Genomic DNA, 57,671 nt, shown 5'->3' with positions numbered 1-57,671 from the left:
TTCTCGCGGCGGCGGAGGAACTCGGCTACCGCCTGAACCACGCCGCCAGGGCACTGGCCTCGGGCCGCACCCGCTCCCTCGGCGTCGTCGCCCTGGGCACGGCCGGGTACGGAACCGCCTCCCTGCTCGTGCACATCGAACATGCCGTACGGGACGCCGGTTACGCACTCCGCGTGATCAACACACCGGACGGCGACCCGGAGGGCATCGCGGGCGCCGTGGAGTCACTCCTCGAACAGGGCGTGGACGGCGTCGTCGTCTCCGAACCCATGGTGAAGGGAGAGGTCCCGCTCCGCGTCGACGTGCCGGTCCTCTTTCTCGGAGCGCCGCCCTCCTTCACCGCCACCCGGACGGTGACGGTGAGCGTGGGCGCCCACGCACTGGCCCGGGCGGCCACGGAACACCTGCTGGACCTGGGGCACGAGACCGTCCATCACCTCGCCGGCCCGCGCCGGTGGTACGCCACCAAGGACCGCATCGAGGGATGGCAGGCGGCACTCGCCGCACGAGGTGCGCACGAACCGCCCTTGCTCAACGGTGACTGGTCGGCCGCCTCCGGGTACGCGGCCGGTCGCGCGCTGGCCGCGGACCGTTCCGTGACCGCGGTGTTCGCCGCGGGCGACGAGATGGCCATCGGCCTGATCCACGCCCTGCGGGAAGCGGGGCGGCGCGTGCCGGAGGAGATCAGCGTCGTCGGCTTCGACGGCAACCCGGTCTTCGCCTACGTCTCCCCGCCCCTGACCACCGTCCGGCAGCCCTTCGACGCCGCGGCACGGGAAGGGATCCGTCTCCTCGTACACGCCATCGAGAAGCCCGACACCGACCTGCCGCAGGCGGACGAGCCCCCCGTCGAACTCGTCGTACGCGGCTCGACCGCGCCCCCACCGCCCCACCGGGTCCGGCCGCCGCTGCGCACCGTCTGAGCTCCGGCCGCACACCACCCCGGGCGTCCCCCCCACGCCTCAGGGCCCGTTCGACGTGCCCCCTGGACTCCGCCGCTCCCCGTTCCGACTGGTGCCGGGGGCTGCGGGCACCGAAACATCCCCCCGTTTCCCTCATCGGAGCCGCACATGTCTCCTGCGCAGTCAGGCGCCAGACCCGGCGCCGCTCCGCGTCCCGCCGCCCTCCTGTTCCTGCTCCTCGCCCTGGTCGTCGCCGCGGCGACGACCGTGCTGCCCGCCGCGGGCCGGGCACACGCTCTTTCGCGCCCGTCCCGGACGATGTACACCCCGCCGTCGGGCGCGCCGTCGCCCGGCTCGCTCTACCCCCGCGGGCTGCGTCTGCAGCACAACGGATCCGCCAACGGCACCCAGCTCGCCACGTTCGAGCAGTACACCTCCGGCACGCCCGTCTTCCCGGTCTATCGCAGCACGGACAACGGTGACTCCTGGAGCAAGATCTCCGAGATCGCCGACACTCAGAACGGCTGGGGCATGCGCTGGGAGCCCGAGCTGTTCGAACTGCCCACGGCGATGGGCGACTTCCCGGCGGGCACGATCCTCGCCGCCGGAGCCTCCGTCCCCGCCGACCGATCGGCCATCAAGATCGATGTCTATGCCAGCACCGACCGCGGGCAGACCTGGACCTTCGTCAGCAACATCGCCACCGGCGGCGCGGCCTTCGACACCAACGGCAACACTCCCGTCTGGGAGCCGTTCTTCCTCGTGTCCGGGGGGAAGCTGATCGTCTACTACTCCGACCAGCGCGATCCCGACCACGGCCAGAAGGTCGTGCACCAGGTCTCCACGGACGTCCGCTCCTGGGGCCCGGTGGTGGACGACGTGGCGATGCCCACGTACAGCAACCGCCCGGGCATGCCGACGGTGGCCAGGATGCCGAACGGCAAGTTCATCATGACGTACGAGTACGGCGGTGCCGCCGAGGGCAACTTCGCCGTCTACTACAAGATCTCCTCCGACCCGGAGGCGTTCGGCCCGGTCACCGGGATCCCGCTGCGGTCGACGGACGGCGTGGTACCCCGAAGCACGCCCTACGTCACCTGGCTTCCCACCGGTGGCCCCAACGGCACTCTCGCCGTCAGCGCGTACAGCACCGGCGACCTGTTCCTCAACACGCAGAACGGTGCCGCGAACACCTGGACACGCATCAGCTCCAACGTCGCCAACGGCTACAGCCGCGGCATGGTGCCGCTCGCCGACGGGCACAGTCTGCTGGTGCTCAGCGGCGGCAACGGAGGCAGCAACCTCTCCAACCCCGTCACCTACGGCACGATCGATCTGGGCGGCGGCATCTCCGACGGTGCCACCTACACCGTCGCCAACGCGGGCAGCGCGCTGAAGCTCACCATCGCGGGCGGCTCCACCACCAACGGCGCCTACGCCACCCAGCAGAACACCAGCGGCGCCACCGACCAGCAGTGGCGGTTCGTCCAGCAGCCCTCCGGATACTTCAAGATCTTCAACGTCGCCAGCGGCAAGGTCCTCGGTGTGGAGAACCAGTCCACCGCCGACGGCGCCAAGATCCTCCAGTGGGACGACAACGGCACCCTCGACCACGAGTGGGCCGTCGCCCCGCACCCCGCCGGCGGCTACAGCATCTCCAACCGCGTCACCGGCAAGTACCTCGAAATCCCCAACGCCTCCAGCACGGCCGGTGCCACGGCCGGCCAGTGGAGCGACACCGGCTGCGCCTGCCAGCGCTGGGACCTCGTCCAGACCGCCCTGCCGACTCTGACCACCGGTCAGTACGTCTTCGTCAACAAGAACAGCGGCAAGTACCTCGACATCCCCGGTGCGTCCACCGCCACCAACACCGCGGCCGGCCAGTGGCACAACTCCGCGTGCAGCTGCCAGCTGTTCACCTTCCAGTCCGCCGGCAACGGGGCCTGGACCATCAAGAACGTCAACAGCAACCTCAGCCTGGACATCCGGGGCTCCTCCAGCACCGCGGGCGCCGCCGTCGTCCAGAACACCGCCTCCTCCGCCGACTCCCAGAAGTGGACCCTCACCGACGAGGGCAACGGCTACTACCGGCTCCGGAACGTGAACAGCGCCCTCGTCGCCGGTGTCGCCCAGTCCTCCACCGCCGACGGAGCCGCCGTCGTCCAGTGGAACAGCGTCACCGTCGACGACCAGCTCTGGAAGATCGTCCGCATCAACTGACCCGACGAGCGGAGTGACCGACATCCCGTGGCCGGGCCCGCCGACAGATCCGGCGGGCCCGGCCACATCCGCGGACAGCCGGGACCGGTCGACGAGAACGCCTGGCTGTGGGACTCGTGCTCGGGCACCGGAACGTGGACCTTCACGCCACAGCCCGAGGCCGGCTGCCCGGCCCACGGCGGACCGCGGGACCGGATCACGCTCACGATCCCCGCGCGCACAGGATGCGGGCCCGAAAGGCGCGTGTTCCTATGGGGCCGTCGGACCTGAGAGGGACTGTGGCGCCGCGGTGCCCGCGCTGCTGGGGCCGTCCCGCTCGGTGCGGCGCCGCCCCTGGCCCTTGGGCCGTCCGTGGGTCCCGCATCCTTCCCGTGCCCGCCGCGTGTGTTCGTGGAGCGCATCGAGCCCCCGCCGTAAGGAATCCGGATGACCGAGTCGCCTCAGGAGCCGGGTCGGACTCACCGGGAATATCCGCGGCCCGGCCCGGGCGGACGGCCCTCTCGACCTGGCAACGGGTACGGGTACGGCAAGGCGGGTTCCCCGGAGCCCCGGCGGAACTGGCTGGGCGCGGTCTGGGCCGCCGCGCCGGCCATGCCCCCGCGTACCCTGCTCGACGTACTGGAGGCGTCCGTACGGGGGTACCCCGAAGCACCCGCGCTCGACGCCGACGGCGTGGTCCTCAGCTATCGCGAGCTGTGGGACCGGGCCGGCCTGCTGGCACGTGACCTCGCTGTGCTCGGCGTCGGCGTGGGGGACCGGGTCGGAGTCCGGGTGCCGTCCGGAACCGTGGACCTCTACACCGCCGTGCTCACGGTGCTCCGCGCGGGCGCGTCCTATGTCCCGGTGGACGCCGAGGACCCGGACCGGCGTGCCGCGGCCGTCTGGGCCGACGCGGAGGTCTGCGCCGTCATTGGCGAACGCGGGACCGTCCGTCCGGTCCCCGGCCGTGTGCCGTGCGGCCGGCCGGGTCAGCCGCGGGCGGCCGACGACGCCTGGGTGATTTTCACCTCCGGTACCTCAGGCCGTCCCAAGGGCGTGGCCGTGACCCACCGCTCGGCTGCTGCCTTCGTGGACGCGGAGGCACAGTTGTTCCTCCGGCACCGACCGCTGGGACCGGGGGACCGGGTGCTGGCCGGGCTGTCCGTCGCCTTCGACGCCTCCTGCGAGGAGATGTGGCTCGCGTGGCGCCACGGTGCCTGTCTGGTTCCGGCGCCAAGCGCGCTGGTCAGAGCCGGTGCCGATCTGGGGCCGTGGCTGCTGGAGCGCGGTGTCACTGTGGTCTCCACCGTCCCGACCCTGGCCGCCCTGTGGCCGGCCGAGTGCCTCAGGGGAGTGCGGCTGCTCGTCCTGGGCGGAGAGGCGTGCCCCGCCGAACTGGTCGACCGGCTCGCCGCTCCGCAGCGCGAGCTGTGGAACACCTACGGTCCCACGGAGACCACCGTGGTGGCCTGTGCCGCCCGGCTGGTCCCCGGTCGGCCCGTGCGCATCGGCGCACCGTTGGCGGGCTGCGAACTGGCCGTCGTGGGCGCGGACAACCAGCCCGTGGCCTGGGGCGAGATCGGAGAGCTGGTGATCGGCGGGGTCGGGACGGCCCGTTACCTGGACCCTGCCAAGGACGCCGAGAGGTTCCAGCCGCACCCTTTTCTGCGCGGCGTCCGCGCCTATCGCAGCGGCGACCTGGTTCGCGCCGACCCCCTGGGACTGGTGTACGTGGGGCGGACGGACGAGCAGGTGAAGCTGTCCGGCCGCCGTGTGGAACTCGGCGAGATCGATGCCGCGCTCCAGTCGCTGCCCGGCGTACGTGCCGCCGCGGCCGCTCTGCGCGCCACCCGGGCGGGCGGCCAGATCCTGGTCGGATACCTGGTCCTGCAGGGGGACGGCCGCCAGTACTTCGACACCGCTGCCGCCAGGGCCCTGCTGCGCGCCCGGCTGCCCCAGCCGCTGGTGCCCCTGCTGGCTGTCGTCGACGGTCTTCCCACCCGCACGTCCGGCAAGGTCGACCGTGCCGCCCTGCCCTGGCCGCTGGTTGAGCGGCATGCCACGCCGACAGGTACCGCTCCGGGGGCGGGCCCGGGGCCGACCGGCACCGCAGGATGGCTGGCCGACCTCTGGGAGAGCCTGCTCGGACTCCGCCCCGAGGCCGAGAGCGAGTTCTTCGCCCTCGGCGGGACCAGCCTGTCCGCCGCGCAGCTGGTGTCGACGCTGCGCGAACGCGTCCCCGGGGTTTCCGTCACCGATGTCTACCGGTGTCCCCGGCTGTTGGACCTCGCCGCACGGCTGGATGAACTGGAGGTCGGCGGCGAGCTCGGGCGCACGATCCTGCCCACCCCCCGCCGGACCGGTGCGGTGCAGCTCGTGGTGGTGACCGTGCTGTGCGCCGTGGTCGGGATACGGCTGCTGGTCGTACTGGCCGCGCTGGACGATCTCCTCGGTCCGCGGCCCTGGGCCCCACGGCGCTCATGGTGGCTGATCGCCGTCGGCTGGCTGGCTCTGTTCAGCGCTCCAGGCCGCGTCGCGATCGGGGCGGCCGTCGGCCGATTGCTCACCGCCGGGTTCCGACCCGGTACGCACCCCCGTGGCGGCTCGGTGCACCTGCGGCTGTGGGCCGCTGAACGCGTGGGGACCGTACTAGGTATGGCCTCACTGCTCGGCACTCACTGGGCTGCCCGCTACGCCAAGGCGTTGGGCTGCGCGGTGGGGCAGAGCGTGGATCTGCACGCCATGCCGCCGGTGACCGGAATGGCCCGCTTCGGCTCCGGATGTGTCCTGGAGCCCGAGGCGGACGCGGCCGGCTGGTGGCTGGACGGCGATGTGCTCCATCTGGGCCGGATCGAGATCGGGGACGGCGCCCGAGTGGGCGCCCGCAGCATGCTGATGCCCGGTGCCAAGGTGGGCAGCGGAGCGGATGTCGCACCCGGCAGCTGTGTAGAGGGCGAAGTGCCTGCGGACGAACGGTGGTACGGCTCACCGGCACGACGGATGTCAGGTGCCCCGCGCGCGGGCCACGACTGGCCGCGGCCGGTCCGGCGACGCTCGCGGCGCTGGGAACTCGCCTACAGCGCGGCCTTGTCGGCCCTGGGGCTGCTGCCACTGGCGGCCTTCCTGCCGGCGCTGCTGGTCCTGAACCGTTTCGTCGGCGACGAACACGGCCTCGACCCCGTCATGCTCGACCTGCTGCTTACCCCGCTGCTCGTTCTGCCGGCGATGGGCTGCTATGCGACGCTGACCGTGGTGCTGGTGCGGCTCGCGGGCCGAGTTCTGACGCCCGGGTACCACCCCACGTGTGGCAGGGTCACCTGGTGCGCCTGGTTGGTCTCACGGCTCATGGGTATGGCCCGGACCTCGCTCTTCCCTTTCTACGCGGGCCTGCTGACGCCGTTGTGGCTGCGACTGCTCGGGGCCAGGGTCGGGCGGCAGGCGGAGGTTTCCACCGTGCTGGGGCTGCCGGCACTGATACGGGTGGGCGACCAGGCGTTCCTTGCCGATGACACCCTGGTGGCGCCGTTCGAGCTGCGTGGCGGCTGGCTCCGGCTGGACTTTTCCCGCGTCGGGCGGCGTGCTTTCGTCGGCAACTCCGGGATCGTGGGACCGGGCCGGGAGCTTCCCCAGGACGCCCTGGTCGGGGTGCTCTCGGATGTCCCCGCACATGCCGAACCCGGATCGTCCTGGCTGGGCAGACCAGGCCTCTCATTGCCCCGGGTACGGGAGAAGGGGGACCCTGGACGGACCTGGGCGCCGCGGCGGCGACTGGTGTTCGCCCGGGCGGCCGTGGAGGCGTGCCGGCTGGTACCGATCATGGCTACGGCCTTCATCGGCGGCCTGGCCGCGGTGGCACTCCAGGTGCTCGCCGTACGCTACGGGCTGCTGGTGGCCGCGGCCCTCGCGGGAGTGGTGCTGCTGTGCGCGGGCATACTCGCCTGTCTGGCCACCACCGCGGCGAAATGGCTTGTGGTGGGGCGGTTCAGGACAGGCCGCCACCCGTTATGGAGTTCCTTCGTCTGGCGGAACGAGCTCTATGACACCTTTGTCGAGGAACTGGCCATACCCTGGCTCGGCCGGCTGCTGCTCGGTACGCCGTTCCTCAACCTGTGGCTGCGCTCGCTCGGCGCCCGGATCGGCCGCGGCGTGTGGTGCGAGACCCACTGGCTGCCCGAGACCGACCTGGTCCGTATCGGGGATGGAGCCTCGGTCAACCGCGGCTGCGTGGTGCAGACCCACGTCTTCCACGACCGGGTGTTGCAGCTGGACCGGATCCGACTGGACGCGGGAGCCACGCTGGGGCCGCACTCCATCGCGTTGCCCGGTGCCGCGCTGGCGGCCGGCACGGTGGTGGGGCCCGCGTCCCTGGTGATGCGCGGGGAACGAGTACCGGCCAGGACCCGGTGGTTGGGAAACCCGATCGCTCCCAGCACGCCGACGGGTTCTTGACCGAGATCCGCGAGATCTACGCGCCGTTCCGTGAGCGGCGACGCGTCCGCGTAGCCGGTCTCTTCCCACGGCTCTGCCGGTCGTTGCGGACCACGTAAGGGATCTTGAGACCACGAGCAGCCCATGGCAGGCTCATGCCGCATGATCGATGAATTCGCGAAGGACAACCTGCACGGGAGACTGCGGCGGGACCGCAAGGCGCTGCTCTGGAAACTCGACGGCTTGTCCGAATACGACGCCCGACGACCTTTGACAGCGACCGGGACCAACCTCCTCGGCCTGGTCAAACACGTGGCCACCGTCGAGGCCAGGTACTTCGGCGAGGTCTTCGACCGCCCTTCCCCGGAACCGCTGCCCCGCTGGCAGGACTCCGACGGCAGCGATCTGTGGGCGACCGAGGACGAGACCCGCGATCAGATCATCGCGTTCTACCGGCGCACGTGGGAACACTCCGACGCGACGATCAACGAGCTTTCCCTCGACGCCCCCGGCCACGTGCCGTGGTGGCCGGAGCCTCATTCCAACACGAACCTGTTCGCCATCTTGGTCCATGTCCTCGGCGAATCCATCAGGCATGCCGGGCACGCCGACATCCTGCGCGAGGGCCTCGACGGCCGGACCGGGTTGCGCGCCGAACACGAGAGGCAGATCGACGAGGAAGCCCGTGCAGCCCACTGCGCGAAGATCGAGCAGGCCGCCAGGTCGGCCGCACCAGTCAAGGCTTGATCGCGGCAAGAGGGGCGTCCGTCCCAAAGCCTCTGTGGCGCTCTCCAACCGAACGCCGTTGCGCCCGCCGCCTAGGTACTGTGCCTTCGCATGACCGGCACCGAGATCGAGATCACCGCAGACCTGGTTCGCGACCTGCTGCAGGAGCAGCATCCAGACCTTGCAGGGCTGGCCATCCGCGAAGTGGCGGGCGGCTGGGGCAACCAGATGTGGCGTCTCGGGGACGAGTTGGCCGTGCGCATGCAGCGCATGGACCCCACCCCGGAGCTCCAGCTCAAGGAGCGGCGGTGGCTACCCGTACTGGCTCCGCGCCTTCCGCTCCCGGTGCCGACTCCGGTGCGGTTCGGCGAACCGTCCGAGCGCTTCCCCAAGCACTGGACCGTCATGACATGGGTTCCCGGCGAGCCGCTGGACCACGGCTCGATCAGCCGCGGCGACCACGCGGCCGACACGCTGGCGGGCTTCCTCCGCGCGCTCCATGTGGAGGCGCCCGCCGAGGCGCCGATCTCAACGGACTTCGGTGCCCATCCCAGGAACTGCACGGACGGCTTCGAGTACTTCTTCCAGGCCGTTGTCCCCGACGACATCGCTGCCGACGTCCGGGCCGTCTGGGACGACGCCGTTGCCGCCCACGCATGGGAAGGCCCGCGGGTCTGGGTGCACGGCGACCTCCATCCCGCGAACGTCGTCGTCTCGGACGGAACGCTCTCGGGCATCGTCGACTTCGGTGCCATGTGCGCCGGCGACCCGGCGTGGGACCTCGCCGCCGCATGGGTGCTGCTACCCGCGGGCGCGGCCTCACGGTTCTTCGACAGGTACGCGCGGGCAGACGAGGCGGCGATCCGGCGCGCCCGCGGGCTGGCCGCGATGAAGAGCCTCTTCCTGATGCTCATGGGGCAGAACGGAGATCGGGGTCTTCCCGGCGGCAAGCCGAACTGGGGACCTGTGGGCCGGGCGGCACTCGACCGCGTTCTGAAGGGCGTTTGACACACGCTTCTTCGAGATGCCTCCGTACGCAGGTCGCGGACCCGGCGGACGACGGCGGCCCGGGGAGCCGCCCCGGACGCTCAGGACCGGCGGCCCTGGTTTCCCGGGTCAGCGCACCCTTGTCGCCGTTTCCGCCGAGCGCAGGGTTTCCTTCAGCCCCCGTTCGGTGTTGCTCACGTGCAGCAGTGCGGCGGCCTGGCTGAGGGTGGCGTCCCGGGCGCACAGGGCGTTGTAGATCGCCTCGTGCTCCGCGAGAGTGCGGGCCGCGGCCTGGGCGTCTATCAGACCGCGCCAGATGCGGGCGCGCAGCGTGCGGCCGGAGATGCCCTCCAGGAGGGTGAGGAGCGTTTCGTTGCCCGTGGCCGAGACGACCGCGCGGTGGAAGGCGGCGTCATGGGCGTTGAGCTGCTCGACGTCGTCGGCGGCCTCCCGCATCGCGTCCAGGTGTCTTTTCACGTCGGCGAGTTGGGCGTCGGTGATCCGGGTCGCGGCCAGGGCCGTGGCGACCGGTTCGAGGAGCCGCCGTACCTCCATGAGGTCCTGCAGGGCGGCCGAGTCGCCCTGCAGCAGCTCCACCGCCCCGCCCAGCCCCTCCAGGAGCAGACTCGGCTGCAGGCTGGTGACATAGGTGCCGTCGCCCCGGCGGACCTCCAGGACGCGGGCGACGGCCAGCGCCTTGACCGCTTCGCGGGCGAGGTTGCGGGACAGGCCCAGCTGGGCGGCCAGGTCGGGCTCCGGCGGAAGCTTCGAGCCCGGGGGCAGGGCGCCGGTCCGGATCAGTTCACGGATCTGCTCGATGGCCCTGTCGGTCAGAGACAACGCGACTCCCTCCCCCCGGCGTGCCCGCGGGGCACGTCCGACCTGATCAGTCCCTGAGCGCGGAGGTCGTCCCAGAGACCGTCGGGGATGAGTTGATCGTGAAGTTCCACGTTTCGTCTGACCTGCTCCGGATTCCGCATACCGAGGGTGACATTGATGATAGCGGGGTGGGTGTGGGGGAAGGCGATCGCGGCGGCGGGCAGACTGGTCCCGTGGGCCGCGCAGACGTCGGCCATCGCCCGGGCGCGGGCCACCAGGGCAGGTGGGGCGTCCTGGTAGTCGTACTTCATGCCCTCCGCGGGCCGGTCGCGGGAGAGCAGCCCCGAGTTGAACACGCCCACCGCCACCACGCTCTTGCCGAGTGCCAGCGCCGCGGGCAGGACGTCGTCCAGCGCCGACTGGTCCAGCAGCGTGTAGCGCCCGGCCAGCATCACCACGTCGGCCGCGGTCTCGCGCACGAAGCGGGCGAGCATGGCCGACTGGTTCATGCCGGCGCCGATCGCGCCGATCAGGCCCTGGTCGCGCAACTCCGCCAGGGCGGCCATGGCCTCCTCGGCCGCCTGTCTCCAGTGGTCGTCGGGATCGTGCAGGTAGACGACGTCCAGGCGGTCCAGTCCCATGCGCTCCAAGGTCCCCTCGATGGAGCGCAGCACTCCGTCCCGGCTGAAGTCCCACCGCCGGCGCAGGTCGTCCCGTACGACGAAGCCCTCGTCGTCGATACCCCGCGGGTCCTCGTTGGGGACGAGCAGCCGGCCCACCTTGGAGGAGACGACGTAGGCGTCACGCGGCCGGTCCCGCAGAGCGGAGCCCAGGCGCCGCTCGGAGAGACCGAGCCCGTAGTGGGGGGCGGTGTCGAAGTACCGGACGCCGGCCTCCCAGGCCGCTTCGACCGCGGCGGCCGCGTCCTCGGCCGGGGTGACACGGTACAGATTGCCGATCACGGAGGCGCCGAAGCCGAGTTCGGTGAGCTCCACAGGGGTGTTGTCGATCTTCCGGTGTCGCAAGGTGTGCTCCTGAGGAAATGGTCGTGCGGCCGTCCGTCGGCCGGTCACCGTGTGACCGCGGCCGATCCGCCGGCCATGAGCGCCTCGACCTCGGTGAGCGTCGCCATGGAGACGTCTCCGGGGGTGGTCATGGCGAGCGCGCCGTGAGCCGTCCCGTAGGCCAGGGCCCGTTCGAGACGGGCGGCTGTCAGCGGGTGACCGGGCCACGGGTCGTCGCCGTTCAGCAGGCCGTGGATCACTCCGGCGGCGAACGCGTCGCCGGAGCCGATGCGGTCCAGGACGTGCAGGCCGGGCATACGGGGGCCGGTGAGAAACCCGGTCCCGGGCGACCAGGCGGCCGAGGACCAGTCGTTGACCCCCGCCGAGGGCACCTCGCGCAGGGTCGTGGCCAGCACCGACGCGCCGGGAACCCGGCCCGCCGCCTCCGCGAGTGCGTCCGGGACCTCGTCGGCACGGACCCGCACGTCACCCGGGCGGGGGCCGACCAGGCCCAGGGCACCCATGACGACGTCGGCGTGCCGGCCCAGCCGCAGGTCGACCTCGCGGGCCGCGTCGGCGCCGCCCCGGTCGGCCCAGATGCTGGGGCGGTGGTTCGGGTCGTAGGACACGGTGACTCCGTGCCTGCGGGCGGCCGCCATCGCCTCGTCGGCGACATCGACGGTGGTCTCGGACAGCCCGGCGAAGATGCCTCCGGTGTGGAACCAGCGTGGGCCCGAGGCGAAGACCGCGTCCCAGTCGACCTCCCCTTTCCGTAGCTGGGACACAGCGGTGTGCGCGCGGTCGCTGACGCCGAGCGCGCCCCGGATGCCGTAGCCGCGCTCGACGAAGTTCAGCCCGTTGCGGGCGGTGCGACCGGTGCCGTCGGCGGGCACCCAGCGGATCAGCGAGGTGTCGACACCGCCCTGCAGGATCAGGTCCTCGACGAGCCGGCCGACCGCGTTGTCGGCGAGGGCCGTCACGACGGCCGTACGAAGTCCGAAGCATCGGCGCAGGCCGCGTACGACGTTGTACTCGCCGCCGCCTTCCCAGACCTGGAACGAGCGGGCGGTGCGGATCCGCCCCTCGCCCGGATCGAAGCGCAGCATCACCTCGCCCAGGGCCACCACGTCGATCACGGCGTGCTCCTCTCCACGGCCTCGGCGGTGAGACGACCGATCTCTGCGTAGTCACCGCGCTCCAGGTGGGCGGCGGTGGCCATCCACGTGCCGCCGACCGCGAGAACCGCGGGCTCGGCGAGGTAGTCGACCAGGCGGTCGGCGCCGATGCCGCCGGTCGGCACGAATCGCGCCTGCGGGAAGGGGGCGGAGAGTGCCCGGAGCATCCCCGGCCCGCCCAGGGGCTCGGCGGGAAACAGCTTCACGGTGCCGAGACCGGCCCGCAGGGCCCGCATCAACTCGGTCGCCGTGGCAACGCCCGGTACGACCGGCACGTCCAGATCCCGGCATTTCGCCACGACGTCCTCGTCGAAGCCGGGTGAGACGACGAAGCGGGCGCCGGCCGCCACGGCACGCTCCGCCTGCTCGGCGGTGAGGACGGTACCGGCGCCGACGGTGAGCCCGCCGTGCGCGGCCATCGTCCTGAGTGCCCGCTCGGCGCCCGGGGTACGGAGGGTGACCTCGGCGCACCGGGCGCCGCCCGCCGCGAGCGCGTCGGCCAGCGGCCCGGCGCTCGCGGCGGACGGGACGGTCAGCACCGGCATGATCCGGGCCCCGGAGAGCACGGCGGCCAGGTCGGCGGTCATCGGCCCAGCCACCCGCCGTCGACGGGCAGTACGACGCCGTGGACGTAGGCGGCGGCATCCGAGGCCAGGAACACGGTGGCGCCCGCCAGATCCTCCGCGTGGCCCCACCGCCCGGCCGGAATCCGGTCCATGATGGCCCGGCTGCGCACCGGATCGTCCTGCAGGGCCCGGGTGTTGTCGGTGGCGATGTAGCCCGGGGCGATGGCGTTGACGTTGACGCCGTGCGGGGCCCATTCGTTGGCGAGCGCCTTGGTCAGACCGGCGATGCCGTGCTTGGCGGCGGTGTAGCCGGGGACGGTGATGCCGCCCTGGAAGCTGAGCAGCGACGCCGTGAAGATGATCTTTCCGTGGCCTCGGGCCACCATCGCGGCGCCGACGGCCCGGGTCAGTGCGAACTGGGCGTTGAGGTTGACCTGGAGGACCAACTCCCAGTCGGAGAGCGGGTGTTCGGCGGCCGGGGCGCGGCGGATCGTGCCCGCGTTGTTGACCAGGATGTCCACCGGCCGCTCTCGCCCGGCGAGGTTCGCACCCAGAGCGCGTACGGCGTCGGAGTCGGCGAAGTCGGCGCGGATCGCCTCGAACGTACGGCCCGCGGCGACGACGTCCTTCTCGACCTCGCTGCCGGACTCCTCCAGCGAGGCGCTGACGCCGATGACGTCCGCGCCGGCCTGGGCGAGGGCGCCGGCCATGGCCCGGCCGATGCCGCGCCGGGCGCCGGTCACGACGGCGAGCTTCCCGGTGAGATCGAACGAGGTCATACGGCGGCTCCCGGAGCGTCGTCGGTGCAGTCGGTGCAGTCGGTGCAGTCGGTGCAGTCGAGGAGGATCTTCATCACGTCGCCGCCGCCCTCCAAGGCATCGAAGGCGGCGGGTGCCTCGGTGAGCGGCACGACCTTGCTGATGAGCCGCTCGGCCGGAACGGTGCCGTCGGCGACGAGCGCCACGGCCTTCTCGAAGTCGGAGCGGTCGTACAACCGGGCGCCGACCAGGGTGAGCTCGCGCCAGAAGAAGCGGTGCAGGTCGACCTCGCGGGGGCGGGGGTGGATGGCCACCAGACACAGGCGGCCCCGCACGCCCAGCACGTCGACCGCGGTGTCCACCCCGCCCGCCGCGCCGGAGACCTCGAAGGCGACGTCCGCGCCGGCGTCACCGGTCCACCGCCGGACCAGTTCCGGTACGTCGACGGCGGCCGGGTCCCAGGCGGTCAGCCCCATGGCCTCTGCGAGCAGTCGCCGGTGGGCGCTCGGCTCGACCACCCGGACCTCGGCCCCCGTGGCCCGTGCGACCAGCGCGATGAGTACGCCGACGGGTCCGCCGCCGACCACGACGACCCGCTCACCGCCGCGCACGCCGGCCCGGCCGACGTCGTGGACGGCGACCGCGGTGGGTTCGACGAGCGCGGCCCGGTCCAGCGGAAGCGTCCCGGGAAGCCGGACGAGCGTGGCGGCGGGCACGGTCCAGCGTTGCTGCATCGCGCCGGGGGAGTCGATGCCGATGAAGTCGAGGTGCTGGCAGATGTGCTGGTGACCGGCGCGGCAGGCGGGGCAGGTGTCGTCCCAGCGCAGCGGCATCACGGTCACCGCGTCACCGGGCCGCCAGCCCTCCACGTCCGGGCCGACGCGTACCACGCGACCGGACATCTCGTGGCCGAGGACGGCGGGCGTGTGCACCCGGGCGTCCATGTCGCCGTGGAAGATGTGCAGGTCGGTGCCGCAGATGCCGACGTAGGCCGGGGCCAGTTCCACCTCGCCCGGACCGGGTGGCGCGCTGGGTGTGGAGGTCGTGTCGAGGGTGCGGGCGGATGTGTAACGGACGGCGAGTGTCATCGCGGGGTCAGGGTCCCTTCAGCGCGGACGCCGATGGTCAGCAGCAGGTTGGCGTAGGTACGGGTGTCGGCGGTGACGATGGCGAGGGCCAGGTCGGGGGAGCGGGCGGCGTCGTAGAACTCGAACCGGCCGAGGGTGTCGACGGGGACGGGCGCGAGCATCGAGCGGTACTCGGCGATGGCGGCCGGCTCGGGTTCGCCCTCGGGCGGCACCATGACCTGGGCCGACTCGACCGGCAGGGCACGCAACAGGACGTCGAGCACGGTGGTGACGTCCAGCAGGCCGGGTGCCAGGTTGAGGTGCACGGTCCGGGCGCGCTCGCCGGTGGCCGTGCTCGCGGGGTAGTGCCCGTCGGCGAGCAGGACGCGGGCGCCGTGGCCGGCGCCGGCCAGTGCTTCCAGGATGCCGGGGTGCAGGAGCTCGGTCAGGAGCACGGCGTTCCCTCCTCCAGGTGGTAGAAGTCGGTGGCGGTGCCGGCGAGGACCGCGGCGGTCTCGTCGGCGGAGCAGCCGTGCAGGAGTTCCTCCACGGCCGCGGCCCAGCGGTTCCAGCCGCCGGCGAGGACGCAGACCGGCCAGTCGGAGCCGAACATCAGCCGGTCGGGGCCGAAGGCCGTGAGCAGGACGTCCCACACCGGCCGGATGTCGTCGACCGTCCATTTCTCGTGGTCGGCCTCGGTGACCAGACCGGACACCTTGCACCGCACCTGCGGGCACCCGGCGAGCGTGCGGACGCTCCGTTCCCAGCCGGCCAGGTCCCGGCGGGCGACGGGCGGCTTGCCCGCGTGGTCCAGGACGAGCGGGAGCCCGGGAAAGCGCTGTGCCAGACGGACGGCCTGCGGGAACTGGTGGGCGCGGATGAGCAGGTCGTAGCCGAGCCCGAGTTCCTGGACCGCCCGCAACCCCCGTTCGACGTCCGGTCGCTGCAGCCAGTACGGGTCCGACTCGTCCTGGACGATGTGGCGCACGGCCCGCAGGTACCGGCCACCGGGACCGGACCGCAGTTCGTCGAGTACGTCCCCGATCGCGGGAGAGGTGAGATCCGCCCAGCCGACCACCGCGCCGATCATCGGATCGCCGTCGGCCAGAGTCAGCAGCTCGCGCGTCTCGGGCACGGAGGTCACGCACTGCACCACGACCGTGCTCGCCAGCCGCCGTCCGGCGACGACACGGGTGGCGGCCGTCCGCAGGTCGTCCGGGCCGAACGTGCGGCGGATGGGCTCGTGGCCGGGTTCGTCCAGCCAGGGCTGGGGGCGGTGCTCGAGGTTCCACACGTGGTGGTGGGAATCCACGAGTCCGACGGCGTCACCCACGGGCGGACCAGACGGGGCCGTCGGGGTAGGCGTACTCCTTGAGGGAGTCCGGGTGCATCTGGGCGCTCAGGCCCGGCAGGGTGGGCGCGAGGTAGTGGCCGTCCACGACGCGGACCGGGTCGACGAAGTGTTCGTGCAGGTGGTCGACGTACTCGATGACCCGGTCGTCGGTGGTCCCGGAGACGGCGACGTAGTCGAACATCGACAGGTGCTGCACCATCTCGCACAGGCCGACACCGCCGGCGTGCGGGCAGACCGGGGCGCCGAACTTGGCGGCGAGCAGCAGGATCGCGATGTTCTCGTTGACGCCGCCGACCCGTGCGGAGTCGATCTGGACGATGTCCACCGCGCCGGCCTGGAGGAGCTGCTTGAAGACGACCCGGTTGGCGATGTGCTCTCCGGTGGCGACCTTGATGGGGCTCACGGCCTTGCGGACGGCGGCGTGGCCGAGGATGTCGTCGGGGGAGGTGGGCTCCTCGATCCAGTACGGGTCGTAGGGTGCGAGGGCCTGCATCCAGTCGATCGCGGGCTGGACGTCCCATCTCTGGTTGGCGTCGACGGCGATGCGGATGACGTCGCCGACGGTCTCGCGGGCGACGCGCATGCGCCGTACGTCGTCCTCCAGTGAGGCGCCGACCTTCAGCTTGATCTGGGTGAACCCGTCCGCGACGGCCTCTCGTGCCAGGCGGGCCAGCTTCTCGTCGGAGTAGCCGAGCCAGCCGGGGGTGGTGGTGTAGGCGGGGTAACCCTGGTCGAGCAGTCGGCCGATGCGCTGCTCGCGGCCCGGCTCGGCTCGGCGCAGGATCTCCAGCGCCTCCTCGGGCGTGAGCGCGTCGGACAGCCAGCGGAAGTCGACCTGCGCGACCAGCTCCTCCGGGGACATCTCGCCGAGGAACCGCCAGACGGGCTTGCCGGCCCGCTTGGCGGCCAGGTCCCAGGCCGCGTTGACGACCGCGCCGGTGGCCATGTGGATGGCGCCCTTCTCCGGTCCCAGCCAGCGCAGCTGGGGGTCGTGGACGAGGGAGCGGGAGAACGCCCCGAGGTCACCGCAGACCTCCTCGACCGACAGGCCGACCACGTACGGGGCGAGCGTCGCGATGGCGGCGGCCTGCGCGTCGTTGCCCCGACCGGTGGTGAAGGCCAGGGCATGGCCCTCGAGCCCGTCGCCGGCGTCGGTGCGCAGGACCACGTAGGCGGCCGAGTAGTCGGGTTCGGGGTTCATCGCGTCCGAGCCGTCCAGGTGCTCGGAGGTGGGGAAGCGCACGTCCAGCACATCGAGAGCGGTGATGCGGGCGGATGCCGGGGGAGCGGGCGGGGCGGATGACATGGCGGCAACTCCTGTGAAGTCAGGGGCGACAGGGCCCCTTGCGACGAGATGTGGGTGCGACGGAGGGGGCGGGCGGCCTGGCGGGCCGCCCGGATCACTCCTGGACCTCGCCGCCGGTGATGCGGGAGATCATGAGGGCGACGAGGATGATCAGGCCGTTGAGGGCGCCGATCCACTGGGCGGGGACGCCGCCGAGGGTGAGCACGTTCTGGATCATGAAGAGCAGCAGGATGCCGCTGAAGGCCCCGAACATGGTGCCCTTGCCGCCGTTGAGACTGATCCCGCCGATGACGGCGGCTGCCATGACCGTGAAGATGTAGCCGTTGCCCTGCGCGGAGGCGACGGAGGCCAGCCGCCCGGACAGCAGGAGCCCCGCGAGGGCGGCCAGGACACTGCCGGTGACGATGACGATCCACAGCACCCGGTCGGTGCGGACGCCGGCCGCCTTCGCCGCGTCGACGTTGCCGCCGATGGCGTACAGCGAACGGCCGAAGCCGGTCCAGCCGAGCACGACGATCGCGACGGCGAACAGCACCAGGCAGATCCAGATGGAGGCCGGCATCCCGAACCATTGCGCGGTGCCCAGATACAGCATCGACTGCGGCAGCTGGAAGAAGGTCTGGCCACCGGAGATGCCCGTGAGGACGCCCCGCAGGACGATCAGCATGCCGAGGGTGACGATGAAGCCGTTCAGGCCGAAGCGGATGATCAGCAGGGAGTTGATCACGCCGACGAGGGCGCCGACGGCGAGCGTGACCGGGATGGCCCAGGCGCCCGGCAGCAGCCCGAGGCCGTGTCCGGCGCCGGCCGGGACCACGAGCCAGGCCGCGACGCCGGGGGCCAGGCCCATGGTGGACTCCAGGGAGAGGTCCATCTTCTTGACGATCAGGATCATCGTCTGGGCCAGGACCAGCAGGGCGATCTCGGACATGGTCTGCAGGACGTTGATGAGGTTGTCCGCCTGCAGGAAGACCGGGTTGACGATCTGTCCGACGATGGCGATGACCACGATCGCGGGGACGAGCGCCAGGTCCCGCAGTCGGGCCGGCGGGATGCGGCCGCCGAACAGCCCGTTCCGTCCTGCGCCGGGCTCGGCGGCCTTGGGCGGGGGTGTGTCGGTGAGGACGGTGTCAGGCATGGAGGTCCACTCCTTCCATCGCGGCCACGAGGTCGTGGTCGTGCCAGCCGCGGGTCATCTCGGTCGTCACTCGGCCCTGGAACATCACCAGGACCCGGTCGCACATGCGCAGGTCGTCGAGTTCGTCGGAGGCGATGAGCACTCCGGTGCCGGTGCCCGCGGTCTCCTCGACCTTGCCGAGGAGGAACTCCTTGGAGCGCACGTCCACGCCCGCGGTGGGGTTGATCAGGACCAGCAGCCGGGGATCGTCGGCCAGGGCGCGCGCCATGACGACCTTCTGCTGGTTGCCTCCGGACAGCGCGGAGACGGGCAGCTCCGGTCCGGGAGTCTTGATCGCCAGGTTCTCGATCATGCCCTCGGCGAGCCGGTCCCGGGTCCGACCGCTGAGGAAACCCTTCCGGCCGAGCCGGTGGGGTACGGACAGGGTGGCGTTGTCCGCGATGGACATGTCGGGCACGAAGCCCTGGTGGTGGCGGTCCTGAGGGACGAACCCGGCGCCGGCGGCGAGCGCGGCGGGCACACTGCCGGGCCGCGGCCGCCTCCCGGCGATCTCCACGTCTCCGGATCCGGCCGGGCGCAGGCCTACGACGGTCTCGGCGACCTCCGTGCGGCCGCTGCCGGCGGCCCCCGCGAGGCCGACGATCTCCCCGGCGCCGACCTGGAAGGTGACGTCCTGGTAGGTGTCGCCGGTGAGGTCCCGCACGCTGAGTGCGGCTGAGGCGTGCGGGTCGAGGGTGGTGGTGCGTTCCTCGCGCCGGTCGGCCGCCGCCTCGCCGGTCATGGCGGCGACGAGCTCGGTACGGGGAAGGTCCGCGACCGGCGCGGTCAGGATGTGCCGGGCGTCCCGGAACACCGTCACCATGTCGCAGATCTCGTAGATCTCCTGGAGGTGGTGACTGATGAACAGGAAGGTCACGCCCTGGCGTTGCAGGTCGCGGATCCGGTCGAAGAGCCGGTTGATGGCCGCGCCGTCGAGCTGGGCGGTCGGCTCGTCGAGGATGATGAACCGGGCGCCGAAGGACAGCGCTCGGGCGATCTCGACGAACTGCCGTTGTTCGACGTTGAGTTCGCCGGCCGGGGTCTGCGGATCCACGTCGACGGACCAGGCCGCCAGCAGCTCCTGCGCCCGGCTGCGGACCCCCTGCCAGCTGATCAGCCGACTCCGCCCGTGGTCGTGCCGGTTGAGGAAGAGGTTCTCGGCGACGGTCAGGGTCGGGATGATCGTCGACTTCTGGTAGACGCAGGCGACGCGCTGCCGCCACGCGTCGCGGTCCGTGAGCCGGGGGGCCGGTGCGCCGCCGAAAGTGACCGTTCCCTCGTCGGGGGCCTGCAGTCCGGTGAGGACGGAGACCAGGGTCGACTTGCCTGCTCCGTTGCGGCCGACGAGCGCGTGGGTCTCGCCGGGCCTGATGGTGATCCGGGCGCCGTTCAGGGCGACCGTCGGACCGAATCGTTTGACAATGCCCGTCGCCTCGACGACGGGCGGGTCCGCCGGGACCCGTCCGCCGTCCACCGGGGCGGGCGCGGGGGTGACTGCTCGTTCCCCGTCGCTCATCTCAACCGCCTTGTGTTCGTGAGCCGTTGCGTGTTCCGGCGGACCGTCAGCCGAGGTTGTTGCCCCACAGGGACTTGTCGTCGCTCCTGAGGCTGGGTACGCCGCCGTAGGTGCCGCCGTCGGCGGTGACCAGCGGGGCGGCGAGCTGGTCCTCCAGCAGGCCCTCGCGCACCTGCACGATGGTGCTGTCGTGGTCGGTCCTGCCGGGCTTGAACGTCTTCCCGTCGATCGCGGCCTTGAGGTAGTACAGGGCGTACTTGGCGTAGAGGTCGGCCGGCTGGGAGACCGTGGCGTCGATCTTGCCGTCGGCGATGGACTTCAGCTCCTCGGGGATGCCGTCGTTGGAGACCACGAACACGTGCTTCTTGTCCGACGGGTCGACCAGCAGACCCTTCTGCTTGAGGACCTGGAGGGTTCCGGACAGGGCGAAGCTGGACTGCATGTAGACGCCCTTGATGTCCGGGTTGGCGGTCAGGTCCGTCTGGAGCTTCTGCGCGGCGACGGCGCCGTCCCAGTTGGTGGCCTCACCGAACACCTTGATGTCCGGGTAGTTCTTCTTCATGCAGTCGTTGAAGGCCTCGGTGCGGTCACGGCCGTTGATGGAGTCCAGGCCGCCCTCCAGCATCACGACCTTGCCCTTGCCGCCGAGCTTGGTGCCGAGGTACTGACACGCCTTCTCGCCGTACGCGCGGTTGTCGGCCCGCACCACCATGAAGACCTTGCCGCTGTCCGGGCGGGTGTCCACGGTGACGACCGGGATCTTCTTCGCCTCCAGCTGCGCCAGCGTCGGCGCGATGGCGGCGGTGTCCTGCGGGGCCATGGCGAGACCCTTCACGCCCTGGCTGATGAACGTCTGCGCGTTGGCGGTGAGCTTGGCGACGTCGTTCTGCGAGTTGGTGGTCTTGAGGGAGAGGCCGAGCTCCTTGGCGTACTCGGGCGTGTACTTGATGTACGAGTTCCAGAAGTCGGTGTCGGAGCGCGGGTAGTCCACGCCGACCAGCGGCTTGTCGCTCGACGACGCCGAGGTGCTGGAGCCGCCGCCGCACGCGCTCAGCAGCGCCAGTGCGGAGAGGGCGGAGGCGGTGGAACAGAGGGCGGTTCTGAGTCTCATCGGTACTTCCTCGCGCTGGTCCCGTAGCGGGAGACGTTTCGCCGCGGCGACATCTGCGTGCCACCGCCTCGAAGAGATGGGATGTATATATAGGCGAGGTCTGACGCTGCTGTCCAGCCCTTGTGGGTATTGGGATCGAATGGCCAGTTCAGCCCCCTATCGAGACATGCGTCGAGATGGCCTGCGCATCGGATCCATCCCATCAATCAACTGGGTGGCGCAGCGGGAGCGGGCCATGTGGCTCCCCGCAGACATGGCATGTCTGGGTGATTTCAATACGCAGAAAAGGTGCTAAAAGCGGCAAAATTTCTGCCTGTTGGGCACTTTCATCCCTGTACACCCGTTGACATCTCCGGGTTGCATGGTCGACCTTCGTGCGTATCCCGCATTCCCCCTCCCCTTCCGCAGCAGGGATGTGCCATGTCGAGTTCGATCAACAGACGTCAGCTCCTGGCCGGTGCCACCTGTGTGGCCGCCGTGGCCGTCGCCGGAGGAGTGTTCGGCGCGGGCGGCGCCCAGGCCGCGCCCAGCACCTACACGCCCGACTGGAACTCGGTCGACCGGCACCCGCCGGCCCCGGAGTGGTTCCAGGACGCCAAGTTCGGCATCTACTTCCACTGGGGCGTCTTCAGCGTTCCGGCGTACGACAGCGAGTGGTACCCGCGCAACATGTACCAGGGCGGCAGCAGCGCCAACACACACCATGTGGCGACCTACGGTCAGCCCTCGGTCTGGCCGTACCACAACTTCATCAACGGGGCGCAGGACCTCGCGGGCAACACCGTCGTATTCGCCCCGAAGCTGAAGTCGGCGGGCGGGAACTTCGACCCCGACGAGTGGGTGCAGCTCTTCGTCGACGCCGGCGCCAAGTTCGCAGGTCCCGTCGCCGAGCACCACGACGGCTTCTCCATGTGGGACAGCCAGGTCAACGAGTGGAACTCGGTCGACAAGGGGCCGGGACTGAACCTGCTGGAGCTCTTCACCACGGCCATCCGCGCCAAGAACCTCAAGCTGCTCGTGGCCATGCACCACGCGTACAACTACAACGGCTACTACCAGTACGCCCCCGCGCAGACCGACCCCAGCCTCAAGAAGCTCTACGGCCAGCTCGGCGCGACGGCGGAGAACCAGCTCTGGTACGACAAGCTCAAGGAGGTCATCGACCGGGCCCGGCCCGACATCCTGTGGCAGGACTTCAAGCTGGACGCCGTCGACGAGACACAGCGCCTGAACTTCCTGTCGTACTACTACAACCAGGCCAACAGCTGGGGCAAAGAGGTCGTCGCCACCTACAAGGACGGCATGAACTCCAGTGGGGAGGTCTTCGACTACGAGCGCGGCGGCCCAGCCGACCTCACCTCGCCGTACTGGCTCACCGACGACAGCATCTCCAGCAGCAGTTGGTGCTACACCCAGGGCATCGGCTACTACACCGTCCCGCAGATGCTGCACTCGTTCCTCGACCGGATCAGCAAGAACGGCAGCATGCTGCTCAACATCGCGCCGATGGCCGACGGCACCATCCCCCAAGCGCAGAAGGACATCCTGCTCGGCATCGGCGACCACCTGAAGCGCTTCGGCGAGTCGGTGTACGCCACCCGAGCCTGGACCACATACGGCGAGGGACCGACGAAGATGGGCGGCGGCGCGTTCACCAAGCCGACGGCCGGCACCGCGCAGGACATCCGCTTCACCCGCAACAAGGCGAACAACGTTCTGTACGCCACCGTCCTGGGCTGGCCGGGCAGCTCGGTGACGATCAAGACCCTCGGCTCCAACCGGATCGACCTCTCGACGCTGACCTCGGTGAAACTGCTCGACTCCACCGCCGGCACCTACATCGGCCTGGCGACGCCGACCCAGACCTCAACCGGTCTCACGGTGGCTCTGCCGTCCTCGGCGCCGTTCAGCGCCAACGCGTACGTTCTGAAGCTCACCTTCTCCGGAGACATCCCCGCTCAGCGGCCGCTGTCCGGCGCCGTCGGCTTCAGGGACGTCGACTACGCCGGCACCGGTGCCGTGCTCGCCCTCGGTGACCACACCGCGAGCGCCCTGACCTCGGCGGGACTCGGTCCGCTCACCCTTTCCTCCCTCCGGCTGGCTGCGGGCTGTCAGGTGATCGGCTACTCCGGCGACAACTTCAGCGGCACCTCCTGGACCTTCACCGCCGACAACCCCGACCTTCGGATCACCGGCAACAACGACGCGATCACATCGCTGAAGGTGCAGTTCAACCCGTCGACGTACTTCAGGATCACGAACGTCACGGACGGCCTGGCCCTGGACAGCGGCGGCAACGTCGCCTCCGGGTCCAACCTCAAGCAGTGGACCTGGGACGGCAGCCCCAACCTCCAGTGGCAGGCCGTCGAGGTCGGCGGCGGCTACTACAAGCTGGTCAATCGGACCAACGGCATGGTCGCCGACGGCTGGGGCGCCACCACCAACGGCTCCGCCGCCCGCCAGGCCGCCTGGAACGGAGGCAGCAACCAGCAGTGGACGATCACCCACCGGGGCGACGGCCGCTGTTCGATCGCCAACCGCACCACCGGCCTGGTCCTCGACGGGGGCGGCAACGTCGCCTCGGGCTCGGTCACCAAGCAGTGGACCTACGGCAGCAGCACCAACCTGCTGTGGACCTTCAGCGCCCTGTGACGATCTTCGCATCCGCTGACTGACACCGCACGCTGCCCCGTGCCTCCCGATAGCCGAACTCGACTACGCACCCGTGTCCCGAGCCCCCCGAGATCGCCAGGCGACGCGTCGTCGTCGTGCGGTCAGGACTCGCCCCGGTCCGCACGGTCGGCCAGGAGTCCGCGCAGGATGACGTCGAGTGCGGCGCGGAGACGCTGGTGGAGGTCGAAGGGGGCTGGTTCCTCGCGGATCCAGCGCAGGATCGTCGAGAAGTAGCAGGCCGCCAGGAGCGCTCCGGCCTGGTCGCTGTCGACGCCGGCCCGGATCTCCCCGCGTAGGCGCCCCTCTTCGACGATCCGGGCGAGCTCGATCTCCAGGGAGGGGTCCTGGAGCAGGCGGCCGTAGCGCGCCGAGGCGTCCATCAGAACGGTGGTCTCGGTGCGGGAGGCGGCGTTGAGGTCGGCCATCTCCTTCAGGTAACGCTGCAGTCGGTCGTCGACCGGCAGGTCCTCGGCGTGCTGCGCGCCGAGGATCTCGGCGACGCGAGCCCGGCGGCGGACGCCCCATTCCTCGAGGAAGCCGACCTTCTGCGCATAGTGGTTGAAGACGGTGGCCCGCGCGACGTCGGCGGCCTCGGCGATCTGGTCCATGGTGGTCGCCTCGAACCCATCGGCGACGAAGAGGCCGACAGCCGTGTCGTACAGCTGGTCGTACAGCTTGCGGCGCTTGCGCTCCTGGCGCCCGACCGTCGCACCGCCCTCGTCCGCGGCCGCCACAGACCTGATGTTCATGAGCCCCAGTAGAGCACAGGTCCACATTGCTCTTGACCTCTCCCCGGCATATCTCTAGATTCCTCGCTACTGATGGACTCCAGTCCAGCAGTGGACGTGAGTGTCTCGGTGTTGGCCGTGAAACGGGACGAGGAGCTGCCATGTTTTCCGTGACTTCCCGCACGGGCCGGATCGCGTTGGGCGGTGGCTGTCACGCCTGGATCGCACAGACCGGTGGATGGGGGATGAGCAATGCCGGGCTGATCACGGGCCGGGGCGAGTCACTGCTGGTCGACACCCTCTACGACCTGCGGCTGACCAGGGTCATGCTGGACGCGTTGGCACCGGTCACGGCCACCGCGCCGATCTCCACGGTGGTCAACACGCACGGCAACGGCGACCACTGGTTCGGCAACCAGCTCGTGGCCCATGCCGAGATCGTCGCGGCGCGCGGATCGGTGGCGGACATGCGGCTGGTGGGCCCCGCCGAGATGCGGGCGCTGACCGGTGCGGACAGCCCCACCGGACGTTTCGCCCGGCGGATCTTCGGCCGTTTCGACCACTCCGGTATCGACCCGGTCCTGCCGAGCCGGGTCTTCGACGGTGAGACGGTCCTGGACGTCGGCGGTACGGAGGTCCGCCTCCTCGACGTGGGGCCCGCGCACAGTGCCGGGGACACGATCGTCCACGTGCCGCGGGCCGGGACCGTCTACACCGGCGACATCGTGTTCGCCCGGGCCACGCCGATCGTCTGGCACGGTCCTTTCGCCCGCTGGCTCGCCGCCTGTGACCTGCTGCTGGGCCTCGACGCCGACATCGTCGTGCCCGGCCACGGCCCGGTCACCTCCCGGCGGGCGGTCCGCGAGGTCCGTGACTATCTCGAGTTCGTCCATGAGCAGGCCACCGCCCGCTTCACCGCGGGCATGCCGGTCATGGACGCGGCGCGTGACATCCGTCTGGGCCGCTTCGCGGATCTGGACGAGAGCGAGCGCCTCGCCGTCAACGTCCACACCGTCTACCGGGAGCTCGATCCCGCGCTGCCGCCACTCGACGGCCCCGGCCTGTTCGGCTGCATGGCCGAGCTGTGCACCGGCGCCTGACGGTCCCACCAAGTCGGCAAGTCCCCAGTTCCCGGTATGTGCTTCCACCTGTCTTCAAAGGAGAAGTCATGGTCGCCACCCCTGCCTACGATCCACCGACCACCGCGTCCGGCTCCGCCCTCGCCACTCCGGCGCGGCACACCGGAACGATCATCGCCGGCTGTCTCGCGGTCTGCCTGGCGCAGATCGGTCTGGTTCTGCCGGCCGCGATCAACGGCGTCATGCAGCGCTCCCTCCAGGCGTCCGGATCCGAACTGACCTGGATCAGCGACGCGTTCCTGGTGCCCGCCGCAGTGCTCGCCCTGACCTTCGGTGTCGTGGGCGATCTGTACGGCCGTAAGAGACTGGTCGTGGGCGCGGCGCTGCTGGCTTCGATCGGCTATCTGGTCTCCGCGACGTCCGGCTCCGCGGCGCAGCTGATCACCGGTCAGGCGATCTCCGGCATCGGAGCCGCCGCGCTCTTCCCGGCCTCCCTGACGATGATCACCGCCGTCACGGCCACACCGTCCGAGCGGGCCAGGGGACTGGCCTCCTGGACCACGGCACTGTCCCTCGGCGCCCTCGTCGCCCCGCTGATGTCCGGCGGCATCGTCGAGCATGCCTCCTTCCGGTGGGCCTTCGGCGTGACCGGCGTGATCGCCGTCGGCACCGCCGTCGCGGCCTGGCTCCTGGCGGCCGAGTCCACCGCTCCGGAGGGCCGATCGCTGGACTGGCCCGGCCAGATCACCATCGCCCTGGCCCTGCTCAGCCTGCTGTACGGCATCATCCAGGGCCCCTCCGACGGCTGGGGCTCAGCGCCCGTCGTGCTGTCCTTCGTCGCCTTCGTCGTGTTCCTCGCCGCGTTCATCGCGGTGGAGAACCGCAGCACCGCCCCGATGCTGCGACTGGAGCTCTTCCGCATCCCGGCCTTCGCCGCCTCGGCCGCGATGGCGGTGATCGGTATGTTCGGCTTCCTCGGCGGCGCGTACGACCTGAGCATCCGCCTGGGAGTCATCCAGCACCAGAGCCCCTTCCAGGCCGCGGTCCCGTTCGTGATCATCCAGGGCATCACCCCGTTCATCTGGCCCCTGCTCGTCCGTCTGCTGCACCGCGTCGGCCCCGGCCCCATGCTCGTCACCGGTTTCGTCGCGCTGGCCACCGCCCAGCTGTGGCTGCGGGCCGTGCCGGTCCAGGAGACCGGCCTGGTCCCCCTGCTGGGGCCGCTCGTCCTCAACGGCGTGGGCTTCGGCCTGGTCGTCGCCGCCCTCACCGCCGCCGCCGTCAATGTCGTACCGCCCGGCCTGACGGGCATGGCCGGCGCCACCACCAGCCTGGTCCGCGACCTCGGCCAGACGCTCGGCCCGGCTGTCGTCGGCGCCGTGGCCCTCGGCATGGCCGCGAGCCGGCTCACCGGCAGCCTCGCCGACGCCGGACTCACGCCCAAGGAACACGGCATCGCCACCGCCGTTCTGGACGCGGGCGGCCCGCTGGCGCTGCACACCGCCGAGCTCGGCCCGCTCGGCGCCAAGCTCGCGCCGTACACCTCCAACGCCCTGGCCCACGGCTACAACAACGGCCTGCTGCTCACCGCCGCTGCCTGCGTGGCCGCCGCCGTGATCGCCGCCGTCTTCGTCGGCTTCCGGCCCGACGCCACCCGGCCGGCCGAGGCACAGGAGAGCGTGGCGTGAAGTTCGCGAGCGTCGTCCACGACGGAAAATGGCAGTCCGGAGTCGCCGCCGGCGACCGGTTCCACGCCTTCCAACACCCCGTCGGCCTGCTCGATCTCATCGTGGAAGGGGAGGAGTCGCTGCGCGCGGAGGGAGAACACGCGCTGGCCGGCTCCCGGCCCGTACCCCTGGCTGACGTTCGGCTGCTGCCGCCGCTGGAGCCGCCGACCGTCCGTGACTACATGACCTTCGAGAGCCATGTCGCGGGTGTCGCGCAGGGATACGGCGACGCGGTCCCGGAGGAGTGGTACGCCGCGCCCGCGTTCTACTTCACCAACCCGTACGCGATGATCGGTGCCCACGACGACGTGCCCGTGCCGCCCGGCTGCCGTCGCTTCGACTTCGAACTCGAGGTGGCCGCCGTCATCGGCAAGGCGGGCCGGGACCTCACCCCCGAGCAGGCGCGCGAGCACATCATCGGTTACATGATCCTCAACGACTGGTCCGCCCGCGACCTGCAGGGCCGTGAGATGAAGGTCAAACTCGGCCCGGCCAAGGGCAAGGACACCGCCACCACCCTCGGTCCCTGGCTGGTCACCGCCGACGAACTCGAACCCCACCGCGACGCCGAGGGTTTCCTCGACCTCGCTCTGACCGCGTACGTCAACGGTGAGAGGGTGGGGCAGGACCGGCTGTCCAACATGGCCTGGACGTTCGAGGAGATGGCGGCCTACGCCTCCCGCGGCACCTGGATCCGACCGGGTGACGTTCTGGGCTCGGGCACCTGCGGCAACGGAGGCTGTCTCGCCGAACTCTGGGGCCGCAACCGGGTTTTCGAACCGCCACCCCTCGTCCTCGGCGACACCGTCACCATGACGGTCGAAGGGATCGGCGCCGTCAGCAACACCGTCACCGAGGGCGCCCCACCGGTGTCCCTGCCCCGTGCCCGGAACAGGCGGTGCAATCCGTGACCGGACGGGGCCGCCCGCTGCGGCGACTCAGGCGACTCCGGCTTCGCCCCGCACGGAGTCTTCGGCATCGGGCTCCGCCGTGACGGTGATCTCCTGGTTCAGGACCTTGCGGGCCCGCGCCACGTCCAGTGCGCCCTCCCAGCGGGAGACGGCGAAGACGGCGACGCAGTTGCCGAGCAGGTTCGTGGCGACGCGCATCGAGTCCATGATGCGGTCCACACCGAGCAGCAGGGCCACGGCGCCCGCGGGGATGACGCCCAGGGAGCTCGCGGTGGCCGACAGGGCGAGGAACGCGGAACCGGGCACCCCCGCCATGCCTTTGCTGGTGAGCATCAACACCAGGACCACGGTGACCTGTTGGCCCAGGGTGAGGTCCACGCCCACAGCCTGGGCGATGAACAGGGTGGCCACGGACAGGTAGATGGAGGCACCGTCGAGGTTGAAGGAGTATCCGGTGGGCAGCACCAGTCCCACGGCGTCGTCCCGGCAGCCCGCCTGCCGCAGTTTCTGCATCATGCGGGGCATGACGGTCTCGCTCGAAGCGGTGCCCAGCGCGAGCAGCATCTCCTCGCGGGTGTAGCGCACGAACTTCCACAGGCTCAGCCCGGTCACGGCCTTGAGCGCCACGGCCAGCAGGAGCAGGAAGAGCAGCGCGACCGCGTAACAGACGCCGATGAGCTTGCCGTAGGTCGTCATCACGCCGACGCCGTACTGGCCGACGAGGTGCGCGGTGGCGCCGAAGACGGCGAGCGGGGCCAGCTTCATGATGAAGCCGACGACCGTGAAGACGATCTCCTGGACCTGCTCGATGGCGGGCAGGATCGCGGGAACCCTCGACAGTCCGAGGTGCAGCAGAGCGGCCCCCACGAGACAGGCGAGGACCAGGACCTGGAGCAGGGAGTTCTCGGCGAAGGCGCCGACGGCGCTGTCGGGCAGCGAGTGCAGGATGAACTCGCTGGTCGAGGGGAGGGATCCACCCCCGGTCTTCTGGTCCACGGCGGAGGCGTCGAGCTGCGCCGGATCGACGTTCATCCCGGCCCCGGGAGCGACGAGGTTGCCCGCGACCAGGCCGAAGAGCAGCGCGAAGGTCGTGGCCACCTCGAACCAGATCAGCGCCTTGACGCCGATCCTCCCGAACGCCTTGAGGTCGCCGGCCTTGGTGATGCCGAAGACGACCACGCAGAACACCAGAGGAGCGATGAGGGCCTTGATGAGCCGCACGAAGCCGTCACCGAGCGGCTGAACCGCGGTGCCGGCTTGGGGCCAGAGCGTTCCCACGAGGATGCCGAGCACGAGCGCGCAGGCGACCTGCGCGAAGAGGGACAGACGCAGCGTGCGTAGAAAACGTCGCGGCAGGGACGGTGCAGACGACGGCACTGGTGCCTCCAAGCATGTTCTGCAATGCGGAAACTCTTTTCCGGAAACGAACTATGGTTGAAGGACGGGCCCTACAGAAGCCCTGTGTTACGAGCGCGTGAAATCTTGGTTGATTCTCCAAACGTCGGTGGTGGACTGACGCACGACCGGTTCCGGCTCCAGGACCACGTGCCGGTGCTTCGCTGCCGCGCCCGGAGCCGTGTCCGCGACGAGCAGTTGCCACCGACCAGCGCGATGCCGTCCGGCACTCGCAGGCCCGCCTCGTACAACACGGTGGCCGGCGTCCCTGCCCGCGGAGACCGTCAGGTCGCAGCAGGCCAGTTCCCGCAGTGCGGCCGGTGGGAGACCGGCCGCGGCCACGGCGTCGAGAGCGCCCCTGCGCCGGTCCCGGAGGGGGCGCCGGGCTGCGGTGCGTTCTGGTCGGCCACCGCGAAGGGGATCGCGGTGCGGCGGAGGGCGGAAACGGTTCTGTCGATTCCCTCGCCGGAGGACAGCACCACACCGCGGATCAGGTGCGACGACAGCAGCGCCAGGTGGCACGCGAGCTCCGCCGGATCACGTGGGCTCGGGCACACCATGACGTTGAGGCCCGCCTCACGGGCGGCCTGCTCCACGCCGGAGGCCAGGGCCGCGTAGAAGGGGTTGGCCAAGTCGGTGACCATGACGGCCGGCACGCGAGAGGCGGCCTCGCGCAGTCTCGCCCCCTCGGCACGCACATACCCCGGGGAGTCGATCACCGACAGGACCCGCGTCCGGGTGGCGTCGGCCACGATCTCCGGACGGTTGAGCACGTTGGAGACCGTACCGAGGGACACACCGGCTTCTCGCGCCACGTCCTTGACGCCGACCCGGTGGCGTTGCCGGCGGCTCATGTCCGTCTCCGGGTGTGCACGGTTCTAGCGGACGGACTTGATGCGGGTGGCGATGACGAAGCCGCCGAGGAAGGTGAAGGTGGCGGCGATGAAGTACAGGAGGGTGTAGTTCTTGTCGCCGCCGCCCGTTCCGATGAGGAGGAGCAGCGGGGCGATCAGAGGGGCCAGGCCCTGGGCGAGGGTGGTGGAGAAGCCGTAGATGCCCGCGTAGCGGCCGGCGCTGGTCTCCCGCTCGGGGAGCACGTCGAGCATGACGGCCTGGTCGACGGTGGCGAACAGGCCCAGGCCGAGGCTGCCGAGGACCGCTCCGGCGGTGATCACGGGCAGTGTGGGGGCCAGGGCCATGGTGACCGCACCGGTGGCGAACACACAGGCGCCGACCAGCACGAAGACACGACGACGGCGCAGTCTGTCCGACAGGAACCCACCGCCGATCGCGCCGAGCATGGTGGCGACGACCCCGGCCCCGCCCAGCACCGCGACGGTGCCCGAGACCTCCTTGACGCTCACACCCGTGCGCTCGGCCAGGAAGAACGCGGTGAACGTCGAGGTCAGGGTGAGCCCGAACATGAAGAGGAACTTGCCGAGCCAGTTCCAGGCGAAGTCGGGGCTGCGGCGCGGGTCGAAGACGTAGGAGGAGGTCAGAGTACGGAGATCGAGGCGCGCCCGCGGAAGCGGCATGGTGCGGCTGTCCGGTTCGTGGACGAAGCGGACGAAGAAGAACATGGACACGGCCCCCACCGCACCGGGCACGAGGAACATCAGCACGCTGCTGCCCGACAGTGCGCCGGCGAGGAGGGCTCCGCTGACCGGGGCGAGTTGCTGGACGACACCGGTCAGCGCGGCGACCCTGCCGCGCTGGTCCTCGGGCAGCCGGTCGGCCTGGGAGGCCGTCAGCAGCGCCAGGACGGTGCCCCAGCCGACCTGCGCCAGCATCCAGCCGAGTGCGAGGACGAGGATGCCGGAGGCCAGGGCCATCACCAGCAGGGCGACGAGCCCGACCGCCGTCCCGGCGATCAGCAGCGGTCGCCGACGGCCGAGCCGGCTGCGGGTGCGGTCGCTGAGCACACCGAACAGCGGGGCCGTCAGGATGGCGGTGACGCCGCCCGCGCCGGTGATGTAGCCGAGGTACTCCTCGTGACCGGGGGTGAGTTGGTCGACGCGGATCGCCAGGGAGATCGCCATCGGGGTGACGATGGCCATGAACACACCGAAGACGGCCAGCACCATCAGCCGGACATAGGAGCGTTCCGCCTCCCCCGCGTAGCCGGGCTCCGCCGTCTCGGTGTCGGCGGAGCCGGTGAGGAGCGGCCCGTCGGTGGGCGGTTGCGTGGGAGGGGGCAGTGCCATGGAGACCTCGTGTTCGGTCGGGGAGGAGGGGACGGGGGAGGCCGGGCGGGGCGCGGAGACGGTGAGGTCACAAGGACGTCGGGTCGTCCTCGATCGTGAGCGTGGTGTCGTGCTGCACGAGGCGCCGTACGACGGCCCGTTCGTCGGGGGTGTTGTTGGGCTGGTGCAGGGTGAGGGCCAGGGACCCGTCACCGAGCCGGAAGACCATGCCGTGGCCGCCGTCCGCGGGCCACAGTGCGTGCTCGTCCTGGGTCCAAGGGCCGGTGACCCGTCCCGACGCGGAGTGCGCGAGGCCCATCGCATAGCCCTGGTCGCCGTGGCTGGACCAGAGCATGACGAGATGCCCGCTGCCGAGCCGGAAGAGGAACGGCCCGTCCGTCACATAGGCGGGGAACTTCACGGACACCCCGGGCAGGGGCCTGGCCCAGGGCGCGTCCGAGGCGTTGAAGAGGAAGACGGGTGTCCCGGTCGTGTGCCGCAGGTCCTCGCCGAGGCGCTGCGCGAAGACCGCCCCGTCGTGGATCTGGGTCCACTCGTGGCAGTACACGATCCAGGGCGCACCCGACTCGTCGACATGCAGGGTGCCGTCGAGGCACTGCCACTTGCGCGGTGTGACGGCTCCCTCGCTCCAGGGGCTGAACGGTCCCTGGGGCGTGTCTCCCCCGAGGATCTGCGTGCCGCGGTGGCCGTCCGGAGCGGTGAAGGTGGCGAACATGTACCAGCGGCCGCGGTACTCGTGGACCTCGGGAGCCCAGAAGCAGCCCTCGCTCCAGAACCCGGCGGGCGGCCTGAAGGCGGCGAACGGGCCTTCCCAGTGCAGGAGGTCGGTGCTGCGGTAGCTGTTGAACCCGATGCCGGGACCGTCCCAGATGTTCGGGTCCGTGCTGCCGTAGAGGTGATAGGCGGAGGTGGATCCGTCGTACAGGACGAACGGGTCACGGATCTGGATCCGGTCGAGCGTCAGGCCCTGCCGCACGGGTTCCGGGGCGGCGGTGCCGGCGGCCGTGAGCGGTTCGTCCCCGGTCACGAGCCGCCCGCCGTTCACCGCGCGGACCAGGCCGTCCACCAGCGGCTGAGAGATCTTGCCCTCGCTGAGCTCGACCAGCCGGTTCAGGGAGAACACCCGGGCCGGCCCGAGCTGGGAGACGTCCTGGCCCAGCCGGGTGAGCAGTTCCCGGATCAGGGGGCCGCCCGTGGAGTCCTCCAGCCAGTCGCCCAGGGTGCTCCGGCCGGTCAGTGCTGTGTTCACACGTGCTTCCTTGTCATGGGGGTGCGGATACGCCCGGGTCACGGCCACGGGTTGAAGCCCTCGTGCCATACCGACCAGCCCTCCGCGGGGAAGCCGGGACACTCGCCGTCCGCTCCGTCCCAGCCGGCGGCCATGAGGGAGACGGCCGCGAGGAGGGCGCCGTTGGAGGGGAGGTAGACCGGCAGCAGGCTGCCGATCTGAGGGGTGTGGCCGGTCGGGAGGTAGTGGTTCTTGGGGGTCTGCATGAGCAGCGCGTCCACCGCGAGGTCGGGGCGGCCGATGCGGGCAGCTGTCATCGCCATGACGGGGAAGTCCCAGCCCCAGGCGCTGTTCCACTCCCAGTCGGCCCGGACGTCCTGGAGGGTGGCCGCCATGACGGCCGGGTCGACGAGCGGGGTGGCGGGTACGACACCGAGGGCGCACAGGAGCGAGGGGTGGTCGTCACGCTTCAGGTACGGCTCGGTGGCGACGGCGGTGTAGCGGCCGTCGCGCCGATGGGGGAGTGTCAGTCCGTCCTGGACGCGCTGCCACTGCTTGTCCCGCTCGAGGCCGGCGCGTTCGCGCCAGCGCTGGGCGATCTCCAACCCCCACCACCAGTAGGCGAGTTCGAAGGTGGGGTCCTCGGTGGTCGTGGCGTCGTAGAACTCCTGCGCGGGGAGCAGCGGGGCCGGCAGGTGGTAGGTGCCGTCGCGTTCCTCGACGAACGAGGCCATGAACGCGGCGGTGTCTTCGACGAGTTCGGCGAAGCGCCTCACCAGGGCGCTCTCGGGACGGCTGCGGTACAGCAGTTCGAGGAGATAGAGGGGGTGGGGCTGCTGCCAGACAAGGAACACCCCGATGTCCGAGGGGCTTTCACGGCCGTCGGGGCCGGTCTGCTTGGGCCAGCGGGCTCCCGCGTAACGCTGGCGACGGGCGGTGGCCCGGGCCTCGGGGAGGATGGACAGATACCAGTCGAGACTGCGTTCGAGGAGCTTGGAGCGGCCCCAGAGGGCGAAGTGCGCCGCGTGCCACCAGTGCATCTCCAGGTGGTGCTTGCCGTGCCAGGAGTTGGTGATCAGACCGGTCTCCTGCGGCGGCAGGGTACCGGAGCAGTTCACCGCCGTGAGGTACTGCGAGAGCACCACCCGTCGCTCCAGCTCGGCCGCTCGCGGATCGGTGCTGCCGGTGAAGTCGATCGCGGCTCCGGAGGTCCAGTGGTCCTCCCACCATGCGGCCGAGGCTGCCGCGAGGAAGGCGAAGTCGCCGCCCACGGTCGCGGCCTCGCCGTCGGGGGAGAAGTGCGCGACGAGTTCGAGGGTGTCCGAGTCCGTGGTCAGCACGTATTCATGCGGGTTCCGCGTCGGTCGTACGACACCTGCCGACCAGGTGAGCCGGACGGTGTACGTGGTGTCGTCGAGGGTCCGGCGGAAGACGCACCCGGTGTCGGTGACCTGGTCGAGGTCGGTGCGGTGGCGCTCCGGTGAGGTCCAGTCGCAGGTCTGGAAGAAGCCGTCGCTCGCGTAGGGGAAGCGGATCACGACGCCGGCCAGACCGTCGGCGAGCAGCTCGGACTCGATCCGGAACGCGACGCGGCCCCGGTGCGGGTCCGCGACGGTGGTGACCGCCACCTCGTGGTCGGCGTAGGTGAAGCGGCTGCTGATCGTCCCGGTCCACAGGTCCAGGCACTGCTCCGGGTCCCGCAGGGCCTCGGGGCCGGTCTCGGGCTCCGCGTCGGGCGCGGGGCGCAGCAGCAGGCCGATACGGCCGAGGTCGAGCCGTTGCGGGTTGGCGCTGAGCCAGGCTCCGGGGCGCATCTCCTCGGGCAGGTCGCCGCCCATCATGGCGGCGATCCCGAACCTGTCGGGGTAACTCACGGTCCCCCGGGCCGTGCTGTGCTCCGACATGGCGTCCGGGAGGGTGTACCCCTCGGGGTTGGGCATGGCGTGCCAGCCCCAGGTGGTCATGGTCGCGGTGTTCACGGCCAGCCGGCGTTCCGCCATCGCGGCGCTCTGGTCGTGGTACGCCGGGAACGACTGCATACCGGTGATGTCGCACGTATAGGCGAAGTCGCCGTTGCCGACGGTGAGGACGTGGGCGGGGTCCGGCTCCGTCAGACGGACGGTGTGCCGGCGGACCAGCGTTTTCCTGTCGATCACGAGATTGCTTTCCTTACTCGACGGTGATGACGGCCTCGACCGGCTCGCAGTCCGGCGCGGTGGCCAGGACGCGGATCTTCCCGGTACCGGTGGGCCGTACGACGGCCAGCGCACGGCCTTCGTGGGTGCGCCGCTCGGTCGCGTCGAAGCGTTCCTCCGACGCGGGGGCGGCACTGCCGAAGCCGATCAGCTCCCCGGCGCCGGAGACCTCGACGGAGACCGGCCGGTCGGCGGCGGTGTGCAGGGTGCCGGCGGCGTCGGTGAGGGCGAGGGCGACGTAGGCGAGGTCACCGCCGCTCGCCCGGACGATCGGGCGGTCGGGCTCGGCGGTCAGCCGCACGGGACCGTTGGCCCACTGGAGGCTGGTGCGGCCGGTCTCGACGCCTTCCCGGTACGCCACGGCGACCAGGTTCCCGGGCACGTAGACGATCTCGAACTCGGTGCGGAAGCGGTGCTCCGCGCCCACGGGACGGCGTCCGAAGGAGTTGCCGTTGCCGATCAGTTCGACCTCGTCGGCGTCGGCGTACACCTCGACGGTGATCGGCTTGCCCTCGAAGCCCGGCCAGGTCCAGCTCGCGATGGCGTCGCTCCACGCCCAGGGACCGCCGAGGGGAGTCAGGCCGTGGTTCTCGGGGCGCCGGACGGCGATGTAGGGCTCGGTGCGCAGGCCGAAGACGATCTCGCGGTAGTAGGAGGCGGGACGCCGGTGGCCGGTGATGTCGATGTCGCCGCAGCCCGCGAGGAGGTGGGGGAAGGGAGCGGTGTGTTCGGGGCGGGGGTTCTCCGGTGTCGCGAACTGGGGGCGCCCGATGCCGACTTCGCCGATGTAGTCCCAGCCGGTCCAGGTGAAGTCCCCGATGACGTGGCTGTGTTGCTCGACCAGCTTCCAGTTGCCGTCGATGCGGGTGGGGAAGGTCTCGGTGCCCAGGATGATCCGGTTCGGGAACAGTTCGCGGTCGAGGCCGTAGCGGGCCTCGGCGTAGTTCATACCGGCGACGTCCAGGACGGCGAAGGACTCGGCGGTGCGCCGGGTGACCAGGTCCGAGGCGCTGACGTAGTTGATCATGTCACCCGCGTCGGTCATCCGGGAGTTGATGCCTCCACCGTCCTCGGCACCTTCCGTGCGCTGCCCCCGCAGGGCGGCCAGCTCGGACATCACGGCGAGGAAGCCGTTGACGGCGTTGGTGACATAGCGGGTGGAGTCGAGGGAGCGGACCTTCTCGGCGAGCTTGCGCCCCCACGCGGCACCGGACGGGGAACCGACCTCCGGGATCTCGTTGCCGATCGAGTACATGATGACGCTGGGGTGGTTGTAGTCCTTGGCGACCATCGCCTCGACGTCGCGCTCCCACCACTCGGGGAAGTGCAGGCTGTAGTCGAAGCCGCTCTTGGCGGACGTCCACACGTCGAAGGTCTCGTCGACGACGAGCATGCCGAGGCGGTCGCAGGCGTCGAGCATCGCCCGGCTCATCGGGTGGTGGGACATCCGGATCGCGTTGAACCCGGCCTCCTTGAGCAGCTGCACCCGCCGCTCCTCCGCGCGGGCGTAAGTGGCCGCGCCGAGCGGGCCGTTGTCGTGGTGGACGCACGCGCCGCGCAGTGTGACCGTACGGCCGTTGAGCCGCAGCCCCCGCTCGGGATCGAGCCGAAGCGAACGGATGCCGAACTCCACGCTGTCGCTGTCCACCGGGTCGCCCTCGGCGCTCAACGCGACGTGACAGCCGTACAGGTGGGGGGTGTCCACGTCCCACAGGCTCGCCTCACGCAGGTACAGGCGTGAGCGGACGACCGCGTCCTCGCCGGGCAGCACGGTGACCTTGGTGACGTCGCCCGTGACGGCGTCGCCGGAGGCGTCGCGCAGGTTCACCGCGAGGTCGAGGGTGCGGATCGCGATCGAGTCGTTGCGCACCCGGGTCGCGACCTCGACCACCGCCCGCTCGCCCTCGATATCGAGGGTGGTGACGCGGATGCCGTCCGGGACGATGCGCACCACGTCGCCGGTGAGCATCCAGACGGGTCGGTAGATGCCGGCGCCGGTGTACCAGCGGGAGTCCTGGTGGGCGCGGGCCTCGACACGGATCTCGTTGTCCTGGCCGTAGCGCAGGTACGGGTCGGCGTCGACGGTGAACTGCGAGTAGCCGTAGGGGCGTTGGCCGACGTAGGCACCGTTGATGTGGACGGTGGCATCGCGGTGGACGCCCTCGAACTCGAACTGGACGCGCTTGCCGCGCAGTTCGTCCGGAACCGAGAACGTCTTGCGGTACTCGAAGACGCCACCGGGGAAGTAGGCGCCCGCACCTCCCTCCATCGTCGCCTCGCCGTCCGGCGCGACCCGGTCCTGACCGATCATCGCGTCGTGCGGGAGGGCGACGGCCTGGAACGGGGCCACGGGGCCGGACAGTTCGGCGAAGGGGTTCACCTTCCGCCGGGTCTGCCAGTCGTCGTTGAAGGAGGTGCGGATCATTGCCTGCCTTTGTCTGTTCGGGAGAGGCGGGAGAAGTCGATCAGGGGGCTCAGGCCGCCTGGGCCGCCTCGACGGTGTCGATGCGGCGCGCCTTGGGAATGAGTGCCACCAGCACGGTGCCGAGGGCGCACGCTCCGGCGACCAGCAGGAAGCCGTTCGCGAACCCGCCGTCCAGGTAGAACTGCGTGCCCTTCATGACCACGCCGTCCTGGGCCATGACCGTGAACACCAACTGGCTGACGATCACCTGGATCACGCTCTGGATCAGCCACTGGGAGCCGTTGGCGAGAGCCTGCTCCTCGGGGGCCACCGACTCGATGACCATGATCGGCAGCACGGAGACGACGAGGCCCATGCCCGGACCGGAGATGAGGCCCAGCAGGATGAAGTGCCAGATCTCCGTGTGGAGTTGGGAGGCGACGACGTATCCGATGGTGGTCAGGGCGCCGCCGACGGCGAGCAGGATCCGGGTGTCGACGCGACGGGCGAGCCATCCGGTGAGGACCGCCGTGGCGATCACCAGGACGCTGATCGGGGACTGGACGGTGGCGCTCTTGGTGACGGACCAGCCGAGGCCGTCGGAGACGGTCGGGATGTGCGGCATGAGGGTGAGGATCATGGTGACGGTGCCCACGGCGAAGGTGGCGCCGGCGCCGACCGAGGCGGCCAGGAAGACGGTCCACACCCGGCGCCGCTTGATCAGTGACAGGGGCAGCAGAGGGTCGGCGGCGCGGGACTCGAAGGGGAGGAACAGCAGCACGGCCAGTGCGCCGAGGCCGATCCAGGTGAGGGTCTTTCCGCTGGTCCAACCCCAGGCGGAGCCCTCGCCGATGCCGTAGACGATCGCGCTGAGCCCGCCGCCGAGCAGCAGTCCGCCGATCCAGTCCATCCGTCGTGCCGCCTCGCGGACCGGGCTCTCCGGCACGCACAGCAGCTGGAGCAGCAGACATACGGCGGTGGAGACCACGATGAACCACAGGGCGCCGCGGAAGCCGTGGTGGTCGATCAGCCAGGCCGACAGGAACGGGCCGCCGAGGCCCACCAGGCCGATGCTGGCGGCCAGGACGCCGCTGGCGGTGCCGACCAGGCGCCGCGGGAAGATGTCGCGGGCCAGGGCGTAGGCGATGAACACCGTGGCGCCGTAGGCGCCGGCGATGACGCGGCCGGCGATCAGCGTCGAGTAGTCGGTGGCGAAGGCGGCGATCGCGTCGCCGAGCAGGCCGACGGCGGTGGCGACGACCATGACCCGCTTCTTGCCGTACATCGCGGCGGCCTTCATGGCGAAGGGCGTCAGGAACGTGCCGAGCAGGGCGGAGCCCAGCGTGAACCACGCGATCTGCGTCGTGCGGAAGTGGACGGCCACCTCGGCCTGCGAGCTGCCGGCGAGCAGACCCGCGACGGGGTTCAGCGCGACGGTCCACAGGAGGGCGACGAGCGCGAGGAGATGCCGGGCGGAGAAGCCGGTCTCCTCGGCCTGCGTGGCCTCGGGGGCGGTCTCGGTTGAGGACATGGGGTACCTTTCACGGCTCTGTGAAACGTTTCAGACGGCTGTCGACGACTTCCGTCGGTGGGGGTGGTGGTTGGTTTACGGCGCATTGCCCTAGTGATGCGCGTCAGTGACGCGCGAAAGTAGAAAACATCAAGGGACTCACGACGGCAAGATGCGAGAAGGTAACGAGCTGGTAACGCGATGTTCCTCGGGTCGAGGGCGCGGTTCAGGAGGAGAGCCGCTTGACCAGCCGCAGACTGTCCCCCGGTCCGCCCGGGACCGCGCGTCGGCCGGTCAGGCCGGCCGCCACGGCCTCCGCGCGGTGCTTGCCCGCCTCCTGGAGGTCGAAGTAGACCGTGGAGAGCGGCGGCGCCGCGAAGCGGGCCATCGGGATGTCGTCGGCCCCGACGATCGCGAGGTCGTCCGGCGCGGTCAGCTCCATCTGTCGCATGGCGGCGAGCAGCGCGATGGCGTGCTCGTCGTTGAACGCGCACACACCGGTGATCTCCTCGTCCTGCCACCGCCGCACCACGCGGGCCAGCGGAGCGATCTCCAGGTCGGCGGCGCCGAGCGCGAGCGGGGGTTCGATGCCCGCGTCCGCGCACGCCTCGGCGACCCCCTGGAGCCGTTCCTCGCCCATGCGCCGGAACCGTGACGGCGAGGGCAGCAGGTAGCCGATCCGGCGGTGACCGCGGCCGATCAGATGCTCGGCCTGCATACGTCCCAGCGGGGGCATGGCGGACAGATGGGCGTCGGTCGGCGGCAGCACGACCCGCACGCCGAGTCCGTGCAGGGCTTTGACGGTCGCCTCGTCGAAGCCCTCGAACCCGAGCACCGCCGAGGCGCCCACGGTGGCGCACACGTCCGGCAGGGACCGGCCGCGCTCGGCCATCAGGTGGGTGACCAGCGTCAGGCCGTGCTCGGCGAGGGCGACGGTCAGTTCCTCGACGAAGCGGCTGATGCTCGGGCCGATGGGCAGGTCGGGGATGGACAGCAGCACGATGTCGCTGCGGCCGGCGGCCAGGGCGCGGGCGGAGGCGTGCGGCCGGTACTGGAGCCGTTCGGCGGCGGCCAGGACCCGTTTCCTGGTCTCCTCCGGGATCGACTGCCCCGGCCGGTCGTTGAGCACATAGCTGACGGTGGTGCGTGAGACGCCGGCCGCCTGGGCGACATCGGCGCTGGTGATCCGTTTCGCGGGGCGTGTCATGACCCTCTGATCCGTCCGAACCGTCGGCACGGCGGCACGCGTGTCCGGCCCGTCGCGCGCTGCCCGCCACCTGCCGCGGTCTCGGCAGGCACCACGATGATACGCGTCCCGTGACACCGTCACTGACGCGCATCAACCAAAGGGGCTCAAGGGCGGCCGGCGACACGGGTACGTTCCATCAAGCGTTCCAGCGTCTCGTCCAGGGCGTCGCCCACCAGGCCCACCACCCGCTTCATCGGCACGTCCTGCACCGCCTGGAGCAGCTCCGGCCGGTCGCCCATCCGAGTGCCCTGGTTATCGGGGAGAGCGGCGGTGAGTTCATCGAGGAGGGTGGAGCCGACGACAGGGTGGGCGATCCACTCGCCGAAGGTGGACTCCAGGGTCAGCTCCTGAGCGACGACGTCCCCGGCCAGGGACACGGACGCCTCGGCGATCACGTGCTCGGCGTTCTCGCCGATCTGGACGCGGTGGTCACCGGGCGCGACCGCCCAACCGGCGGCCTGGACGTCGTAGTAGGCGAAGGCCCGGCGGCCGAGGTCGAAGGCGACCGTCCGGGACTCACCGGGTTCGAGGTGGACCTTGGTGAAGGCGCGCAGCTCGCGTGTCGGCCGCCGCACCGGTCCGGCCTGTGCGGCGACGTAGACCTGGACGACGTGCTTGCCCGCGCGGGCGCCGGTGTTGGTGACGGTGAGCGAGGCGCGGGCGGAGTCGTCGCCGGTGGCCTCCACGGCGAGGTCGCCGACCGCGAAGCCGCTGTACGACAGGCCGTGCCCGAACGGATAGCGCACCGGCGTGCCGGTCGTCCCGTACCAGCGGTAGCCGACCATGACGCCCTCGCCGTACCGGACGTGCCCCTGCTCGCCGGGGAAGTTCACGAAGCTCGGGTTGTCCTCCAGCCGGAGCGGGATCGTCTCCGCGAGGCGGCCCGACGGGTTGGCCTCACCGAACAGCAGGTCGGCGAGGGCACCTCCGCCGCCCTGGCCCAGCAGGAAACCCTCCAGGATCGCGTCGACCTCGTCGTGCCAGCCCTCCAGCGAGACGACCCCGCCGTTGGACAGCACCACGACCGTCCGCGGGGCCGCCGCGGCGACGGCACGGATCAGTTCGACCTGTACGGCCGGGAGGCGCAGGTGGTCCCGGTCGAACCCCTCGGACTCCTCGCTCTCCGCGAGCCCCGCGAAGACGACGGCCACGTCCGAGGAGCGGGCGAGAGCCACCGCGGCCGCCCGCAGTCCCTCGACGTCGCCGGAGCCGTCCAGGGTGAAGCCCGGCGCGAACTCCACCGGGCTGCCGCGCCCGTCCGCCGACGCCCGGATCGCGTCCAGCGCGTTGTCGAGCCGGGTCGGGTTGAGGTGCGAACTGCCGCCCGCCTGATAGCGGGGCGTGGCCGCGAACTCCCCGATGACGGCGATGCGCTGACCGGAGCCGAGCGGCAGCACGCCGTGCTCGTTCCGCAGCAGGACGGCGCACTCGGCCGCCAGCTCGCGGGCCAGCCGGTGGTGAGCGTCGGCGTCGGACCCGTCGGACCCGTCTGACTGTCCGGCCGCGAGGTCGGCCAGCGCCAGGATCCGTCGTACGGCCGTGTCGACCACGGATTCGTCCAGCTCACCGGCGCGTACGGCGTCCACGATCCGTTGCGCGTCCTCGGGGGAGGGGCCGGGCATCTCCAGGTCCAGCCCCGCGAGCACGGACGCCACCGGGTCGTGGACCGCGCCCCAGTCGGACACCACAGCTCCGGTGAACCCCCACTCCTCGCGCAGCACCTCGGTGAGCAGCCGGTGGTGCTGTGCCGCGTGCACGCCGTTGACCTTGTTGTAGGCGGCCATCACCGTGGCCGGGGCGGCCTCGGTCACGACGTGCTCGAAGGCCGGCAGGTAGATCTCGCGCAGGGTGCGCTCGTCGACGTCGGCGCTGACCCGCATCCGGTCGGTCTCCTGGTTGTTGACCGCGAAGTGCTTCAGCGAGGCGCCCACGCCCTGCTCCTGCTGGCCGCGCACATGGGCCGCGCCGAGCCGCCCGGAGAGCAGGGGGTCCTCCGAGTAGTACTCGAAGTTGCGTCCGCACAACGGGGAGCGCTTGATGTTCACCCCAGGGCCCAGGACGACGTGCACACCGAGGGCACGGGCCTCGCGCCCCACCGCCGCCCCGATGCGGGCGGCGACCTCGGGGTCCCAGCTGCTGCCGACGGCCGCCGCGGGCGGGAAGCAGGTGGAGGGCAGGCTCTCGTAGATGCCCATGTGGTCGAACTCGCCGACCTGGCGACGGACCCCGTGCGGTCCGTCGGTCAGGACGACGGAGGGGAGGCCGCAGGCCGCCACGGGGTGGGTGGACCAGAAGTCCTGTCCCGACAGCAGTGCGGCTTTCTGCTCCAGGGACAGACGGGACGGGTCGATCTCGGGCATACGGGTGTCCTTCGAGGTGGTGGCAGGCGGGGCCCCGGTGCGGATCGCGGTGGGCGACTCCGCGGATGGCGGGGGAGGAACGCGCCGACGGCTCTACTGACGCGCATCAGTGGCGCGGGTCCGTGGGACTTTAACCGGAGATCCGGTGGTGGACAAGGCGACCAGAGTGAGCCCGGCATGGAGTCATCCCCAAGCCGTAGCTTCGGCTCCTCCCGTAGGAGGACCGGGCCGCGTCGGCTCATGCAGGGACACCAAGCCGGATTGCGAGCACCCGCACGATGCCCCGGCATCCCCGTTCCCGTCAGGCTGGCCGTCCACCCGAAGCCTGACCTGGAGACCCGTTTCCCGTGGCTACCTTGCTCTACCGTCTGGGCCGGACCGCCTTTCGGCGCCGCTGGCTCGTCGTGCTGTTGTGGGCGGTGATCCTCGCCGGCGGGGCAGCCGGCGCCGCCACCGCTCCGTCCGCCTCCGACGACGGCACGTCGTTCATGCCCGGCATCGAGGCGCAGAAGGCGTTCGACCTGATCGGGGAGCGCTTCCCCGGCACGGACGCCAACGGCGCCACCGCGCGCATCGTGTTCGTCGCACCCGACGGCGGGAAGGTGACCGCCTCCGGCCACCGGGCCGCCATCGACGCGCTCGTCACGGAAGCGGCCCACGAGCCGAAGGTCCTGAACGCCGTGAGCCCGTTCACCGCGGGCGCGGTGAGCGAGGACGGCTCCACCGCCTACGCCACCGTGAACTACAAGGTGAAGGCCGACGACCTCACCGACGCCGACAAGGCCGCCCTGGAGAAGGCCGTCGACCAGGCCCGTGACGCGGGCCTCACGGTCGAGGTCGGCGGCACCGCCCTCGCCGAGCAGCCCGCCGCGGGCGGCAGCGCCGAGGCCGTGGGCATCGGCCTCGCCGCGGTCATTCTGCTGATCACTTTCGGCTCCCTCGCCGCCGCCGGACTGCCCCTGCTCACCGCCGTCATCGGCGTCGGTACCAGCATGGCCGCGATCATGGCCCTGGGCAGCGTCTTCGGGCTCTCCCTCACCACGGGCACGCTCGCCTCGATGCTCGGACTGGCGGTCGGTATCGACTACGCCCTCTTCGTGGTCTCCCGCTACCGGGAGGAGCGCGCGAACGGCCATGCCGCGCACGAGGCGGCCGGACTCGCCGTCGGCACGGCCGGCTCGGCCGTGGTCTTCGCCGGCCTCACCGTCGTCATCGCACTGGCCGGCCTGACCGTGGTCGGCGTGCCGATGCTGACCAAGATGGGCCTGTGCGCGGCGGGCGCGGTGGTCGTCGCCGTGCTGGTGGCCCTCACCCTGGTCCCGGCGCTGCTGGGCATGTGGCCGAACGCGGTGCTGTCCCGCCGTACGCGCAAGGGTCGTCCTGCCCGAGAGGCGAACGGGAACGGCGGGACCCGGTGGGCGCGGTTCGTGCTGCGCCGCCCGGTGACCGTGCTGGTCGCGTGCGTCGCGGGGCTGGGTGTGCTGGCCCTGCCCGCCGCGAGCCTGGAGATGGGCATGCCCGGTGCCGAGTCCAAGCCGGTCTCCTCGACGGAACGGCGCGCCTACGACGCCCTCGCGGACGGATTCGGCGCGGGCTTCAACGGACCCCTGACCATCGTCGTGGACGCCAAGGGAGCGGCCGACGCCAAGGCGGCCGTGACGGAGATCGCCCAGGAGATCGGCGCCACCGACGGGGTCGTGTCCGTCTCCTCGGCGCAGTTCAACCCGGCCGGTGACACCGCGCTCTTCTCGGCCGTTCCGGCCACCGGCCCGAACGACGAGCGCACCAAGGACCTCGTCCGCGCCATCCGCTCGGAACGCGCCGCCCTGGAGCGCGGGACGGGGGCGTCCTTCGAGGTCACCGGCAGCACCGCGATGAACATCGACGTCGCCGAGGCCCTCCAGGCCGCGCTCGTGCCCTACCTGGCCGTCATCGTCGTCCTCGCTCTGCTCCTGCTGCTGGTGGTCTTCCGCTCCGTGCTCGTCCCGGTCAAGGCGGCGTTCGGGTTCCTGCTGTCGGTGCTGGCCGCCCTCGGCTCGGTCGTGGCGGTCTTCCAGTGGGGCTGGGGCGCGGGACTGCTGGGGGTCGAGCAGGCCGGGCCGATCATGAGCCTGATGCCGATCTTCCTGGTGGGCATCGTGTTCGGCCTGGCGATGGACTACGAGGTGTTCCTGGTCGCCCGTATGCGGGAGGCGTACGTCCACGGGGACCGGGCGCCCGAGGCGGTCGTCTCGGGGTTCCGGCACAGCGCGCGGGTGGTCGTCGCGGCGGCGGTGATCATGATCGCCGTGTTCTCCGGGTTCATCGGCTCCGGCGAGTCGATGATCAAGACGATCGGGTTCGGGCTCGCCGTCGCGGTGCTGTTCGACGCCTTCGTCGTGCGCATGGCGCTCGTGCCGGCGGTGCTGGCCCTGCTCGGCGACAAGGCCTGGTGGCTGCCCCGGTGGCTCGACCGGCTGCTGCCCCGTGTCGACGTGGAGGGGGCCGGGCTCACGACATCGCCACCGGTGGCGGCCGGCGAGGCCGTGCCGCAGGAGCCGGTACGGGTCTGACGGATCGTGGGTCGCGGGGCCGGACACCATGGCGCCGCGGCCCACGCGATGTGTGAGCATGGCTGTTCCCTGAAGTGTTTCGGAGCGTGATGAGCAACAGCTGGCGGCACCGGGCGGCGGCCCACCCGAAGGCTCTGGACCTCGCGGTCCTGGTCCTGCTGTTCGCCGTCACCGTCTCCGGCGTCCTGGTCACCCGGGCCCTGGCCTCCGGCCCCCTGGCCCTGTGGCCCGGCATCGCCCTGTCCGCGCTCGCCTGCGCCGCCCTGAAGCGGCGGCGGAACCACCCCCTGCCCGTCCTCGCCGTCACCGCGCTGTGCGCGATCACGGTGGGCGCCCTGGGCTACCTCCTGACGCCCCTGCTGATGGGCCCGCTGCTGGTCGCGCAGTACGAGACGAGTCTGCGCACGCCCCGGCGCACCGGGTGGAACAGCGCCCTGGTCGTCACCGGTTGCGTGGTGTTCGGCGGCCTGCTCTTCCCCTCCTTCCTCGACTCCGTGGTCTTCGCCGTCGTCAACCCCACGGCGTGGATCCTGCTCTGCGCGGCCCTCGGCGGCTACCGGCGGGTGCGCCGGGAGTACGCCGTTGCCCGCGCCGAGCACGCCGACCGGCAGCGTGAGGAGGAGGCACGTCACCGGGTCGTCCAGGAGCGGATGCGCATCGCGCGCGAACTGCACGACGTGGTCGCCCACCACCTGACCCTGGCGGATGCCCAGGCCGGAGCAGTGAAGCACCTCGTGCGGACCCGGCCCGACCAGGCACAGGAGATCATCGACAGGCTCCCGGAGACGACGGCCGCCGCCCTGCGCGAACTCAAGGCCACGGTGGGTCTGCTACGGCAGGACACCGACCCCGCCGACGACCTGGCCCCCGCGCCGGGACTGGACCGGCTGCCCGACCTGGTCGACTCCTGTGCGGCGGCCGGCCTCGAGGTCGCCGTCACGGTCGAGGGGGAGCGCCGTCCGCTCACCCCCGTACTCGATCTGACGGCCTACCGGATCCTCCAGGAAGCACTCACCAACGTCACCAAGCACGGCGCCGGGCGCACCGCCGAGGTGCGGCTGGCTTTCACGCCCCGGCGGCTGACCCTGACGGTCACCAACGACACCGCCGTCGACCGTACTCCCGTGCCGTCCGGCCCGGGAGGCGGGTTCGGCCTGATCAGCATGCGCGAGCGCGCCACCTCGGCGGGCGGCACCTTCCACGCGGGCCACCGCAGCCGCGGCGGCTTCCAGGTGGTCTGCGCCCTGCCGCTCGACACGTCCCCCGACCGCCGCGACGAAAGCCCCGACCCATGACCGTCCGTGTCCTGCTCGCCGACGACCAGGCCCTGCTCCGGGCCACCTTCCGCATCCTCATCGACTCGACCGACGACCTGACGGTGATCGCGGAGGCCGCCGACGGGCGGGAGGCCGTCGAACTCACCGAGGCGCACCGGCCCGACGTGGTCGTCATGGACATCCGGATGCCGCACCTCGACGGCGTCGCGGCCACCGCCGCGATCTGCTCCCGGCCAGAGCTGACCGACACCCACATCCTCGTCCTCACCACCTTCGAGAACGACGTGAACGTCGCCAGGGCCCTGCGCGCCGGCGCGAGCGGCTTCCTCGGCAAGGGCGTCAGCCCCGACGTCCTGCTGTCGGGCATCCGCACGGTCGCGGCCGGCGAGGCCCTTCTGTCACCCACCGCGACCCGGGCCCTCATCACCCGCTTCCTGGCCGCCCCGGACACCGACGACCTGCTCATCCCCGACGCCGTCAAGTTGCTGACCGACCGCGAACGCGAGGTCGTGACGCTGGCCGCGCACGGCAGGTCCAACGCCCAGATCGCCGACCGGCTCGTCCTCAGCCCGCTGACCGTGCGCAGCCACATCCAACGGGCCATGACCAAGCTGGACGCCCGCGACCGCGCCCAACTCGTGGTCATCGCCTACCGGAGCGGACTGGTGAAGCCGCAGCCGCCGACATCGGCTCCGACGGGCGCCCTCTGACATCCGACCGGTGCGCGGTCACCGACCTGTCAGGCGGCAGCGATCGCTTTTGCGCACACATCCTATGTATGTGACCTCTCGGTACAGGATGTGCCGGGCAGGCTCGGCATCATTGCGCTTCATCCCTATAGACATCCCATCTATCGCTTGGTGATGATGGTGCTGCCTTCAGCTGAGGCCGCGCTTCCCTCCGAAAGAAGAACCGACCACCGGCTTGGAGATCTGTCGTGACCCGTGCGTCCGAACCGCAGCGAAGAAGCGTTCTCAAGTTCGGCGGCGCCCTCGCCCTCGCACCGCTCGCCGGCCAACTGGCCGGCGGCCCCTTCACGGGGCAGGCCGTCGCCGCCGACGGTGAGGGGCCGACGGCCTTACAGTGGCCCGCCCTGTCGCGTAAGGCGCTGAAGTACGCCGTCCCCGCCACGGACTGGCAGTCGCAGGCTCTGCCGATCGGCAACGGCCGACTCGGTGCCATGCTCTTCGCCGACCCCTACGAGGAGCGCATCCAGTTCAACGAGCAGAGCCTGTGGGGCGGGGTCAACAACTACGACAACGCCCTCGCCGGTCAGCCGGACAGCGCTTTCGACACCAGCATGACCGGCTTCGGTTCGTACCGGAACTTCGGTGACGTCGTCGTAGCCTTCGGATCCCACGGGTCCCGGCCCAAGGTCACGGCCCCGGGAGGCCCGTACAGCTCCTCCTCGTCGGAGGGTCTCGACAAGTCGTACGACGGCACGTCGAGCACCAAGTGGTGCATCGAGGGGCCCGGTTCGACGGTGCGGTGGCAGGTCGAGCTGCCCGACCCCGTCGCGGTCACGTCCTACCGGCTGACCAGTGCCGACGACGTGCCGCAGCGCGATCCGCAGCAGTGGACGCTCTCCGGTTCCGCCGACGGCACCACCTGGACCACGCTGGACAGCCGTACTTTGACGGCACCCTTCGAAAGCCGTTTCCAGACGAAGGAATTCACCTGTGCCGACAGCGGGTCGTACCGCTTCTACCGGTTCGACTTCGTCCCCAAGGCCGGGGTCAGTCATTTCCAGGTGAGCGAGATCGGTTTGTCGGGCGTCGACCTCGGCGGCGGCGGTTCGGTGTACCTGTCTTCACCGAGCGGGCACTCCAGGGGATCCGGCGGCGGGACCGGTTCCCGGGACACGGGCATCTCCCGTTCGGTGGACCGCGATCCCGCCACGGTCTGGCGGGTCGGCGGCGCCGCGAAGGCGGTCGTCTGGCAGGCCGACCTGTCCAGCGCGGTCGCCGTCACCTCGTACGCCCTGACGGCGGCCCCGGACCGGCCGCGGGACGACCCCCGGCGGTGGACGTTCCAGGCCTCGCCGGACGGGCAGGCGTGGGTGACGCTCGACACGCAGAACCCCGCGGCGCCCTTCGCCGGGCGCGGCCAGACCCGGACCTTCCGGATCACCAACACCACGGCCTACCGCACCTACCGGCTCACGTTCACCCCCGGTGAGGCGTCCACCGGCTTCCAGATCGCGGAAGTAGCCCTGGAGGGCGCGGAGTTCGACACCCGCACGCAGCGCACGTTCGTCGACTACCGACGCGCCCTGGACTTCGTCAAAGGTGTCCATACCACCCGCTTCGGCACACCGGGGCAGCGTTTTCGGCGGGAGGCCTTCGCGAGCCGCTCCGCGGACGTCATGGTCTTCCGGTACACGTCGGAGCGCGCGCGGGGACTCTCCGGAACGATCTCTCTGACGTCCGCACAGGACGGAGCCCCGACGACCGTCGACCCCGGCGCCCGGCGGATCGCCTTCCGAGGTGTCATGGGCAACGGCCTCAAGCACGCGAGCACCGTCAGGGTCGTGCACACCGACGGCACCCTGAGCGCCGACGGGCAGGCGCTCAGGTTCACCGGCTGCACGACGCTCACCCTGCTGCTCGACGCCCGCACCGACTACCGGCTCGACGCCGCCGCCGGATGGCGCGGAGCCGATCCGCAGGCGGCCGTCGACAGGGCCCTCGACAGGGCGGCCAAGCGGTCCTACGGCGCGCTGCGCGACGAGCACACCGCCGAGATACGCGCCCTCATGAACCGGGTCTCCGTCGACTGGGGCACCTCCGAGGACGCCGTCGTCGCCCTGCCGACCCACGCCCGGCTGGCGCGCTACGCGGCGGGCGGCGACGATCCGACGCTTGAACAGGCGATGTTCGACTACGGCCGGTACCTGCTGATCAGTTCCTCCCGCCCGGACGGCCTGCCCGCCAACCTCCAGGGCCTGTGGAACGACAGCAACGCGCCCGCCTGGGCCTCCGATTACCACACGAACATCAACATCCAGATGAACTACTGGGGAGCGGAGACCACGAACCTGCCGGAGTGCCACGAGGCGCTCGTGGAGTTCATCAAGCAGGTCGCCGTGCCCAGCCGGGTGGCCACACGCAACGCCTTCGGCAAGGACACACGCGGCTGGACCGCCCGCACCAGCCAGAGCGTCTTCGGCGGCAACGCCTGGGAGTGGAACACCGTCGCGAGCGCCTGGTACGCCCAACACCTCTACGAGCACTGGGCGTTCACCCAGGACCTGGACTACCTCCGCACCGTCGCGCACCCGATGATCAAGGAGATCTGCCAGTTCTGGGAGGACCACCTCAAGGAGCGCGAGGACGGACTCCTCGTCGCACCGAACGGCTGGTCCCCCGAGCACGGGCCGCGCGAGGACGGCGTCATGTACGACCAGCAGATCATCTGGGACCTGTTCCAGAACTACCTCGACTGCGAGGCGGTCCTCAAGGCCGACCCCGCCTACCGGGCCAAGGTCGCGGACATGCAGGCGCGCCTCGCGCCGAACAAGATAGGCAAGTGGGGTCAGCTGCAGGAATGGCAGGAGGACATCGACAGCCCCACCGACATCCACCGCCACACCTCGCACCTCTTCGCGGTCTACCCCGGCCGTCAGATCACCCCGCAGACACCCGACTTCGCGGCAGCCGCCCTCGTCTCGCTCAAGGCGCGGTGCGGCGAGAAGGAAGGCGTCCCCTTCACCGCCGCGACGGTGTCCGGCGACAGCCGCCGCTCATGGACCTGGCCCTGGCGGGCCGCCCTCTTCGCCCGCCTCGGTGACGGCCACCGCGCCCAGATCATGCTGCGTGGACTGCTGACCTACAACACCCTGCCCAACCTGTTCTGCAACCACCCGCCCTTCCAGATGGACGGCAACTTCGGCATCGCGGGCGCCGTGGCGGAGATGCTCGTACAGAGCCACGACGGCGTCATCCACCTGCTGCCCGCCCTGCCCGACGGCTGGAAGGCCCAGGGCTCCTTCACCGGGCTCCGCGCCCGTGGCGGCTACGAGGTCAGCTGCGCGTGGCAGAACGGGAAAGTCACCTCGTACGAGATCGTGGCTGACCGCGCGCGAGACCGCCGGTATGTCACCGTGCGCGTGCACGGCGTCGACACGAAGGTCAAGCCGGTCAGGCACTGAGGGGGATGTCAGGAGTCTGGAGAGAGGGGCGGCAGCCTGACACGCGCTGCGGTTTCAGCAGCCTGTGTCGGCTCGTGACTCTCCGGTACCGGGGCGCGCCCGAAGGTGCTGTTCTCCTCCGGCACGGGTCTGCCGGGCTCTCCCAAACAGAGCCACTGCAGCGCCGCCAACGCCTTCCTGGACGCCTGGGCACACCACCGGGCCCTGGCCGGACGCGTGCGGCCGCGCCGTGCCGTTTCCCGAAACCTGACCGCTCAACGCCGCCCCGCGAGGCGCACATCGGCCGCCCGCCGACCGCACTGGGCCGAATTCCTCCCTGCGGACGCCCAACACGAAGCCGGCCGGACCTCTGTGATCGGCATCACATGTCGGGTTTCGAACTTCCCTGCCCGCGCTGCATCCAGTCCGCGTCGACCACATTCGTTCTGGCTCAGCAAGGAAGACCTCATGGGTTATTTTCGCGGATTCATCCCCTGGATCGTCGCCGGTTTCGTGTCGGGCTTCGTGGACTGGCGCTGGGGTGCGGTCAGCGGTTTCGCCTCGGGGCTGCTGCTCCTGCTCCAAGACCGCCGTCGTGGAGTCGATCTCGACGCCCTGGTCCTGGAGGCCAGCACCCTCGTGTACTTCGCCGTGGTCGGTGCCGTAGCTGTGGCCAGGCCTGATTCATCGCTGGCCCATCACACCGACGTCCTCTCCTTCGCCTGGCTCGCGGCCACGGCCTGGGGGACGCTGGTGATCCGCCGCCCCTTCACGCTGGGCATCGCCAAGCGCCAGACGCCGCGTGAGTACTGGGACATGCCGGAGTTCATCCGGGTCAACAACCACATCGCCGCCGCCTGGGGCGCCGGCTTCACGTTCACCGGCGTCAGCCTGGCCGTCGCGGGCGCCGTGGACGCCCCGGCCTGGGTGGGCATCGTGGCCCATGTCGTCGGCCTCGTGGGCCCCGCCGTCTTCACGAAGGTCCATCCCGCCCGCGCCCAGGCACGGCTGCAGGCCACCCAGGCGACGGCCACCGCCGTACCTCATTAGCCGCTGTAGTCCGAGGCCCAAGGAGCGTGCAGACATAAGCACTGAAGCCGCCGACGGCCACACCGTCACCGTCGTCCAGAAACCCACCCTCTCCGAGGCGGGCAACCACGAGAAGGTGAGCGCGCTGGTGTACGTCACGGCGTTCGCGCCCGACGAGGACGAATCCGTCAACGCCCTGATCGCCGATCCGCCGCCCGGCGCGCCCGTTCCGCCGACCCTGCCGCCCCGAGACGGTTTCCTCCTCCTGGACCGGGAGAAGTTCGCCGAGTCCTTCGCCGCCGACCTGCCCGCCGACGGGGCGGCGCCGAGACAAGTGGCAGCCACGCCGTGTACGTCTCCAAGCCCGCCGAGGCCGGTCTCACCCCGTGCGGGGCTCGCTGCCGCCCGAATTGGACGGCCGTTATCTACGCAACGGCCTCAACCCGCTGCCCGGTGAGGTCGGCGGGCACTGGTTCACCGGCTCCGGCATGCTGCACGGCATCAGGCTGTGCGGCGGACGCGCCGATCCGCGAGGACCTCACCGTCGACCTGGCGGCGACGCCCGCCAACACGCATGTGATCCGGCACGCGGGCATGGTGCTGGCTTTGTGGGAGGCGGGCCTGTCCTACTGGATCACCGGCGCGCTGGAGACCGTGGGGCCGTACGACTTCGGTGGGCGGCTGAGGACGGCGATGACCGCGCGTCCCAAGGGACGAGGGCCATGGCGCCCGGCTCGGGATCATGTCCCGCACGCACGGCAGCACAGACGTGCGCCGGTACGACATCGACGACTGCTACGTCTGCCACGTCGGCAACGCGTACGAGGACGCCCACGGCCGGATCGTGCTGGACGCCGTGCGCCACGACCCCGCGGGCTTCCGGCACGCATGGTCCGGTACCGGCGGCGCCGCCGGGCCGGCCGCTGCGAAGGAACCGAGCCGCCCCCGAACTCCGTCCCTCCTGCACCGCTGGACCCTGGATCCGGCAGCCGGTCGCGTCACCGAGACCCGACTCGACGATCGCGAGGCCGAGTTCCCCCACCCACAACGAGGCCCTCGCCGGGCGCACCCACCGCTACCTGTACACGGTCTCCGGCGACGGCATCGCCAAGCACGACCTCATGGCCGCTACCAGCCGCCTGCACAAGACGCCCGGCGGCCGCCATGCCAGCGAGGACGAGGGCTGGCTGCTGTCCCGGCCGGTTTCCACGGCAACTGGCTGCCAGAGCCGCCCTGACCGGTGCATGATGCAGCACAGGCACGCCCAGGAACCTCGGCCGGCCGCCGCCGAAGCCCCGTGGGCGCGAACCACATCGCCACGGAGGCGTTCGCCCACCATGACAGCCCTCAACCAGCCCACGGACGAGGAACTCACCCGCAGGGCCCAGACCGGTGAGGCTGCGGCGCTCGGCCTGCTGCTGGCCCGCCACCAGGCCCCGATGCGGGCGGTGGCGCTGAGCCTGCTCGGCTACGGACCCGACGCGGAGGACGCGGTGCAGGACGCCGCGCTGACGGCGCTGCGCCGCATCGGCGACGTCCGGGACCCCGCGGCCGTAGGCGCGTGGCTGCGGGCGATCGTGCGCAACAGCTCCCGCATGCGACTGCGCGCCGGCCGGGAGACACCGGGCCTGGACGGCCTCGACTTCTTGCAGACGCACGGGATCGGGCCGTCCTGTGACGCGTATCCTCCGTATTTCTCGCATCCCGAGCGGGTCGTGGACCAGCACGCGATGCGCGACTGGATCTGGGACGCGCTGGAGCAACTGCCGGAGCCGCTGCGGCTGGTGCTTCTGCTGCGCCACTTCAGCGGAATCACCTCCTACCAGGAGATCGCCCACGCCTGCGAGATCCCGGTCGGTACGGTGCGCAGCCGCCTCAACCAGGCCCGGGCCAAGCTCGCCCACGTACTGCTCACGACCGCTGCACACGTTCACGACGACGCCTCCCGGCTCGCCGAGGACAGTCGCCAGGAGGCCGAGGCCACGCTGGAGGGCGCCCGGCGCGGCCATCAGCCCAGGGAGATCCTGGAGCTGTGGCCGGCGGAGACCGAATTGGTCGGCGTCCTGCGCCCGCCAGGCGAACGCTGCCATCCCATCCCGGCGATGCGAAGGAACCGGGAGAAGGGCGTGACCCAGCATCTGCGGCATGTGGTGGCCAGCCGCACCGTCACCATCTGGGAGATGGACGTCACCAACCCCGTCGGAATCCCCGACCCCTGTCCGCCGACCCTCGCCTGGCTCATGCTCCGCCGGAACAGGCGAGTCCAGACCCTCCGCGTGGTCTTCCCTCAGCCGCAGCGATGAGGGACCGGAGGGTTCGATAGCGGACGCGTCGCGCGGCCGGAGGGCATTGCGGGTGTCCGGGCAACCGTGGAAGAGGCTCGCCGGCCCGGCGCATGCTCGTCGCGCGCAAGTGCGGTCGGCGCGAGGCGGATCGTGGCTGGCGCATGATCTGCATATCCAACCCAAAGCATGACGCACTTCCTGCGCATCTGATCCGAATATGGCGGCGAAGTGCCGATCGGTTCGTACAACTGTCTTGTCAGCGAGACCTTCGAAACGCTGCGAACCGAGGGAGAAGACGATGACCGACCACACCGCCGACCTGCTGATCCGCGCCGGCGCGGTGCACACCCTGGTGCCCGGCCAGGCCCCGCAGCGGGCCCTGGCCGTGCGTGGCGACCGGATCATGGCCGTGTCCGCCGACCCGCACGGCCTGGACCACCGGGTGGGCGCGGGCACCGAGGTTCACGACCTGCCCGGCGCCACGGTACTGCCCGCCTTCGACGACACCCACACCCACCTCGTCTTCGCCGGGCTCGGCGCCCAGGACGTCCCCGTCCACCAGGCCCGCACCATCCCCGAGTTCCTGGAGCTGATCCGGCAGCGGGCCGCCGTCACCCCCGACGGCGAATGGATCCGCACCACCACCAACTGGCAGGAACTCAACCTCGCCGAGCGTCGCATGCCCACGGCGGCCGAACTCGACACGGCCACCGACAAGCACCCCGTCCTGGTCAAGCGCGGCGGCCACAACGACGTCGTCAACACCTACGCGCTGCGTCTCGCCGGCATCACCGAGGACACCCCGGTACCGCCCGGCGGCACCATCGGCCGCGACGCCGACGGCAAGCTGGACGGCCGGCTGATCGACAACGCGCTGCACCTGGTGGAACACCTGGTCCCGGCCCCCGACCGGGCCCGGCGCATCGAGGGGCTGCGCCTGGCCTCCCGCGACTACGCCGCCACCGGCATCGGCACCGTCCGGGACTGCGCGGTCACCCCCGAGGACTACGCCGTGTACCTGGCCGCCCGGAAGGCGGGCGCCCTCCACACCCGGGTACGGGCGCTGATCTCAGCGCTCGGCATGACCAGCGCGGCCCAGGTGGAGGACCTGCTCGACACCATGGAGCAGTGGCACCACGACTCCGACCCGTGGCTGTCGGTCTGGGGGGTCAAGTTCGGCCTCGACGGCGGCCTGGAGGCCGGCGCCACCGAGGAGCCGTACGCCTGCGACCACTCCTTCTCCGGCATGCTGATCTGGGAACCGGACGCACTGGTCGAGGCGGTCGAGGCGGTGGTCCGGCGCGGTTGGCGGGTCGGCACGCACGCCTACGGCGACCGGGCCGTCCGCACCCTCCTCGACGTCTACGAACGCGTGCTTCGGCGCAACCCCGGCCTGCCCGCCGGCACGCTGGTGATGGAGCACGGCGGCCTCGCCGGCCCCGAGCAACGCGCCCGAGCCGTCGCCCTCGGCATTCCCGTCACCATCCAGCAGCCCCTCCTCCACGACACCGCCGAGGTGGAGGAGGGCTTCTGGGGCCCGGAACGAGTCGCCCGCCTCTTCCCGGCCCGCAGCTGGATCGACCTGGGCGCTCAGGTCAGCGCGGGCTCCGACTTCCCCGTCGGCCAGTTCGGCGCGATGCGCTCCGTGTGGGGCATGACGACGAGGCAGACCGTCATCGGCGTCAAGGGCCCCGAACACGCGATCAGCCATGACGAGGCGGTGACCCTGCACACGGTCAACGCGGCACGTCTGAGCGGTGAGGAGGGTCTGCGTGGCACCCTCACCCCGGGCCGCCTCGCCGACCTGACCGTCTGGGACCAGGATCCCGCCCGCTGCCCCGGCGATACCCTGCGTGACCTGACCCCCACCCACACCTTCGTCGGTGGTCTCCTGGTCACACCCGGCGGCGCGCAGTAACCGACGGCGGCGTCCGCCCCCTTCCTTGCGGGATCGTCTTGGGACCTGCCGACGTGGTCAATGGGACGCCATCGTGCGCAGGACGGTGCGAGCGCGGTGTACGCCGTGCCCCGGTCGGGATCTGCAGACGGGACGAACAGGCTTCGTTCCCCACACGGTGTTTATTGATGACGGTGAGAAGACGACAGGACGGCCCGCGCGAGTTCGCGGACATCGGCTTCGCTCCTCCCGCGGTCGGCACACCGGCCGGCGTTCCACCACCTGATCACACTCTCCGGCGGCTCCTTGTGGCACACGGTGGATTTCACCGGATACGCCCTCACGCCGGGACTGAGGAGCGCCACGTCCTGGAGATGGCTGTGAACCATCTGGCGCTGGAGTTCCAGGCGCTGCGCCTGGCACAGCACACCGCACCGGTCAGTCTCCGATTGGCTTTTCCTGGGTCAGCGCACCCTTCCGCGGGGTTTCAGTCGAGTCTCCGGGAGGGCGGGGGCGGGGAGCGGTGCTCCGGCGTAGCCCGTCACCGTGCCGAAACGGGTGCCGCTCGCCCAGTCCTCCCGGGCCTGCTCGATCTCCTCCTGGGTGCGGCCGACGAAGTTCCACCACATGATCAGCTCCTCCTCGAAGGGCTCGCCGCCGAGGAGCATCAGGCCGGCGTCGGACTCGGCGCGCAGGGGAAGTTCGGTGCGGCCGCAGCCGAGGTAGAGGAGGGAGCCCGGGAGGACCGGGACGCCGTCGACGTGGACCTCGCCGGACATCGACAGGACGCCGTACTCGAAGTCGGGGACGAGCGGCAGGCGTACGTCCGTGCCCTGGGCGAGGGCGAGGTCGGCGCCCACGATCGGGGTGTACGTCGTCCCGGGGGAGCGGGAGCCGTCGAGTTCGCCGAGGACGAGGGTGGCGGTGAGGCCGGGTGCGGTGACCGTGGGCAGGGCCGCGTGGTGTTCGAAGTGGGGCTCGGTGTGGCGGTGGGCGTCGGGCAGGGCCACCCAGAGCTGGGCGCCGTGCAGGAAGCGGGCGTGGGACTTCGGGCTCTCCTCGGAGTGGCTGATCGCGCGGCCCGAGGTCATGAGGCCGAGTTCCCGGGGGCGGATGGTCTGGAGGCTGCCCGTGGAGTCGCGGTGCAGCACCTCGCCCTCGTGCAGCCAGCTGACGGTCTGCAGACCCATGTGCGGGTGCGGCGGGACCTGCATCCCGGGTTCGTCGGCGATGTCGTCGGGGCCGTAGTGGTCGACGAAGGCCCAGGCGCCGATCATGCGCCGGCCCAGGTTCGGCAGCAGCCGGCGCACCTCGGTCGACTCGCCGAGCTTCACCCGGCGGGGGCTCAGCAGCTCACGGACGGGCTCGGCGACGACGAATCCGCGCCCGCCGCACACGCTCGGCACGGGCGCACGGTCAAGGTTGCTCATGCGGTCAACCTAGTGGGTCGGATGCTCCGGGTGTGCCGACCCGCTGCCCGGTCTTCCGTCGTTCAGCGTCGCCGCGAGATCCCGGCCGGCCTCGACGATCTCGCTGTCGCGGTCGGTGAGGAGGTCCTGGAGCAGGCCGCGCTGGGCGCGGACGGCGTGGCGGGCCTCGCGTTCCCAGGCCACGTGGTTGTCGGGGTGGCGCAGCAGCTTGGGGTAGGCGGCGGCCGTGGTCTCCCACTGGCGGGCGTCGGCGATGCTCTTCAGCAGGCGCAGTATCGCCACCCGGCAGGTGACCTGCGGGAGCCGTGCGAGCT

General features: G+C 70.9%; 41 protein-coding genes and 3 pseudogenes (2 of these 44 only partly in view). 20 read left to right on the top strand and 24 right to left on the bottom strand.

Translation table 11 applies throughout. The features are described 5' to 3' along the window. The 5 genes from ABZ464_RS28555 to ABZ464_RS28535 form a co-directional block, all read left to right on the top strand. On the top strand, positions 1–923 hold the 3' portion of the coding sequence (locus ABZ464_RS28555; protein ID WP_359281075.1) for a LacI family DNA-binding transcriptional regulator. The gene continues 142 nt to the left of window position 1, outside the view; only the last 923 of its 1,065 coding nucleotides appear in the window; its start codon lies off the left edge, out of view; it ends in the stop codon at positions 921–923. Between the two features lie 147 nt (positions 924–1,070). Beyond that, the gene (locus tag ABZ464_RS28550; RefSeq protein WP_359281073.1) at positions 1,071–3,122 is read left to right on the top strand and encodes an RICIN domain-containing protein; all 2,052 of its coding nucleotides are present in this window, start codon (positions 1,071–1,073) and stop codon (positions 3,120–3,122) included. 591 nt (positions 3,123–3,713) lie between these two features. Continuing rightward, positions 3,714–7,550, top strand: coding sequence for a Pls/PosA family non-ribosomal peptide synthetase (locus ABZ464_RS28545; protein ID WP_359281070.1), 3,837 nt, complete (start codon positions 3,714–3,716; stop codon positions 7,548–7,550). Between the two features lie 141 nt (positions 7,551–7,691). Further along, complete coding sequence (locus ABZ464_RS28540; protein WP_359281068.1) at positions 7,692–8,276, top strand: DinB family protein; 585 nt, start codon at positions 7,692–7,694, stop codon at positions 8,274–8,276. 90 nt (positions 8,277–8,366) lie between these two features. Further along, positions 8,367–9,263 (top strand): aminoglycoside phosphotransferase family protein, encoded by an 897-nt coding sequence (locus tag ABZ464_RS28535; RefSeq protein ID WP_359281065.1) that lies wholly within the window; start codon positions 8,367–8,369, stop codon positions 9,261–9,263. Between the two features lie 108 nt (positions 9,264–9,371). Here the strand turns inward: ABZ464_RS28535 and ABZ464_RS28530 are convergent, their stop codons facing one another. The 12 genes from ABZ464_RS28530 to ABZ464_RS28475 form a co-directional block, all read right to left on the bottom strand. Then, complete coding sequence (locus ABZ464_RS28530) at positions 9,372–10,082, bottom strand: FadR/GntR family transcriptional regulator (protein ID WP_359281064.1); 711 nt, start codon at positions 10,080–10,082, stop codon at positions 9,372–9,374. Continuing rightward, entirely contained in the window at positions 10,073–11,086 is a 1,014-nt protein-coding gene (locus ABZ464_RS28525) for an aldo/keto reductase (protein WP_359281061.1), read from the bottom strand. Before ABZ464_RS28525 ends, ABZ464_RS28530 begins: the two co-directional genes overlap by 10 nt. A gap of 44 nt (positions 11,087–11,130) precedes the next feature. Further along, positions 11,131–12,201, bottom strand: a complete 1,071-nt coding sequence (locus ABZ464_RS28520) for a sugar kinase (protein WP_359281059.1) — start codon at positions 12,199–12,201, stop codon at positions 11,131–11,133. Continuing rightward, the gene (eda, locus tag ABZ464_RS28515) at positions 12,198–12,827 is read right to left on the bottom strand and encodes a bifunctional 4-hydroxy-2-oxoglutarate aldolase/2-dehydro-3-deoxy-phosphogluconate aldolase (RefSeq protein WP_359281057.1); all 630 of its coding nucleotides are present in this window, start codon (positions 12,825–12,827) and stop codon (positions 12,198–12,200) included. Before eda ends, ABZ464_RS28520 begins: the two co-directional genes overlap by 4 nt. Then, complete coding sequence (locus tag ABZ464_RS28510; RefSeq protein WP_359281056.1) at positions 12,824–13,585, bottom strand: SDR family oxidoreductase; 762 nt, start codon at positions 13,583–13,585, stop codon at positions 12,824–12,826. Before ABZ464_RS28510 ends, eda begins: the two co-directional genes overlap by 4 nt. Continuing rightward, a complete protein-coding gene (locus tag ABZ464_RS28505; protein WP_359281054.1) occupies positions 13,582–14,652 on the bottom strand; it encodes an alcohol dehydrogenase catalytic domain-containing protein in 1,071 nt (356 codons plus the stop codon). The genes ABZ464_RS28510 and ABZ464_RS28505 overlap by 4 nt, the downstream gene beginning before the upstream one ends. After that, positions 14,649–15,086 carry an RbsD/FucU family protein gene (locus ABZ464_RS28500; protein ID WP_359281051.1) on the bottom strand — a complete coding sequence of 146 codons (438 nt, stop codon included), beginning with the start codon at positions 15,084–15,086 and terminating at the stop codon, positions 14,649–14,651. The genes ABZ464_RS28505 and ABZ464_RS28500 overlap by 4 nt, the downstream gene beginning before the upstream one ends. Then, positions 15,077–15,964 carry an amidohydrolase family protein gene (locus tag ABZ464_RS28495; RefSeq protein ID WP_359281048.1) on the bottom strand — a complete coding sequence of 296 codons (888 nt, stop codon included), beginning with the start codon at positions 15,962–15,964 and terminating at the stop codon, positions 15,077–15,079. The genes ABZ464_RS28500 and ABZ464_RS28495 overlap by 10 nt, the downstream gene beginning before the upstream one ends. After that, on the bottom strand, positions 15,957–17,291 hold the full coding sequence (locus tag ABZ464_RS28490) for an enolase C-terminal domain-like protein (protein ID WP_359281046.1): 1,335 nt from the start codon (positions 17,289–17,291) through the stop codon (positions 15,957–15,959). Before ABZ464_RS28490 ends, ABZ464_RS28495 begins: the two co-directional genes overlap by 8 nt. Before the next feature lie 94 nt (positions 17,292–17,385). Next, complete coding sequence (locus ABZ464_RS28485) at positions 17,386–18,429, bottom strand: ABC transporter permease (RefSeq protein ID WP_359281044.1); 1,044 nt, start codon at positions 18,427–18,429, stop codon at positions 17,386–17,388. Further along, positions 18,422–19,984, bottom strand: a complete 1,563-nt coding sequence (locus ABZ464_RS28480; protein ID WP_359281041.1) for a sugar ABC transporter ATP-binding protein — start codon at positions 19,982–19,984, stop codon at positions 18,422–18,424. Before ABZ464_RS28480 ends, ABZ464_RS28485 begins: the two co-directional genes overlap by 8 nt. Before the next feature lie 46 nt (positions 19,985–20,030). Beyond that, positions 20,031–21,095, bottom strand: a complete 1,065-nt coding sequence (locus ABZ464_RS28475; protein ID WP_359281040.1) for a sugar ABC transporter substrate-binding protein — start codon at positions 21,093–21,095, stop codon at positions 20,031–20,033. Positions 21,096–21,515: 420 nt separating this feature from the next. Here ABZ464_RS28475 and ABZ464_RS28470 point away from each other — a divergent pair, with 420 nt between their 5' ends. Then, positions 21,516–23,747 (top strand): alpha-L-fucosidase, encoded by a 2,232-nt coding sequence (locus ABZ464_RS28470; protein WP_359281038.1) that lies wholly within the window; start codon positions 21,516–21,518, stop codon positions 23,745–23,747. Between the two features lie 122 nt (positions 23,748–23,869). Here the strand turns inward: ABZ464_RS28470 and ABZ464_RS28465 are convergent, their stop codons facing one another. Beyond that, positions 23,870–24,517: a TetR/AcrR family transcriptional regulator gene (locus tag ABZ464_RS28465; protein ID WP_359281036.1), complete on the bottom strand. Its 648-nt coding sequence runs from the start codon at positions 24,515–24,517 to the stop codon at positions 23,870–23,872. A gap of 224 nt (positions 24,518–24,741) precedes the next feature. On the opposite strand from ABZ464_RS28465, the gene ABZ464_RS28460 reads away from it, so the two are divergent. From ABZ464_RS28460 to ABZ464_RS28450, 3 genes are all read left to right on the top strand, one after another. Beyond that, a complete protein-coding gene (locus ABZ464_RS28460) occupies positions 24,742–25,596 on the top strand; it encodes an MBL fold metallo-hydrolase (RefSeq protein ID WP_359281033.1) in 855 nt (284 codons plus the stop codon). A gap of 68 nt (positions 25,597–25,664) precedes the next feature. After that, positions 25,665–27,263: an MFS transporter gene (locus ABZ464_RS28455; protein WP_359281030.1), complete on the top strand. Its 1,599-nt coding sequence runs from the start codon at positions 25,665–25,667 to the stop codon at positions 27,261–27,263. Beyond that, complete coding sequence (locus tag ABZ464_RS28450) at positions 27,260–28,213, top strand: fumarylacetoacetate hydrolase family protein (protein WP_359281028.1); 954 nt, start codon at positions 27,260–27,262, stop codon at positions 28,211–28,213. The genes ABZ464_RS28455 and ABZ464_RS28450 overlap by 4 nt, the downstream gene beginning before the upstream one ends. 27 nt (positions 28,214–28,240) lie before the next feature. Here the strand turns inward: ABZ464_RS28450 and ABZ464_RS28445 are convergent, their stop codons facing one another. The 9 genes from ABZ464_RS28445 to ABZ464_RS28405 all read right to left on the bottom strand — a co-directional run bounded on the left by ABZ464_RS28445 (position 28,241) and on the right by ABZ464_RS28405 (position 42,758). Continuing rightward, complete coding sequence (locus ABZ464_RS28445) at positions 28,241–29,590, bottom strand: cation:dicarboxylase symporter family transporter (RefSeq protein ID WP_359281025.1); 1,350 nt, start codon at positions 29,588–29,590, stop codon at positions 28,241–28,243. A 302-nt stretch (positions 29,591–29,892) separates the two neighbouring features. Next, positions 29,893–30,462, bottom strand: coding sequence for a LacI family DNA-binding transcriptional regulator (locus tag ABZ464_RS28440; protein ID WP_359281024.1), 570 nt, complete (start codon positions 30,460–30,462; stop codon positions 29,893–29,895). A gap of 24 nt (positions 30,463–30,486) precedes the next feature. Then, on the bottom strand, positions 30,487–31,812 hold the full coding sequence (locus ABZ464_RS28435; RefSeq protein WP_359281022.1) for an MFS transporter: 1,326 nt from the start codon (positions 31,810–31,812) through the stop codon (positions 30,487–30,489). Between the two features lie 67 nt (positions 31,813–31,879). Next, a complete protein-coding gene (locus ABZ464_RS28430) occupies positions 31,880–33,061 on the bottom strand; it encodes a glycoside hydrolase family 43 protein (RefSeq protein ID WP_359281019.1) in 1,182 nt (393 codons plus the stop codon). Positions 33,062–33,099: 38 nt separating this feature from the next. Beyond that, positions 33,100–35,196 carry a hypothetical protein gene (locus ABZ464_RS28425; RefSeq protein ID WP_359281018.1) on the bottom strand — a complete coding sequence of 699 codons (2,097 nt, stop codon included), beginning with the start codon at positions 35,194–35,196 and terminating at the stop codon, positions 33,100–33,102. 13 nt (positions 35,197–35,209) lie between these two features. Further along, on the bottom strand, positions 35,210–37,660 hold the full coding sequence (locus tag ABZ464_RS28420) for a glycoside hydrolase family 2 TIM barrel-domain containing protein (protein WP_359281017.1): 2,451 nt from the start codon (positions 37,658–37,660) through the stop codon (positions 35,210–35,212). Positions 37,661–37,709: 49 nt separating this feature from the next. After that, positions 37,710–39,170, bottom strand: a complete 1,461-nt coding sequence (locus ABZ464_RS28415) for an MFS transporter (protein ID WP_359281016.1) — start codon at positions 39,168–39,170, stop codon at positions 37,710–37,712. Positions 39,171–39,375: 205 nt separating this feature from the next. Beyond that, positions 39,376–40,356, bottom strand: a complete 981-nt coding sequence (locus ABZ464_RS28410) for a LacI family DNA-binding transcriptional regulator (RefSeq protein ID WP_359281014.1) — start codon at positions 40,354–40,356, stop codon at positions 39,376–39,378. A 146-nt stretch (positions 40,357–40,502) separates the two neighbouring features. Beyond that, positions 40,503–42,758, bottom strand: coding sequence for a glycoside hydrolase family 3 C-terminal domain-containing protein (locus ABZ464_RS28405; RefSeq protein ID WP_359281011.1), 2,256 nt, complete (start codon positions 42,756–42,758; stop codon positions 40,503–40,505). A gap of 347 nt (positions 42,759–43,105) precedes the next feature. On the opposite strand from ABZ464_RS28405, the gene ABZ464_RS28400 reads away from it, so the two are divergent. From ABZ464_RS28400 to ABZ464_RS28350, 11 genes and pseudogenes are all read left to right on the top strand, one after another. Then, the gene (locus ABZ464_RS28400; protein ID WP_359281009.1) at positions 43,106–45,310 is read left to right on the top strand and encodes an MMPL family transporter; all 2,205 of its coding nucleotides are present in this window, start codon (positions 43,106–43,108) and stop codon (positions 45,308–45,310) included. Positions 45,311–45,399: 89 nt separating this feature from the next. Then, positions 45,400–46,605 (top strand): sensor histidine kinase, encoded by a 1,206-nt coding sequence (locus ABZ464_RS28395; protein WP_359281007.1) that lies wholly within the window; start codon positions 45,400–45,402, stop codon positions 46,603–46,605. After that, complete coding sequence (locus ABZ464_RS28390; RefSeq protein ID WP_359281004.1) at positions 46,602–47,297, top strand: response regulator transcription factor; 696 nt, start codon at positions 46,602–46,604, stop codon at positions 47,295–47,297. Before ABZ464_RS28395 ends, ABZ464_RS28390 begins: the two co-directional genes overlap by 4 nt. A gap of 227 nt (positions 47,298–47,524) precedes the next feature. Continuing rightward, on the top strand, positions 47,525–50,737 hold the full coding sequence (locus tag ABZ464_RS28385; protein WP_359281003.1) for a glycoside hydrolase N-terminal domain-containing protein: 3,213 nt from the start codon (positions 47,525–47,527) through the stop codon (positions 50,735–50,737). 105 nt (positions 50,738–50,842) lie between these two features. Then, a pseudogene (locus ABZ464_RS28380) lies at positions 50,843–50,938 on the top strand (KR domain-containing protein); the annotation flags it as partial. Positions 50,939–51,184: 246 nt separating this feature from the next. After that, the gene (locus tag ABZ464_RS28375) at positions 51,185–51,766 is read left to right on the top strand and encodes a hypothetical protein (RefSeq protein ID WP_359281109.1); all 582 of its coding nucleotides are present in this window, start codon (positions 51,185–51,187) and stop codon (positions 51,764–51,766) included. 365 nt (positions 51,767–52,131) lie between these two features. Beyond that, positions 52,132–52,260 (top strand): annotated as a pseudogene (locus tag ABZ464_RS28370) (carotenoid oxygenase family protein); the annotation flags it as partial. A gap of 79 nt (positions 52,261–52,339) precedes the next feature. Further along, positions 52,340–52,396, top strand: a pseudogene (locus tag ABZ464_RS28365) (hypothetical protein); the annotation flags it as partial. A gap of 91 nt (positions 52,397–52,487) precedes the next feature. After that, positions 52,488–52,982 (top strand): carotenoid oxygenase family protein, encoded by a 495-nt coding sequence (locus tag ABZ464_RS28360; protein WP_359281106.1) that lies wholly within the window; start codon positions 52,488–52,490, stop codon positions 52,980–52,982. Between the two features lie 100 nt (positions 52,983–53,082). Then, a complete protein-coding gene (locus tag ABZ464_RS28355; protein WP_359281103.1) occupies positions 53,083–54,048 on the top strand; it encodes a sigma-70 family RNA polymerase sigma factor in 966 nt (321 codons plus the stop codon). Positions 54,049–54,328: 280 nt separating this feature from the next. Next, the gene (locus ABZ464_RS28350) at positions 54,329–55,948 is read left to right on the top strand and encodes an amidohydrolase (RefSeq protein WP_359281000.1); all 1,620 of its coding nucleotides are present in this window, start codon (positions 54,329–54,331) and stop codon (positions 55,946–55,948) included. A 443-nt stretch (positions 55,949–56,391) separates the two neighbouring features. Here ABZ464_RS28350 and ABZ464_RS28345 read toward each other — a convergent pair whose 3' ends face one another. Together ABZ464_RS28345 and ABZ464_RS28340 are read right to left on the bottom strand one after the other, a co-directional pair. After that, positions 56,392–57,357 (bottom strand): pirin family protein, encoded by a 966-nt coding sequence (locus ABZ464_RS28345; RefSeq protein WP_359280997.1) that lies wholly within the window; start codon positions 57,355–57,357, stop codon positions 56,392–56,394. 9 nt (positions 57,358–57,366) lie between these two features. Then, on the bottom strand, positions 57,367–57,671 hold the 3' portion of the coding sequence (locus ABZ464_RS28340; protein ID WP_359280995.1) for a hypothetical protein. Its footprint extends 229 nt past the window's final position; 305 of the gene's 534 nt are visible here — the last part of the coding sequence; its start codon lies off the right edge, out of view — the gene reads right to left on this strand; it ends in the stop codon at positions 57,367–57,369.

Source organism: Streptomyces sp. NPDC005820 (assembly GCF_040630255.1).
Classification (GTDB): Bacteria; Actinomycetota; Actinomycetes; order Streptomycetales; family Streptomycetaceae; genus Streptomyces.
The sequence above is the reverse complement of the archived record's forward strand: the minus strand, read 5'-3'. Positions and strand labels throughout refer to the sequence as shown.

Coding starts and splice junctions, on each gene's coding strand:
- ABZ464_RS28550 (WP_359281073.1), top strand. CDS start 1,071: ATGTCTCCTGCGCAGTCAGGCGCCAGACCCGGCGCCGCTCCGCGTCCC.
- ABZ464_RS28545 (WP_359281070.1), top strand. CDS start 3,714: ATGCCCCCGCGTACCCTGCTCGACGTACTGGAGGCGTCCGTACGGGGG.
- ABZ464_RS28540 (WP_359281068.1), top strand. CDS start 7,692: ATGATCGATGAATTCGCGAAGGACAACCTGCACGGGAGACTGCGGCGG.
- ABZ464_RS28535 (WP_359281065.1), top strand. CDS start 8,367: ATGACCGGCACCGAGATCGAGATCACCGCAGACCTGGTTCGCGACCTG.
- eda (WP_359281057.1), bottom strand. CDS start 12,827: ATGACCGCCGACCTGGCCGCCGTGCTCTCCGGGGCCCGGATCATGCCG.
- ABZ464_RS28510 (WP_359281056.1), bottom strand. CDS start 13,585: ATGACCTCGTTCGATCTCACCGGGAAGCTCGCCGTCGTGACCGGCGCC.
- ABZ464_RS28505 (WP_359281054.1), bottom strand. CDS start 14,652: ATGACACTCGCCGTCCGTTACACATCCGCCCGCACCCTCGACACGACC.
- ABZ464_RS28490 (WP_359281046.1), bottom strand. CDS start 17,291: ATGTCATCCGCCCCGCCCGCTCCCCCGGCATCCGCCCGCATCACCGCT.
- ABZ464_RS28485 (WP_359281044.1), bottom strand. CDS start 18,429: ATGCCTGACACCGTCCTCACCGACACACCCCCGCCCAAGGCCGCCGAG.
- ABZ464_RS28480 (WP_359281041.1), bottom strand. CDS start 19,984: ATGAGCGACGGGGAACGAGCAGTCACCCCCGCGCCCGCCCCGGTGGAC.
- ABZ464_RS28475 (WP_359281040.1), bottom strand. CDS start 21,095: ATGAGACTCAGAACCGCCCTCTGTTCCACCGCCTCCGCCCTCTCCGCA.
- ABZ464_RS28470 (WP_359281038.1), top strand. CDS start 21,516: ATGTCGAGTTCGATCAACAGACGTCAGCTCCTGGCCGGTGCCACCTGT.
- ABZ464_RS28465 (WP_359281036.1), bottom strand. CDS start 24,517: ATGAACATCAGGTCTGTGGCGGCCGCGGACGAGGGCGGTGCGACGGTC.
- ABZ464_RS28460 (WP_359281033.1), top strand. CDS start 24,742: ATGAGCAATGCCGGGCTGATCACGGGCCGGGGCGAGTCACTGCTGGTC.
- ABZ464_RS28455 (WP_359281030.1), top strand. CDS start 25,665: ATGGTCGCCACCCCTGCCTACGATCCACCGACCACCGCGTCCGGCTCC.
- ABZ464_RS28440 (WP_359281024.1), bottom strand. CDS start 30,462: ATGAGCCGCCGGCAACGCCACCGGGTCGGCGTCAAGGACGTGGCGCGA.
- ABZ464_RS28435 (WP_359281022.1), bottom strand. CDS start 31,812: ATGGCACTGCCCCCTCCCACGCAACCGCCCACCGACGGGCCGCTCCTC.
- ABZ464_RS28420 (WP_359281017.1), bottom strand. CDS start 37,660: ATGATCCGCACCTCCTTCAACGACGACTGGCAGACCCGGCGGAAGGTG.
- ABZ464_RS28415 (WP_359281016.1), bottom strand. CDS start 39,170: ATGTCCTCAACCGAGACCGCCCCCGAGGCCACGCAGGCCGAGGAGACC.
- ABZ464_RS28410 (WP_359281014.1), bottom strand. CDS start 40,356: ATGACACGCCCCGCGAAACGGATCACCAGCGCCGATGTCGCCCAGGCG.
- ABZ464_RS28405 (WP_359281011.1), bottom strand. CDS start 42,758: ATGCCCGAGATCGACCCGTCCCGTCTGTCCCTGGAGCAGAAAGCCGCA.
- ABZ464_RS28395 (WP_359281007.1), top strand. CDS start 45,400: ATGAGCAACAGCTGGCGGCACCGGGCGGCGGCCCACCCGAAGGCTCTG.
- ABZ464_RS28390 (WP_359281004.1), top strand. CDS start 46,602: ATGACCGTCCGTGTCCTGCTCGCCGACGACCAGGCCCTGCTCCGGGCC.
- ABZ464_RS28375 (WP_359281109.1), top strand. CDS start 51,185: ATGGGTTATTTTCGCGGATTCATCCCCTGGATCGTCGCCGGTTTCGTG.
- ABZ464_RS28360 (WP_359281106.1), top strand. CDS start 52,488: ATGTCCCGCACGCACGGCAGCACAGACGTGCGCCGGTACGACATCGAC.
- ABZ464_RS28355 (WP_359281103.1), top strand. CDS start 53,083: ATGACAGCCCTCAACCAGCCCACGGACGAGGAACTCACCCGCAGGGCC.
- ABZ464_RS28350 (WP_359281000.1), top strand. CDS start 54,329: ATGACCGACCACACCGCCGACCTGCTGATCCGCGCCGGCGCGGTGCAC.
- ABZ464_RS28345 (WP_359280997.1), bottom strand. CDS start 57,357: ATGAGCAACCTTGACCGTGCGCCCGTGCCGAGCGTGTGCGGCGGGCGC.